At 61.9% G+C, this 57,671-nt stretch carries 44 protein-coding genes (1 of these 44 running past the window's edge); 26 read left to right on the top strand and 18 right to left on the bottom strand.

Features of this window, described 5'->3' with window-relative positions:
- Positions 1 to 109, top strand: the 3' portion of a protein-coding gene (locus KGA88_RS19080; RefSeq protein ID WP_007975765.1) for an oxaloacetate decarboxylase. 761 nt of this gene lie to the left of the window's left edge; only the last 109 of its 870 coding nucleotides appear in the window; its start codon lies off the left edge, out of view; its stop codon occupies positions 107 to 109.
- A 187-nt stretch (positions 110 to 296) separates the two neighbouring features.
- Here KGA88_RS19080 and KGA88_RS19075 read toward each other — a convergent pair whose 3' ends face one another.
- Positions 297 to 1,370 (bottom strand): diguanylate cyclase, encoded by a 1,074-nt coding sequence (locus KGA88_RS19075; RefSeq protein ID WP_110661110.1) that lies wholly within the window; start codon positions 1,368 to 1,370, stop codon positions 297 to 299.
- 199 nt (positions 1,371 to 1,569) lie between these two features.
- On the opposite strand from KGA88_RS19075, the gene KGA88_RS19070 reads away from it, so the two are divergent.
- From KGA88_RS19070 to KGA88_RS19060, 3 genes are all read left to right on the top strand, one after another.
- Positions 1,570 to 3,024 (top strand): flavin-containing monooxygenase, encoded by a 1,455-nt coding sequence (locus KGA88_RS19070; protein WP_223593521.1) that lies wholly within the window; start codon positions 1,570 to 1,572, stop codon positions 3,022 to 3,024.
- A gap of 22 nt (positions 3,025 to 3,046) precedes the next feature.
- On the top strand, positions 3,047 to 4,003 hold the full coding sequence (locus KGA88_RS19065) for an alpha/beta fold hydrolase (protein WP_110661108.1): 957 nt from the start codon (positions 3,047 to 3,049) through the stop codon (positions 4,001 to 4,003).
- A 110-nt stretch (positions 4,004 to 4,113) separates the two neighbouring features.
- On the top strand, positions 4,114 to 5,520 hold the full coding sequence (locus KGA88_RS19060) for a VOC family protein (RefSeq protein WP_223593519.1): 1,407 nt from the start codon (positions 4,114 to 4,116) through the stop codon (positions 5,518 to 5,520).
- Between the two features lie 326 nt (positions 5,521 to 5,846).
- Here the strand turns inward: KGA88_RS19060 and KGA88_RS19055 are convergent, their stop codons facing one another.
- The 5 genes from KGA88_RS19055 to KGA88_RS19035 form a co-directional block, all read right to left on the bottom strand.
- Positions 5,847 to 6,113: a hypothetical protein gene (locus KGA88_RS19055; RefSeq protein ID WP_223593517.1), complete on the bottom strand. Its 267-nt coding sequence runs from the start codon at positions 6,111 to 6,113 to the stop codon at positions 5,847 to 5,849.
- A 395-nt stretch (positions 6,114 to 6,508) separates the two neighbouring features.
- Entirely contained in the window at positions 6,509 to 7,087 is a 579-nt protein-coding gene (locus tag KGA88_RS19050) for a hypothetical protein (RefSeq protein WP_110662025.1), read from the bottom strand.
- 117 nt (positions 7,088 to 7,204) lie between these two features.
- Complete coding sequence (locus KGA88_RS19045; protein WP_223593515.1) at positions 7,205 to 8,278, bottom strand: lipocalin-like domain-containing protein; 1,074 nt, start codon at positions 8,276 to 8,278, stop codon at positions 7,205 to 7,207.
- Positions 8,268 to 10,739 (bottom strand): ABC transporter permease, encoded by a 2,472-nt coding sequence (locus KGA88_RS19040; RefSeq protein WP_223593513.1) that lies wholly within the window; start codon positions 10,737 to 10,739, stop codon positions 8,268 to 8,270. The genes KGA88_RS19045 and KGA88_RS19040 overlap by 11 nt, the downstream gene beginning before the upstream one ends.
- Before the next feature lies 1 nt (position 10,740).
- Positions 10,741 to 11,409, bottom strand: coding sequence for an ABC transporter ATP-binding protein (locus KGA88_RS19035; RefSeq protein ID WP_223593511.1), 669 nt, complete (start codon positions 11,407 to 11,409; stop codon positions 10,741 to 10,743).
- A 136-nt stretch (positions 11,410 to 11,545) separates the two neighbouring features.
- Here KGA88_RS19035 and KGA88_RS19030 point away from each other — a divergent pair, with 136 nt between their 5' ends.
- Positions 11,546 to 13,519 carry an alkyl/aryl-sulfatase gene (locus KGA88_RS19030; RefSeq protein ID WP_223593509.1) on the top strand — a complete coding sequence of 658 codons (1,974 nt, stop codon included), beginning with the start codon at positions 11,546 to 11,548 and terminating at the stop codon, positions 13,517 to 13,519.
- A gap of 952 nt (positions 13,520 to 14,471) precedes the next feature.
- On the opposite strand, the gene KGA88_RS19025 is transcribed toward KGA88_RS19030, so the two are convergent.
- From KGA88_RS19025 to KGA88_RS19005, 5 genes are all read right to left on the bottom strand, one after another.
- Entirely contained in the window at positions 14,472 to 15,857 is a 1,386-nt protein-coding gene (locus KGA88_RS19025; protein WP_223593506.1) for a DUF1254 domain-containing protein, read from the bottom strand.
- Positions 15,854 to 17,203, bottom strand: coding sequence for a DUF1254 domain-containing protein (locus KGA88_RS19020; protein WP_223593504.1), 1,350 nt, complete (start codon positions 17,201 to 17,203; stop codon positions 15,854 to 15,856). Before KGA88_RS19020 ends, KGA88_RS19025 begins: the two co-directional genes overlap by 4 nt.
- 158 nt (positions 17,204 to 17,361) lie before the next feature.
- Positions 17,362 to 18,699: a DUF1329 domain-containing protein gene (locus KGA88_RS19015; RefSeq protein WP_223593502.1), complete on the bottom strand. Its 1,338-nt coding sequence runs from the start codon at positions 18,697 to 18,699 to the stop codon at positions 17,362 to 17,364.
- Positions 18,700 to 18,710: 11 nt separating this feature from the next.
- On the bottom strand, positions 18,711 to 20,537 hold the full coding sequence (locus tag KGA88_RS19010; protein WP_223593500.1) for a DUF1302 domain-containing protein: 1,827 nt from the start codon (positions 20,535 to 20,537) through the stop codon (positions 18,711 to 18,713).
- Between the two features lie 1,112 nt (positions 20,538 to 21,649).
- Positions 21,650 to 22,489 carry an AraC family transcriptional regulator gene (locus KGA88_RS19005; protein ID WP_223593498.1) on the bottom strand — a complete coding sequence of 280 codons (840 nt, stop codon included), beginning with the start codon at positions 22,487 to 22,489 and terminating at the stop codon, positions 21,650 to 21,652.
- Between the two features lie 94 nt (positions 22,490 to 22,583).
- Between KGA88_RS19005 and KGA88_RS19000 the strand changes: the two genes are divergently transcribed.
- Positions 22,584 to 23,504 carry a LysR family transcriptional regulator gene (locus KGA88_RS19000; RefSeq protein ID WP_223593496.1) on the top strand — a complete coding sequence of 307 codons (921 nt, stop codon included), beginning with the start codon at positions 22,584 to 22,586 and terminating at the stop codon, positions 23,502 to 23,504.
- A 187-nt stretch (positions 23,505 to 23,691) separates the two neighbouring features.
- Here the strand turns inward: KGA88_RS19000 and KGA88_RS18995 are convergent, their stop codons facing one another.
- Positions 23,692 to 24,606 (bottom strand): LysR family transcriptional regulator, encoded by a 915-nt coding sequence (locus KGA88_RS18995; protein WP_223593494.1) that lies wholly within the window; start codon positions 24,604 to 24,606, stop codon positions 23,692 to 23,694.
- 71 nt (positions 24,607 to 24,677) lie between these two features.
- On the opposite strand from KGA88_RS18995, the gene KGA88_RS18990 reads away from it, so the two are divergent.
- From KGA88_RS18990 to KGA88_RS18900, 19 genes are all read left to right on the top strand, one after another.
- Positions 24,678 to 25,718 (top strand): AraC family transcriptional regulator, encoded by a 1,041-nt coding sequence (locus tag KGA88_RS18990; RefSeq protein ID WP_110659189.1) that lies wholly within the window; start codon positions 24,678 to 24,680, stop codon positions 25,716 to 25,718.
- A 125-nt stretch (positions 25,719 to 25,843) separates the two neighbouring features.
- Positions 25,844 to 27,814: an acyltransferase family protein gene (locus KGA88_RS18985; protein WP_223593492.1), complete on the top strand. Its 1,971-nt coding sequence runs from the start codon at positions 25,844 to 25,846 to the stop codon at positions 27,812 to 27,814.
- Between the two features lie 536 nt (positions 27,815 to 28,350).
- On the top strand, positions 28,351 to 29,703 hold the full coding sequence (locus tag KGA88_RS18980; protein ID WP_223593490.1) for a UDP-glucose dehydrogenase family protein: 1,353 nt from the start codon (positions 28,351 to 28,353) through the stop codon (positions 29,701 to 29,703).
- Positions 29,700 to 30,704, top strand: a complete 1,005-nt coding sequence (locus KGA88_RS18975; protein WP_110659192.1) for an NAD-dependent epimerase — start codon at positions 29,700 to 29,702, stop codon at positions 30,702 to 30,704. The genes KGA88_RS18980 and KGA88_RS18975 overlap by 4 nt, the downstream gene beginning before the upstream one ends.
- 212 nt (positions 30,705 to 30,916) lie before the next feature.
- Complete coding sequence (locus KGA88_RS18970; RefSeq protein ID WP_110659193.1) at positions 30,917 to 31,663, top strand: sugar transferase; 747 nt, start codon at positions 30,917 to 30,919, stop codon at positions 31,661 to 31,663.
- On the top strand, positions 31,664 to 32,311 hold the full coding sequence (locus KGA88_RS18965) for a CpsD/CapB family tyrosine-protein kinase (protein WP_223593488.1): 648 nt from the start codon (positions 31,664 to 31,666) through the stop codon (positions 32,309 to 32,311). It abuts the gene before it with no gap.
- 22 nt (positions 32,312 to 32,333) lie between these two features.
- The gene (locus KGA88_RS18960; RefSeq protein ID WP_110659195.1) at positions 32,334 to 33,371 is read left to right on the top strand and encodes a polysaccharide biosynthesis/export family protein; all 1,038 of its coding nucleotides are present in this window, start codon (positions 32,334 to 32,336) and stop codon (positions 33,369 to 33,371) included.
- 16 nt (positions 33,372 to 33,387) lie between these two features.
- Positions 33,388 to 34,980, top strand: coding sequence for a GumC family protein (locus KGA88_RS18955; protein ID WP_110659196.1), 1,593 nt, complete (start codon positions 33,388 to 33,390; stop codon positions 34,978 to 34,980).
- Positions 34,977 to 36,071, top strand: coding sequence for a glycosyltransferase family 4 protein (locus KGA88_RS18950; protein ID WP_223593481.1), 1,095 nt, complete (start codon positions 34,977 to 34,979; stop codon positions 36,069 to 36,071). Before KGA88_RS18955 ends, KGA88_RS18950 begins: the two co-directional genes overlap by 4 nt.
- Positions 36,068 to 37,435 (top strand): O-antigen ligase family protein, encoded by a 1,368-nt coding sequence (locus KGA88_RS18945; protein ID WP_110659198.1) that lies wholly within the window; start codon positions 36,068 to 36,070, stop codon positions 37,433 to 37,435. Before KGA88_RS18950 ends, KGA88_RS18945 begins: the two co-directional genes overlap by 4 nt.
- Positions 37,432 to 38,400 (top strand): glycosyltransferase, encoded by a 969-nt coding sequence (locus KGA88_RS18940; protein WP_223593479.1) that lies wholly within the window; start codon positions 37,432 to 37,434, stop codon positions 38,398 to 38,400. Before KGA88_RS18945 ends, KGA88_RS18940 begins: the two co-directional genes overlap by 4 nt.
- Complete coding sequence (locus tag KGA88_RS18935; RefSeq protein ID WP_223593477.1) at positions 38,393 to 39,529, top strand: glycosyltransferase; 1,137 nt, start codon at positions 38,393 to 38,395, stop codon at positions 39,527 to 39,529. The genes KGA88_RS18940 and KGA88_RS18935 overlap by 8 nt, the downstream gene beginning before the upstream one ends.
- 12 nt (positions 39,530 to 39,541) lie before the next feature.
- Positions 39,542 to 40,543: a polysaccharide deacetylase family protein gene (locus KGA88_RS18930; RefSeq protein ID WP_110659201.1), complete on the top strand. Its 1,002-nt coding sequence runs from the start codon at positions 39,542 to 39,544 to the stop codon at positions 40,541 to 40,543.
- Positions 40,540 to 41,844 carry a lipopolysaccharide biosynthesis protein gene (locus tag KGA88_RS18925; RefSeq protein ID WP_223593475.1) on the top strand — a complete coding sequence of 435 codons (1,305 nt, stop codon included), beginning with the start codon at positions 40,540 to 40,542 and terminating at the stop codon, positions 41,842 to 41,844. Before KGA88_RS18930 ends, KGA88_RS18925 begins: the two co-directional genes overlap by 4 nt.
- The gene (locus KGA88_RS18920; protein ID WP_223593473.1) at positions 41,841 to 43,760 is read left to right on the top strand and encodes a hypothetical protein; all 1,920 of its coding nucleotides are present in this window, start codon (positions 41,841 to 41,843) and stop codon (positions 43,758 to 43,760) included. Before KGA88_RS18925 ends, KGA88_RS18920 begins: the two co-directional genes overlap by 4 nt.
- Positions 43,761 to 43,847: 87 nt before the next feature.
- Positions 43,848 to 44,537 (top strand): N-acetyltransferase, encoded by a 690-nt coding sequence (locus KGA88_RS18915; protein WP_223593470.1) that lies wholly within the window; start codon positions 43,848 to 43,850, stop codon positions 44,535 to 44,537.
- Between the two features lie 4 nt (positions 44,538 to 44,541).
- A complete protein-coding gene (locus KGA88_RS18910) occupies positions 44,542 to 45,759 on the top strand; it encodes a GNAT family N-acetyltransferase (protein ID WP_223593468.1) in 1,218 nt (405 codons plus the stop codon).
- The gene (locus tag KGA88_RS18905; RefSeq protein ID WP_110659092.1) at positions 45,731 to 46,525 is read left to right on the top strand and encodes a ChbG/HpnK family deacetylase; all 795 of its coding nucleotides are present in this window, start codon (positions 45,731 to 45,733) and stop codon (positions 46,523 to 46,525) included. The genes KGA88_RS18910 and KGA88_RS18905 overlap by 29 nt, the downstream gene beginning before the upstream one ends.
- 304 nt (positions 46,526 to 46,829) lie before the next feature.
- On the top strand, positions 46,830 to 47,528 hold the full coding sequence (locus tag KGA88_RS18900) for an N-acetyltransferase (protein ID WP_223593466.1): 699 nt from the start codon (positions 46,830 to 46,832) through the stop codon (positions 47,526 to 47,528).
- A gap of 133 nt (positions 47,529 to 47,661) precedes the next feature.
- Here KGA88_RS18900 and KGA88_RS18895 read toward each other — a convergent pair whose 3' ends face one another.
- Positions 47,662 to 48,468: a class I SAM-dependent methyltransferase gene (locus KGA88_RS18895; protein ID WP_223593464.1), complete on the bottom strand. Its 807-nt coding sequence runs from the start codon at positions 48,466 to 48,468 to the stop codon at positions 47,662 to 47,664.
- A 171-nt stretch (positions 48,469 to 48,639) separates the two neighbouring features.
- Here KGA88_RS18895 and KGA88_RS18890 point away from each other — a divergent pair, with 171 nt between their 5' ends.
- Positions 48,640 to 49,017 carry a hypothetical protein gene (locus tag KGA88_RS18890; protein WP_110659087.1) on the top strand — a complete coding sequence of 126 codons (378 nt, stop codon included), beginning with the start codon at positions 48,640 to 48,642 and terminating at the stop codon, positions 49,015 to 49,017.
- A gap of 27 nt (positions 49,018 to 49,044) precedes the next feature.
- Here the strand turns inward: KGA88_RS18890 and KGA88_RS18885 are convergent, their stop codons facing one another.
- The 5 genes from KGA88_RS18885 to KGA88_RS18865 form a co-directional block, all read right to left on the bottom strand.
- Positions 49,045 to 50,478, bottom strand: coding sequence for a sigma-54-dependent transcriptional regulator (locus tag KGA88_RS18885; RefSeq protein ID WP_110659085.1), 1,434 nt, complete (start codon positions 50,476 to 50,478; stop codon positions 49,045 to 49,047).
- A complete protein-coding gene (locus tag KGA88_RS18880; protein WP_110659083.1) occupies positions 50,447 to 51,940 on the bottom strand; it encodes a sensor histidine kinase in 1,494 nt (497 codons plus the stop codon). The genes KGA88_RS18885 and KGA88_RS18880 overlap by 32 nt, the downstream gene beginning before the upstream one ends.
- Positions 51,941 to 52,042: 102 nt before the next feature.
- Positions 52,043 to 53,155, bottom strand: a complete 1,113-nt coding sequence (locus KGA88_RS18875) for an SCO family protein (protein ID WP_110659081.1) — start codon at positions 53,153 to 53,155, stop codon at positions 52,043 to 52,045.
- Between the two features lie 17 nt (positions 53,156 to 53,172).
- Positions 53,173 to 55,980: a multicopper oxidase domain-containing protein gene (locus tag KGA88_RS18870; RefSeq protein WP_223593462.1), complete on the bottom strand. Its 2,808-nt coding sequence runs from the start codon at positions 55,978 to 55,980 to the stop codon at positions 53,173 to 53,175.
- Positions 55,981 to 56,165: 185 nt separating this feature from the next.
- Positions 56,166 to 57,611, bottom strand: coding sequence for a sensor histidine kinase (locus KGA88_RS18865; protein WP_223593460.1), 1,446 nt, complete (start codon positions 57,609 to 57,611; stop codon positions 56,166 to 56,168).
- Positions 57,612 to 57,671: the final 60 nt, after the last annotated feature.

Below are 57,671 nucleotides of genomic sequence, written 5' to 3'. Positions count from 1 at the left end.
GATCCTCACCCAGACCTCGGACCTGAGCGCGACCGAACTGACCCACACCTACACGCAACCCGAGGAATACATCCGCTACGCGGAGGAATTCATGAGCGTGAAGGAATGATCGTTTAAACCGACACGCCGCCTTCGCGAGCAAGCCCGCTCCCACAAGGATCTTGGGTGAATACAAAATTTGTGTTCAACAGAAATCAACTGTGGGAGCGGGCTTGCTCGCGAAGGGGCCAGCACATCCAACACCACTGCCGCCTGACACACCGCTTTCGCGAGCAAGCCCGCTCCCACAGGCTTAGTCACACCGAGTTGAACAGTTCGCGATGGGGTTTGCCGTTGCCGCAACAGATCACGCGGTTGCGCCCGGTGGTCTTGGCTTCGTACAGCGCATGATCGGCGTCGTTGAGCCAGAGTGTCGCGTCGGCGTGGGCCGGGTTGAATGACGCCAGGCCAATACTCAGGCTGACTTTCAGCGCCGGGTTCTGCTCGTAACCCAAGGTGGCGAAGCGATCGCGCAGGGCATCCATGACCACGGCGGCGCGGTTCAGGGGCAGGTCCGGGAGGATCACGCAGAACTCGTCACCGCCGTAGCGCCCGGCCACGTCGGTCGCCCGAAGGTTCTGCCGGAGCATTTTGCTCAACTGGCGCAAGACGATATCACCGGCGACATGGCCGTAGGTGTCGTTGATGGCCTTGAAATGGTCGATGTCGATCAGGGCAATCGCCCCGCCCTTTTGCTGGCGTTTGCAACGTTGAAACTCGACCTCCAGCTGGTCCTTCCAGGTGCCATGGTTGAGCAGGCCCGTCAGGCTGTCGGTACGGCTCAGTGCCAGCAGTTCACGCTTTTGACGGCCGAGGGTATGGGCCTGGCGGAAGCAGATCCAACCCAGCGCCAGCGGATACAGGCACAGCAACGGCAAACAGGCATAGAGCTGCAGCGGGCTGGTGGCGGGAATGAACGCCGGGGCGAAAATCTGCAAGCCAACACCCACGCCCAGCACTTGTGCGGCCGTCCCGGCCAACAGGAAGCGCATGCCGCCGATGGCCACGTTGTTCATGGCCATCATTGAAATGGTGGTCGCGCTGGGCAGTGGATTGAAATGCATCGCGGCAATCCAGAAGCCGCCGAGGAAAGCATCGATCAGCAGATTGCGGTGTTCAGCGTGATAAGGCGTCCTGGCCCGGCGCGCCCATTGGTAAGCCAGGTGCGGCCAGACCACGCCGTTGAACCACATGAATGCCCAGACCCACGGCGCCGGATCGAGTGGATACATCGCCGCGCTCACGCACACCAATCCCAGGGCCACCCCGAGGATTCGCGATGTATAGAGCCTCCTGGCCAATGAAAATCCCTTTCCTCCCGCTTTTGCCATAGGGCCTCTGTGCCACTCGACGGAATGCGATAACAGCCTGTGCCTGTTCGCTGGAGTCTATCAGGGCGAGATCAAATAGCCATCACCGGTCGGCAGACTGAATATCGCGACATCACGCCCGCATAAAAGCAAAAGCCTCGTCTGCAGAAACGGCTATACATGAAAGAAGGGGATGATCGATGACCATAAGAGGAGGCCCATGCAGACCTTTCAAGTATTGATCATTGGCAGCGGATTTGGCGGCCAATGTGCTGCAATCAATTTGCTCAAGGCCGGCATCGATGATTTTCGCCTGCTGGAGCGCCGGGCGTTCTTCGGCGGTACCTGGTGCCAGAACACCTACCCCGGCGCGGCAGTCGACGTGCCCTCGCCGCTGTATTCCTTGTCTTTCGCCCCGTATCGCTGGTCGCAAATGTTCGCCGAACAGGCCGAACTGCATCGCTACACCCGCCATGTGGTGGAACATTTCGGCCTGCGGGACAAGGTGGAACTGGACACGAATGTCGAGGGCATAGAGTGGGACGACACCAGCAAGCGCTGGATCGTCTGCACCGCCGGCAAAGGCACGTTTTGCGCGCAGTTCCTGATCAATGCGACCGGGCCGCTGAGCCAGCCGGTGGTGCCCCGCTTCGACGGACAGGAGCGCTTTGGCGGCAAGACGTTTCACACCAATAACTGGGATCACAGCTACGACTATCGGCAAAAACGCGTGGCCATCGTCGGCAGCGGCGCCAGTGCGGCCCAGGTGATTCCGGCCATTGCCCCGGACGTCGGGCACTTGCATGTATTCCAGCGCACACCCCACTGGGTATTACCCCGGGCTGACCGCAGCTTCGGCCGTTTCCAGCGCTGGCTGCTGGGGCTCAAACCCGCCTACAAGCTGCTGCGTTGGGGGATCTACTGGCAATTCGAAACCCGGGTGATTGCCTTCAAGTATTCGAAGCCGGCGGTGCACATGGTCCAGCGCCAGGCCCTGCGTTTTCTCAAGCGCCAGGTGCCGGACGCCGAACTGCGGCGCAAACTGACGCCGGACTACACCATCGGCTGCAAGCGGGTGATTCTGTCCAGCACGCTGTACCCGGCACTGGCCCGCCGCAACGTGACACTGCACAGCCGCGAACAAGGCATCGCCGCCATCGACGAAACCGGCATCGTTACCCACGATGGCCAGCACATCGACCTCGACCTGATCGTCTGGTCCACCGGCTACGACGCCACCGACGGGGTGATTTCCTACCCGGTCACGGGCAAAAACGGCACCCGCCTGAAGGATGTCTGGGCGCAGTACCCACGGGCCTACTTGGGCACTGCCCTGCCCGACTTTCCCAACCTGTTTATCGTCACCGGGCCGAACACCGGCATCGGCCATACCTCGGCGCTGTTCATCATCGAATCGCAGATGAACTACATCCTCGATTGCATTCGCACCTTGAAGACTCAAGGTTTGCGCAGCATCGAAGTTCGCCATGAGGCGGAACGTACCTACACTGAAATGATCCACCGGGAAATGGAACGTACCGTGTGGAAGTCCGGTGGTTGCCACAGTTGGTATCAAAGCAAGAGCGGTCATGTGATTGCCATGTTTCCAGGGTTCAGCTTCAGCTTTCATCGCTTGACCCGAGCGCTGAAACCCGCCGATCACATTTTGTCCTGAGCAGATAGAAAGGAGACGCGTGATGCTTTTGTTGTTCGTCGTTCTCGCAGTTTTCGTCACCTGGAGCTGGCTTACCTACCCGGCCATCGGCTACTGGCTCTATGACTTGAACATGGCGGCCGAGGCCAAGCTGTACCGGCTGCACAAAATCGTCGTGCCCATCCCCGAGATGACCGTCTCGACCTGGCAAGGCGGGCCCTACGAAGCCACCAGCAGTGTGCTGATGCTCCACGGTTTCAGCGCCGACAAGAACCTCTGGCTGCGTTTCGCCCGGCACTTCGTCGGCAGCCATCGAGTGATCATCCCGGACATCGCCGGCCATGGCGAAACCGGCTTCAAGGCCGGTGGCGGCTATGACATCCCACTGCAGGCCAAGCGCATGATCCAGTTGCTGGACGTGTGCGGCGTCGAGAAAGTCCATGTCATTGGCAACTCCATGGGGGGCTACATGGCGGCGTGGCTCGCGGCCAATTACCCGGAGCGCATTGTGTCCGTGGCGCTGATCGACCCGGCGGGGGTTACCGCGCCCGAGCCCAGTGATCTGGAGCGGCATTTGGCCAAGGGCCACAACCCGTTCCTGATTCACTCGCGCGAAGAATTCCAGCGCTTCTACGCGATGACCATGGCTTCGCCGCCCTGGGTACCGAAGCTGGTGCTCGATGCCGTCGCCCAACGCTATGAACAGTCCCGCGAGGAGCTGGAGGAAATCTTCCGGGATTTCCGCGCCAGCCCGCCGATGGAGCCGCACCTGCCCGACATCAGCGCCCCGGCGCTGTTGCTGTGGGGGCGCAAGGACCGGTTGATCGATGTCAGCAGCGTGGCGGTCTGGAGCAAGGGCATCGCCGACCTGCGCGTGCACATTTGGGACGCCATCGGGCACATGCCCATGGTGGAAGCGCCTACCGGTTCGGCGCGCCTGTATCGCGAGTTTTTGGCATCGCTGCGATCGGAGAGTCCACAGGATCAACGACTGCATTAGGCATCCAGTCCTTTGAAGAATGAGGTTCGTCAGAAACTTCGTTTGTCGGTGACGCGCAAGGCTGCGATCTTTCTTGCATCCTTTACGTCACCGCGCCAGGAATCCTGTTCATGAACCAGCCGAACTTCGTCAGCCCTGACCTGATCCGCCAACGCTTCTCCAAAGCGATGTCCGACATGTATCGCGAGGAAGTGCCGTTGTACGGCGCGTTGATGGAACTGGTGGAGCAGACTAACCGTCACGTACTGGACAGCGATTCGCAAGTCGCGCAACAGCTCACGAGCACCGGCGAAATCGAGCGCCTGGACCTGGAGCGTCATGGGGCGATCCGCGTCGGCACGGCCGATGAGCTGGCGACCCTCGCCCGCCTGTTCGCGGTGATGGGCATGCTACCGGTGGGTTACTACGACCTGACACCGGCCGGCGTACCGGTGCATTCCACGGCTTTTCGCGCGGTGCATGAAGCGGCGTTGCAGGTCAGCCCGTTCCGGGTATTCACCTCGCTGTTGCGCCTGGAATTGATCGAAGACCTGGAACTGCGCGCGTTCGCCCAGTCGATGCTCGACCGGCGCTCGATCTTCACGCCCATGGCCCTTTCTCTCATCGACCGTGCTGAAACCCAAGGTGGCCTGACCGAGCAGCAAGCCCTGGAGTTCGTCGAACAGGCCCTGGAGACATTCCGCTGGCACCACAGCGCCACCGTCACTGCCGAGCAGTATCAACAACTCAGCGCCCAGCATCGTCTGATCGCCGACGTAGTGGCGTTCAAGGGCCCGCACATCAACCACCTGACTCCGCGAACCCTGGATATCGACATCGTCCAGGCGCAAATGCCGGCCCATGGCATTACCCCCAAGGCGGTGATCGAAGGCCCGCCCCGCCGCCAGTGCCCGATCCTGCTGCGCCAGACCAGTTTCAAGGCCCTGGACGAGCCGATTGCCTTCACCGATCAAAACGAGGCGCGTGGCAGCCACAGTGCCCGTTTCGGCGAGATCGAGCAGCGCGGTGCTGCCCTCACGCCCAAAGGCCGCGCCCTTTACGACCGCTTGCTCAATGCCGCGCGGGACGAACTCAAGGACTTCCCCAACGAAGCCAATGCCGCGCGCTATAACGCCCTGATGGCGCAGCATTTCAGCGAGTTCCCTGACACTTGGGAAGGCATGCGCCAACAGGGCCTGGCTTACTTCCGCTACTTTGTGACGGAAAAAGGCCTGGCCGCGGAGGACCTGAAAAACGCCGCCCTGGAAGACCTGCTCAGCGGCGGTTACCTGCGGGTTGAACCGCTGGTGTACGAAGACTTCCTGCCGGTCAGCGCGGCGGGGATTTTCCAGTCAAACCTGGGGGACGCCGCGCAAACCCGTTATGGCGTGCACTCCAACCAGCAGGCATTCGAAAAGGCCCTGGGGCGCCCGACGATTGATGAACTGGAACTGTATGCCCAGAGCCAGCGGCGTTCGATCGAACAGTGTTTCGCCGAGTTGGCCGATGTTGTTCAAGACAATGAAAAACAGGACTGAACGACTTCTAACTACTCGGCAAAAAAGGGTTCTTCGCGCAATCCCGGTAAAGACCGGTAACGCAATACCTGTAGGGGCCGGCTTGCTGGCGATGGACTCAAGTGCGCCGGGTTTATCCAGTTCACACGCGTAATCGTTAACGACCATCGCTGGCAAGCCAGCTCCTACAAGGGACCGCGTCCGAACGCCAAACTGTAGGAGCCGGCTTGCTGGCGATGGGCTCCAGTGCGCCGCGTTTATCCAGTCCACACGCGTAATCGTTAACGACCATCGCTGGCAAGCCAGCTCCTACAGCGCCGCGTTTATCCGATTTACGCGCGTTATCGTTAACGACCATCGCTGGCGTCCGGGTGGAAATGATGTGAACGCCAAACTGTAGGAGCCGGCTTGCTGGCGATGGACGCAAGTGCGCCGCGTTTATCCAGTTCATGCGCGTAATCGTTAACGACCATCGCTGGCAAGCCAGCTCCTACAGCGCCGCGTTTATCCAGGTCACACGCGTAATCGTTAACGACCATCGCTGGCAAGCCAGCTCCTACAGCGCCGCGTTTATCCAGTTCATATGCGTTATCGTTAACCACCATCGCCAGCAAGCCGGCTCCTACAAGGGACCGTGACCATGCCAAAAATGAAGTAGCCTCCAAACCAGTGAAAGTCCCAAAAAAAAAGGGCGACCTACAGGTCGCCCGTTTTTTGTATCCGAAACTTTCAATACAGCAAAGAAAGTGTTCGCCCAGTGCACTGGCCTCGGCAATCCATGCACTGGTAAAGAGCCCTACACTGGGCGAACGGAAGGTATTTTAGTAGAAGTGGCTAAATATGTCCGTGCAGCAAAGATGAAATTTATCGACATTATATTTAATAAAATGTCGACTCAAATCCAATCCCGCTCCGAACTACAAACTCACCAGTTAGAACATACGAGTTGATTATTCCTATACAAAACTTGCACAAAAACAATCAACCCGTATAGAGCCAATACTCAATATTAGTGCTTGCTGGTCACCGTCAATATATCGGTGTAAACCACGTTCACGCTTTGCCCGACTTTCAAGTCCTTGAGTTTGGCCTGGACTTCAGGTCGCTTGACGTCGACGGTCTTGGACTTGCCTTCCGGGTTTTCGAAGGTCACCTGGTTTTTCTTCAGGTCGATGTGAGTGATTTTCAGCTGCACTTTCACCTGACGATAAGCTTCGCCGCCAGGGTTGGCGCTACCTGGCGCTGCGCGGATTTCACCGGTGGCTTCGGCGGTGCCAGGCAGGCCTTTGTCGACATCGGTGTCGAGGTAGGCCGCAACGGCGCTGGTGACCCTGATGTCGACCGTATCGCCGGCCTTGAGATTGCCGAGGTTTTTCGCCTTGTCGGTCAGTTGCACAGGGAACTCGTTACCCTGTGGGCCTTTGAGGACCACGGAATGGTTCGCGGTATCAACCGAAACGACGGTGGTGCTGACCTGATCAGCCACCACGACTTCGGACAACGGGATATCGGCGGCAACCGCGCCAAAACTGGCGGCAGACAGCAAGGTTGCGAGGGTTATGGCTTTGGTCAGTGCGTGGCGTTTCATAAGCAGAACTTTCCCTGTGATAGATGGCAACAGACGGCGTTGAACCCAGGCTCAACGCCATGTGTGGGATGAGCATAGACGCTGTTCGGCGAGTGGTCGCTGCGGGCCGCTGATTTTCTAATACCCGGTCATTTCCAGATATCCGTTTCCTGCATGGCTGCCACTGAGGCGCACCGGGCCTTCCCAGTATGGTATGCGCAAATTCATCCAGGCCTGGGGATTGAGTGCGGTGAGGGTGACATCAAGGTGTTTGGCGGGGATTTTGATCGACCAGCGAACGGGCATCTCGCGCCCGGCTACGCTGGCGCTGTCCTGCGGCGTGAGGCTGATGTCGTTGGCGTGCAGCAACTGCGTGTGCCCCCGGGCGTCGATCCAGGTGCCGGTGAGGTATGGCGCTCCGTCCTTTTGCCGCATGCGATACAGCATCACCTGCTCGCCGCTGTCCAGGTGCAGGGAGAACCAGTCCCAGCCGGTCTGGTTGCTCGTCAGCGGTTGGCTGCTCCATTCGCGGTCGAGCCACGCCGGACCACTGACTTCAAACGTTTTGCCGTCGATGTCCAGCGTGCCGCGGGCCTGAAAAAACGGTTGGCTGTAGTAGTACGAGGCCTGGCCCTGCTCGGATTTCTGGCTGAAGCCACCGTCGCCCTGAAGCACCAGTGGAGCTGTCACGGTCAGCCGTAAGCGGTAGCCGAAACGTGCATCGCGGGCACTGAGTTGCAGGTCGGTCAGCGGATCATCGGCCGTCGCCTGGCTGCTGAGTTGCCAATTGTCGATCCACGCCTTGAACGGCGCGACGCTGACACCGGCCTGGCCGACGCCGCCACGGGCATAGCGTTCGGCCGCGTGATGCGCCGTCGCCGACGTCACCGCCGCATGACCGAGCCAGATCGTCTGGTTCTGCCAACCCGCCACCTCGGGGGTGGCTTTCAAGGCGCTGCGGAACAACGTCCATTGCGCGCCGAATTCATGCCCTTGATCGTCTTTCAGGTTAGCCGTGACGTACCACCATTCGATGCGAAAGCCGTCGTGCGGGCCGTGATCCGCCGGGAAGCTGAACACCCGACCGGGCACCACCGTGGTGAACGCAGCGGCCTGGTTGCCCAGCCCGGCAAACCCCTTTTCGACCGGCGCCGGTTGATCGCAACCGCTCGCCAGCAGCGCCAGGAGCAACACACAGGCCTTAATCTTCATGGGCAAACGTGCGTAGCAAGTCCGCCGGTTGCGTGCGGTACAAACGGTACAACGGCCAGGCTGACGCCAGCAGCGTCGCCACCAGCGCCAACCCCATCAATTGCAACAGTTGCCATGGAAACAGCCGCAACGGCAGGCGCCAGCCAAAAGCCTGCACATTGATCACGGAGTCCAGGCACCACGCCAGGGCGATGCCCAACGGCAACGCCAGCACCAGGGTCAGCAGCGCCAGCAACCAGGTTTGCCCGAGGTTGAGCAACATCAGATGTCGACGCGTCACGCCCAGCGCCCACAGCGGCGCCAGTTGCCCGAGACGGCTCTGGCTTTGGGTCAACAGGCTGATGAACAGCGCCACGCCGGCCACGCACAACGTCAGGCTGTTGAGTGCGGCGGTGGCGGCGAAGGTGCGTTCGAAGACTTGCGTGGACCAGCCCTTGAGCCGCGCCTGATCGACGATGCGGCTGTCGTCCAGGCTAAAACGCGCCTGCAATGCCGTGACGAACGCCGGGATCGACACCGGTTCGATGCGCAGGTTGAAGCGGTTCGGGGTCAATTGCGGCCAACCGCGCAACAGGTGCTTGATATTGACCAGAATGTGGCCCTTGGGATTGCCATAGTCGGCGTAGATCCCGACGATCCGTGGCGACCATGGACCGGTAGGCGTCGGCAGCGACAGGTGATCACCCAGCTGCACGCGCAGGCGCCGGGCCAGTTGCTCGCTGAGCATCACCGCATCGTCCTTGGCCAGTCGCTCCCAAGGGTTGTCGCCCAGGGCTTCGAGCAACGGCCAGTGCTGGCGATAGGTCGGGTGGTCGATGACGCCGGACAGGTCGGTTGGCCAGCCCTGCAACTGGATCGACACCTGCCAGTTGGGCAGCACCGCCGCCAGTTGCGGCTGCTGGTTGAGCCAGCCGTGCAGCTCCCGGGCCTGGTCCGGGTTCTGCGGGTTGAGGTAAAGCTCGGCCGTCAGCCGTTGTTCGAGCCAGTCGCTGAAGGTCTGGCGAAACCCTGCGGTCATGCTGCCGGCCCCGATGTTCGCCGCCATGGCCAACAGCAGCGCCATCAGCGCCAGGCTCAAGGCCGGCAACTGCTGGCGGCAATCGGCGACAAACCACTGGCCAAGCACCGAGCGGCTGCGCTGCGAAACGAAACCGAGCAGCGCACTGAGCACCACCGGCAATGCCAGCGCGGCCCCGATCAACAGCGCCGCCATCAACACGAAGCCACTGATCAGGCTGTCGCCGAAGATCAGCGCCAGCAGCCCGATTACCCCGGCGATTGCCGCCACCCAACCCTGACGGCGCAACCAGCGGGCATGGGCCTGATGCCAGGCTTGTGGGTCGGCCAGCGCCAGCAAGGGCAACCGCGCCGCCCGCAACAAGCTGTTGACTCCGGCCAGCAGCGCACCGATCAAGCTCAAACCGATACCACTGAACCACCACCAAGGGCTGAGGTTCAACTGCCCCGCCACTTCGGCACCGTAGAGGCCGCGCAGGCTGGCGGCGACGTCCGGCAACAGCATGCCGGCCAGCAGGTAGCCGCTGACCACCCCGGCCACGCCGCCGATCAGGGCCAATCCACCCAATTCGACGGCCAGACAAGCGATCAGCATCCGCGCACTCACGCCGCAGGCACGCAGGGTCCGGAGCAAACCTCGCCGTTGCTCCAGCGCCAGCCCGATGGCGGCGTGCACGATAAACAGGCCGACCACGAACGACAGCACCCCCAGGGCCTCGAGGTTCAGGTGAAAGCTTTCGGTCAGGCGCGCCAGGTTGTTTTCTTCACCGGCGCGCTTGAGTTGCAGCTGCCCCATGAACGCGTCCGGCAGGGTTGCGGTGAAATCCTTCGGCAGCAGCAGACGCGACAACTGCTCCGGCAACCCCAGGATCCGCTGGGCAAAACCGATGTCCACCAGCAGCACGCCGGGTGCCATATCGGCCTGTACATGCAGCGGCGGTAGCGCCACGCCCGCCAGGTTCTGTGGCTGCTCACCTTCGCGAAAACCCAGTGTCTGCAGGGTTTGCGAGGAGATCCAGGTAGCGCCCGGCGGGCTGAAAAAATCGACCACCTGTTCAATCGCCAAGGCCTGCCCGGCCACCGCCGCGCCCGCCGGCAGCGACACCGGCTCGATGCCCATCAATTGCAGGCGCTGCTCTTCATGGCCCTTGAGCGTGACCCGCCCCTGCAGCACCGGTGACACCGGCCACCCGGCCCGGCGCAGATCGATAAACCATTGCTGGGGGAACGTGCCGCCACCGGGCGCACTGAGGCTGGCCTGAGGTTCGCCGCCGATCAACTGACTGGCGCGGGCATAGCTGTCGCGGGCCTGGCTGTTGAGTGCCTGGACGCCGGTCAACAGGCTGGTGGCCAGCCACAACCCGGTCAGTACACTGAAAAACTGTACCGGATGCTGCCGCCAGTGGCTGAGCAGCGCGCGCAGGGTTTCGCCGAAGATGCGCATGTCAGCGCTCACCCGCACCGGCCAGGCGACCACCGCACAGCAGCGCTTTTTCCGCCAAGCGCGCCGCCACACCGGGACTGTGGGTGACCATCAACAGGCTGGTGGGACTGTCGTCGAGCAACTCCAGGAGCAACTGCAACACCTCGGCGCCGGTGGCTTCGTCGAGGCTGCCGGTGGGCTCGTCGGCCAGCAGCAATGGCGGGCGCGACGCCAGCGCCCGGCCCAGCGCGACCCGTTGCTGCTGGCCGCCGGACAGCTGCTCCGGGTAGCGCCGCAGCAGCTCGCCCAAGCCCAGGAGCTGCACCAGATGCGCCTGCCAGCGCGGGTCATGGCGCCCCGCCAGACGCGCCTGGATCGCCAGGTTGTCTTCGACCCGCAGGCTGCCGATCAGGTTGAATTGCTGGAACACCAGGCCGATTTCCGTACGGCGCCAGTTCGCCAGTTGCCCTTCATTCATCTGTTCCAGACGATGCCCGCCACTGCGGATGCTGCCGCGATCGACCTTGTCCAGACCGGCGATCAGGTGCAGCAAGGTGCTTTTGCCACTGCCTGACTCGCCCATCAGCGCCAGGCTGCTGCCGGGCTTGAGCGTGAGGTCGACGCCTTGCAGCACCGGCAGCGGCCCCTGCGGTGTGGCGTAGCTTTTGAAAACGCCGTGGACTTCAAGCATGGGTCAACCTGCTGGATATGCGTGGCCCAAGGATAGCGGCCCTGAATGGTTTTTGTCCGGTGACGATCATCGCCCCGCCCGCCCATCGCCCTACCCTCGAGGCTGGTCTAACCATAACGATAAAAACGGAGACGCCATGCCTCGTTTCACCTTGAGCCCTCGTGGGCTGCTCGCTTGCCTGATCACCGCCTGCCTGGCGCAATCGGTAGTCGCCGCCGATGCACCGGTCGCGGCCAGCGCGCAGACCACGACCAGTAACACCGCCGTGCTGCAACAACTGCCCTTCACCGACCGCACCGACTTTGAATCGGTCTCCAAGGGTTTGATCGCGCCGTTCAAGGGCCAGGTCAAGGACGCCTCGGGCAAGGTCATCTGGGACATCCAGGCCTATGACTTCCTCGCCAAGGACAAGGCTCCGGATTCGATCAACCCGAGCCTGTGGCGCCTGGCCCAGCTCAACGCCCATGCCGGATTGTTCGAAGTCAGCCCGCGTTTGTATCAGGTACGCGGCCTCGACCTGGCGAACATGACCATCATCGAAGGCGATGACGGGCTGATCATCATCGACCCGCTGACCGTCGCCGAAACCGCCAAGGCCGCGCTGGACCTGTACTACCAGAACCGTCCGCACAAACCGGTGGTGGCGGTGATCTACAGCCACACCCACGTCGACCACTTCGGCGGCGTGCGCGGCGTGATCGACGAGGCCGACGTCAAGGCCGGCAAGGTCAAGGTGTTCGCTCCCGCTGGCTTCATGGAACACGTGATGAGCGAGAACGTCTACGCCGGCACCGCCATGAGCCGCCGCGCGCAATACCAGTTCGGCAGCCTGCTGCCCCGTGGCGATCATGGCCAGGTCGACGCCGGGCTGGGCAAAAGCTCGCCCAATGGCGGCACCGTCACCCTGATCCCGCCCACCGACCTGATCGACAAGGAACTGGAAACCCGCACCATCGCCGGCCTCGACGTGGAATTCCAGCTGACCCCGGGCACCGAGGCGCCGGCGGAAATGAACCTGTACCTGCCGCAACTGCGCGCCTTGTGCATGGCGGAAAACGCCACGCAAATGATGCACAACATCCTCACCCCGCGCGGTGCGCAAGTGCGTGACGCCAAGGCCTGGGCGGAGTACCTGGACAGCAGCCTGGCGCGTTACGGCGACAAGAGCGACGTGTTGTTCGCCCAGCACAACTGGCCGACCTGGGGTGGCGAACGCATCCGCACCTTCCTCGCCGACCAGCGTGACATGTACGCCTTCCTCAATGATCGCACCTTGCACCTGCTGAACCAGGGCCTGACCCCGCTGGAAATCGCCGACTCGATCAAGAAACTGCCCGGCAGCCTCGACCAGAAGTGGTACACCCGTGGCTACTATGGCTCGCTGAGTTTCAACACCCGCGCGGTGTATCAGCGCTACATGGGTTTCTATGACGGCAACCCGGCCAATCTAAATCCACTGCCACCGGTGGAAACAGCCCGGCGCACGGTCGAGGCCATGGGCGGTGAAGCGGCGGTGCTGGAGAAAATGCGCGGGGCGATCGCCAAGGGCGAGTACCGCTGGGCGGCGCAATTGGGCAATCAGGTGCTGTTCGCCAACCCCGACAACGGCGATGCCCGCAAAGCCCAGGCCGAGGCCCTGGAGCAAATGGGTTATCAAAGCGAAAACGCCACCTGGCGCAACATGTACCTGACCGGCGCCATGGAACTGCGCAACGGCGTGCCACCTCATGCGGGCACTTCGGTGTCGGTGGACATGGTGCGGGCGATGAGCCCGGAGATGTTCTTCGACTACCTGGCAGTTCGCCTGGACAGCGAAAAAGCCGTGGGCCATGACCTGACCCTGAACTGGACCTTCGAGGACCAGAACAAGGACTTCAACCTGACCCTGCGCAACGGCGTACTGACCCACCGCGCCGGCCTCAACGCCCAGGCGGATGCCGGTGTGAGCATGAGCAAGGCAACCCTGGAGCAGATCAGCCTCAAGCAACTGGACTTCCCGACGGCAATCCAGAAAGGCCTGATCAAGTTGCAAGGCAATGGCAAGAAACTTGGGGAATTGATGAGCAGCCTCGATACCTTTGCGCCGCAGTTCAATATCGTCACGCCTTGATACCGTCTTCGCGAGCAAGCCCGCTCCCACACTGGATCTGTGTTGCTCACAAATGCTGTGAACAGCCTGGATCCCTGTGGGAGCGGGCTTGCTCGCGAAAGCGGTGTGTCTGGCAACGATGATGTTGAATGTGATGCCCTCTTCGCGAGCAAGCCCGCTCCCACACTGGATCTGTGTTGCTCGCAAATGCTGTGAACAGCCTGGATCCCTGTGGGAGTGGCTTGCTCGCGAAAGCGGTGTGTCTGGCAACGATGATGTTGAATGTGATGCCCTCTTCGCGAGCAAGCCCGCTCCCACACTGGGTCTGTGTTGCTCACACATGCTGTGAACAGCCCGGATCCCTGTGGGAGCGGGCTTGCTCGCGAAAGCGGTGTGTCTGGCAACGATGATGTTGAATGTGATGCCCTCTTCGCGAGCAAGCCCGCTCCCACACTGGATATGTGTTGCTCACAAATGCTGTGAACAGCCTGGATCATTGAGGGTGCGGGCTTGCGACGGCTGCATACCAGCCGATCACCGGCGAACGAAACCCGCAAACAGGCCGACCGGTAGGTCGCCTCGCTTTTGCTTTTGATTTGGCTTTTGATCTTCTTGCCCCCTCGAGAGGCCGAGCGCAGGTTCTGCGCAGTGGGCAACCCGGCATGGATGCCGGGTTAGCCGCCCCCGGCCATGGATGGCCGATGGCGGCGGGCCCACGGAGCAGGACCGGAGCGAGGGCATGCCGAGCCTAGGCGAGGCACCGAACGAAAGGGGCAAGAGCCCTTGGTTACTTGGGGCTCTTCCAAGTGACCCGCTGTAAGAGCGGAACCATAAGCCGCCGTTACCGCAGCAATGGATATGTACACCCGCAAGCCAGCGTCGAATGACAGACCTTCGCGAGCAGGCTCGCTCCTACAGGGTCCCCGTTGTGCGCAAAGACTTTGACCGACACAAATCCTGCTCGCGATGCTCTTCAAGCAGACACCACTTCAACCACCGGCATTTGCCAACGTTGATTAACCACCTGCTGCCCAGGTCCATACAGGCGCAGGACCAGGCTGAACGCCCCGCTTGCCGGCGTCGGCAACCAGTTGCTCTGCGCAGGTGGAGCGGTATTCTGCAGGATCAACGTCACCCCACCATCCGCATCCGCTTGCAAACGATCCCGGCTGCTCAGGCAGTAGCGATTGATCGCATTAGCCACCAACTGTCGGTCCGGCAAGTCATACAACGTCAGCGACCAGAACTCGCTGGCCGGCGGCAATTGTCCCGGTGCAAAACGCAGGCGATAGCTTCGCCCACCTTGCAAGGGTTGCCCCTGATTATCCAGACGAGTGCCGGTGTAGAACGCCTCTTCCACGCTGTTGCCATAGATGCCGACATTCGCCGCGACGGCACGGTTGAGGTAATTGCCGTTCAGCGCTTCGCGAGTGCCGAACAGCCCGAGGGTGGTGCGCACCTGGCTCACCGCGGTTTGCAGTTGCGCCTGGGCGTCCTGAATCCCGGCGAGCAGTGCCTGGCGCGTGGCTTGCGGCAACGTCGCCGGGTCAAAACCCTGGCCAGGCGCGATGCCGATCCGCGCAAAGCGTGCACGCAAGGCTTGCTCGGACGGTTGCGTCGGACACAGGCTGAGGATCTGGTTCAGCGCCGGGATAAACTCCAGCCCCAACCCGGTCTTGCTGTCCCAGGGTCGCCAGGCGATCGCCGGCGCCGCCACGGGCGGTGCACTGCCGATGTATTCGTGCAACGAACGCAAACCGTATTCCTTCTGCAAGGCGCGCACCGCCGGCAAGTCCCCGGCGTTTTTCAGGCCCGTGCGCCCCAGCACCATGACGATTTCGGTTTCACTGCGCAGCACGGCCTTGACGCCGTCCGGTGTCGGGCCTTGCCAGCCGGGCCCGGCGATCAGGTAATTGCCCGCTTCGCGGCCGGTGCTGAGCACGCCGACATAGGCAAAGTTGTGGGTGTACTGGTCGACCAGTTGCAGCACGTAATAGCGGTCGTCATCGACCGCCGGTACGCTCAACACCTGCGGCTCGCTGCGCAGGTCGAGCCAGGCCCAGGAGTACGGCGTATCGTTATTCGGCGTGACGATGTCGCGGTTGTTCGGGGTGAACAACTCGCTGTAGTGGCGGAAGCGGTTAAAGCCGCCGACGTACTCCGGCGCAGCCGGGTTGAGCGCCTGTTTTTCCATGGTCTGGTAATGCATGAGCATGGGGTACGCGTAAATCCACGCCTCTTTGGCAATCTGCCGAAGGTCATCGGAATCAGCGGCCAGCAACCAGCTCGGAAACATCAGGCTGCCTCCCAATACCCCCATGCTGCCCAGCACCCGGCGGCGACTGAAAATCAGGTTCATGATTCGATCCTCGTTATCGTCGGCAACTGATAACTCCCGTCCAATGCCCCGCCCTTGGGCAGGTACAGGCGCAACAGCAGGTTGAACGGACCTTGCGGCGTCGGCAGCCAGTTGCCCTGCGGCGTAGCCTTGGGCGCATCGGCTTGCAGGATCAGAGTCAAGCCACCGTCGGCATCGTATTGTAGACCAGGGCTGCGATCGCCCAACGCGTACCGCTGAATCGAGTTGGCCGCCAGCAGTTGGGTTTTGCCGTCATACAGGGTCAGCGACCAGAACGCATTCACCGGCGGCAATTGCCCGGCGGGGAAATGCAGGCGATAGGCGTGCTGGCCGTCGAGCATCTGCCCCTTTGCATCGTGCAGCGCCATCGGGTACAGCGCTTCCACCGCATTGTTGGCATAGATGTAGCGCCAGGCGACCGCGGCACGGGTCAGGTCGTCGTCGCCAAATTTGCCGACATTGGAAGGCGAAGGGAGCCAGCCCTGCTGCTCCACCGACAGCTGGCTCGACGCTGCGCGCACCTGCTCGCGACCGGCTTCGGCGCCTTGGGCGATGGCGCCGGCCAAATCCGCCGGTGCCAGGAAGGCAACGCCCGGCTTCACGCCGATGGCAGCGAAACGGGACAGTTTTTCCTGCTCGGCGGCGCTCCACTGGTGCAGTGGCGCCAACGCGTTGAAAGTGTTGAACAGCGTCTGTGCCGGCCCTTGTTTGGTGTCCGCATACGCTGGCAGTTGCAGCGCTGCCAACGGTTCAGGCGTCACGCCGCCACTCACTTTGGACAACGGCTGCAAGGCATAACCCGTCAGCACTTTCGCCGCGTCCGTCTGGTCTGCTTCGCCCTTGACCTCGGTGCGTCCCAGCAGGAACACCAGCCGGCTCGGCGAGCGGATCACCCCGCTGATGCCCGACGGCACTTCACCCTGCCAATCCGGCCCGGCGATCAAGTAGCGCCCGGCCTGATCGCCCGTGGCGCGAGTGCCGATGTAGTCGAGGTTGTCGGTGCGCATGTCGACCAGTTGAAAGCTGTAGTAGCGTCCCTGCACCGCCGGCACGTCGAGCACCATCGGCTCGCTGCGCAGATCGAGCAAGGCGCGGGAATAGAAGGTGTCGTTGTTCGGCGACACCACTTTGTTGTCCTGCGGGCCGAGCAAGCGCGGTTCGCTGTAGAGCCGGTTGAACGGCAGCCTGGCGGCGATGGCGCTGAGCACTTTGTCGTGCTCGGCGGTGGCGTAGGCGAACACATAGGCCTCTTGTGCCAATGCCTTCGCCTGGGATTGATCGAGGGTTGTGGCGTGAACAGTGCCCAGGCTCGCGCCCAGGGCCAGTGCGGATATCCAATTGCGCACGGTAGATCTCCCTTGTGGAATCAACGATTCACCGCAAACCCTGTGGGAGCGGGCTTGCTCGCGAAAAGGGAGTGTCAGTCGACTACATTGCTGCCTGACACGCCGCCTTCGCGAGCAAGCCCGCTCCCACATTGGACTTGCGCTGGCATTGCGAATGGTTACTTGGCCCAGCGCCGCAGGTCCGACGGGGTGTAGTCGTCGGTCTTGGCGGCGAAGCCCACGCGCATCGGCTCGGTCTCTTCGTTGGCCAGGCCGCCGGCGTAGTAGCGTCCGGAGATCAGGTCGTACGAGGTTTCCAGCACGTTGTAGGTGAAGCCATGGTCGTACTGTTGAATCGCGTGCAGTTCACCGCTGCGCCACAGTTCGCCGCGGCTGTCGTACTGGTCCGACTGGGCGATCTGCCAACTGTCCTCATCGACATAGAAGCGGCGCTTGGCATAGATATGCCGGGCGCCCGGCTTGAGGGTCGCTTCCACCACCCACACGCGGTGCTTCTCGTAGCGGGCCAGGTCCTGGTTGACGTGGTTGGGCTGGATCACGGCGTCGTACTTGAGGTCGCGGCTGCCGATCTTGTAGCTGTTGTAAGGGATGAACAGCTCCTGCTTGCCCACCAGTTTCCAGTCGAAACGGTCCGGCGCGCCGTTGTAGCCGTCGATGTTGTCGGCGGTGATCAGGCCGTTGCTGTAACGGGCGCTGTTGTCGTAGGCGATCATCGGCGCACGACGCACGCGACGTTGCCCCGGCAGGTATTGCCAGGCCGAGCGCGGCTCGGCCACCTGGTCGATCGGCTCATGCACCAGCACCGCTTCGCCGGACAGGCGCGCCGGTTCCAGCACCCGGCTCTTGAACATGAACAGGATGTTCGAATTGGGTTCCAGCCCACCGACGGTGTCGGCGAAGTTGATCAGCGACTGGTTGCGCACGTAACTGGTGGCGCCGTTTTCACGCACCAGCGCCGAGCTGCTGATGCGCTCGTAACTGCCGCCGCGGTAACGGGTCATGTGGTTCCACATCACCTCCAGGCCTTCGGTGGGCAATGGAAACGGAATGCCCCTGGCGTAGTCATGCAGACCGTTGCCGCCATCGGCCATGCTGGTCTTGGCGACGTTGTCGCGGCTCGCCGACAACACATCCTTGGGCAGGTTGGCACTGCGATGAGTCGGGTAGATGTTCATCTTGTAGGTGTCGGGAAAACGCTTGAACAGCGCGACTTGCCCGGGGCTGAGAAACTTCTCGTACTGCGCCACGTTCTTCGCCGTGACAGTGAACAACGGTTTCTCGGCAGCATACGGGTCGCTGTAGCCGCCCTTGCTGTCGACGGTGCCGGCGTTGCTCGCCAGGCCACCGGTCCAGGCCGGAATGCTGCCGTCGGCATTGGCCGCCATTTCCGAGCCCATGGGGGTCAGGGTCTTGCCCAGTACCGCCGAATCGGTGCCTTTGGCCTGGGCCAGGCCGACGGTGCAGGCCAGGGCCAGCACGCACATTTGCATACGCATAACGGTTCTCCTTAGAAGTCTGCCTTGAAGCTGACGGATGCGAAATCGCGGTCGTCGAGGGTGCTGTAGTCGTTGGAACCGAAGAACGCGTTGTAGGCCAGTTCCACGCTGTAATCGTTCATGTAGACGCCGGTCAGGCTCAGGCCCAGCGCTTGCTGGCCTTCCTGGAACGGCCCTTGCGGATCGTAGGAATAGCCCGAGACGTCATGCCGCCAGTTGACCGCCGGGATCAGGTTGATGCCCGGCAGCACGTCGCTGTATTCGAGGCTGGCGCGCAGGCGATAACCCCACGACCAATCGGTGGCAAAGCCCTTGTCGGTGCAGTATTGGTTGGTGACGCCAGAAGCCACGGTGTTGCACGGCGTGCCGTTGCGCGGAGCGCTGCGGCCGAATGCGGCGTTGCGGCCCAGGCGCTCGTCGCCCAGATCGTCGATATGCACGACACCGGCTTCACCGAACAGGCTCAGGCGCGTGGCGCCCAGTACGTTGTCGATGGCCTGGGTGGCCGAGCCGGTGAACTGCCAGACACCCTTGCGCTCCCACGCATCGAACTGGCTGCCATTGGTGGTGCTGAAGCCCGGCGGCAACTGCAGCCAGGAACTGCCCCCGGGACCTGAAATCACCGCGACGTTGACGTCGGGCGCGTTGATGCCAAGCGGCATGTTCGGCCGGTAGCTCAGCTCACTGGCCAGGGAGATCCCGGTGACCGGCTCGACGCCGTTGAGGCTGATGCCGTACAGGTGAATGTTTTCCGGGAAGGCCGCTGCATAGCTCGGTCCCTGGATGCCACCGGGAAAGGTGCCGGGCAACGCGGTGTTCCTGGCATTGATGGTGAAATACGGCAGGCGTGAGTGATAGTTGATGTAGTAGAACGCCGCCTCCGCATCGTTCAACGCCGGGATCATCTGGCGCAAGGCGAAACCGAATTGGCCATTGTCGGACGGTGACTCGTTGCCGCGAGACGTGGCGAACAGACCCGCGGCCTGCATCTGTTGATCGGTCTGCACCTGGCTCAGGTACAGCGGCCCGCAACCCGGCTGGATCACATCGCTGCTGGCAAAGAAGGTGCCGCAACCATCGAGGACGCTGGGGCGCCAGTTGTACTGGTAGAAACCTTCGAGGTTGGTGGTATCGGTCAGGCCGAAGCTGAAAGAAACCATCTCCACCGGCAACTGGCCTTCCTTGATCTCCACACCGGGACGGTTGAACGCCGAGATGTCCAGCGGGTTGATCACGTTGATGCCGTTCTGGATCAGCAGCGCCTCGCCCCAGGACAACACCTGGTTACCGACCTTCACGTTCAGCGGATGCTCGGCCACCTGGAAGTCTTTCCAGACGTAGGCATCGAGCACCTGGAAGCCCTTGAACTTGGCCAGGTCGTCCCAGCCCGAATCATCGAAATCCTTGAAGCGGCCATTGCCGGTTTCATAGGCGTGGTCGTACCAGTACTTGAACCGGATAAACGCGCCCTGGCCCTGGCCATCGAGACTGAAATCGGTGAGGCCCTTGAAGAGTTGCGAGATGGGATCGCCTTTCTCGAAGTTCAGCCGGTTGTCGTCCGCGCTGACGCTGGTGCCATTGGCATTCACGCCCTGGGCCTGCAAGGCATTGGCGCGGGTCATCAGGCTTTTGTCGGGGTTTTGCGTCGACCAGCTGCTGCCCAGGCTCAGGCTGGTCTTGGTCGACAGGCTCCAGTCTTCGTTGATATCAAAGGTGGTGGCGTAGGTCGGCCCCGTCAGTACGGCAAGAATTGCCAGCGCAAGGGGTTGCGGGCGGGTATGGCCAAGCCGGTGAAGTCGTTGGCGGACTCCGGCTGTGGCCGAGCGTTTTTTTATCATTATTGGGCTCCGGTCAGATTTGCTCAGCCCGGACACGGTGCCCAACTATCGGTCATGACACGCAAGCGATGGCCGACAAAAAATAATCATCGGGGATCTGTGGGCGCTTCTGCTGTGGCTACCTGTAGGAGCGAGCCTGCTCGCGAAGGTCTGTCATTCGACGCTGGCTTGCGGGTGTACATATCCATTGCTGCGGTAACGGCGGCTTATGGTTCCGCCCTTACGGCGGGTCACTTTGGAAAAGCCCCAAAGTAACCAAAGGGCTCTTGCCCCTGGCGTTCGGTGCCTCGCCTAGGCTCGGCATTCCCTCGCTCCGGTCCTGCTCCGTGGGCCCGCCGCCATCGGCCATCCATGGCCCGGGGCGGCTAACCCGGCATCCATGCCGGGTTGCCCACTGCGCAGAACCTCCACTCGGCCTCTCGAGGGGGCAAGAAGATCAAAAGCCAAAGCCAAAGCGAGGCGGCCTACCGGCCGGCCTGATCGCGAGGCTGTACATACCTCCTTTGTAGAAGCTGCGGTGCGGCGATCCGACTTGCCCGCGATGGCGCCATCCCAGCCAACCCTGCGGCACCTGACACACCGCCATCGCCGGCAAGCCGGGCTCCTACAGAGATTGAGTACATCTGAGAGAGATTGGTTGGCTTCCAGGCCGCCATCGCTAGCAAGCCAGCTCCTACAGTTTGATTTGCGTTTATCTGCGAGAGATTAGGTGGCTGTCAGGCCGCCATCGCCGGCAAGCCAGCTCCTACAGAGGGTCGGCGTACACCTTCGCCCCTCACCACTCATCAGGCCGAGCGTTAGCTCGCCTGCAGCTCTTGATCTTGATCCACCCGCCCCCTCGGGAGGCTGAGCGGAGGTGTTCATCCGGGGATTGGCGCGCAGCGCCGTTCGACGCAGTCGAACTCATCGCATGTAGGTGCCAGCGAAGCCAACCGGAGGGCGATGCCCCCGGATGAATGCCGGAGCGAAGGAACGCCGAGCCTAGGCGAGGGGCCGTACGCCAGGGGCGAGACCTTTTGGTTACTTTTGGGGCGTTTGCCAAAAGTGACCCGCTGTAAGAGCGGAACCATAAGCAGCCGTTACCGCAGAAACGGATATGTACTCAACCAAGACTACAACCCAAGCCGAAACTGCTTAGGCGTAATCCCAAACTGCTTGCGAAACGCCCGAATAAAATTACTCGGCTGCCGATACCCCAACCGCTCGGCAATCCGCTCGATCGGCTGATCCCCCGCCGTCAACCAGTGCCGCGCCATCTCCAGACTGTCACTGCGAGCATGTTGCACCGCCGCCGTCTGCCAGTGCCGCAACATGCTCTGATGCAAAAACGCATTAGCCCCCAAAAGTGGTTCATCGAGACTGTCCGCCGACAAGATCAGGCAAGGATGCCCACCGGTTTGCACCTCGACACCAACACTACGCAACCACTTCCCGGCAGCCTGTCGCGACGTCAGGTGAACCGCGACAAACACCTCGGCCGGCGCACGCCCCAATCGTCGGGCAATGTTGCGCACCAACGTCAGGGTCGCCGCATCAAGGCCAAAAAAATGCGTCTGCTGGCCAACACTGCGCAAGTGCAAGCGAGCCTCCCCGCCACCCTCTTCCAGTTCCGCCACCACACAGTTGGTCACCCGTGGCATGAACTCGGTGAAGCACGCCAGGCTCGCACGCAGGGTCGCGGCGGAGTCCAGCAGAATGTTCAACCCCCGCAGCGTGGTAGTCGCCATGCCGTTGACCAGTTCGCAGCCAAACGACACCCCCGCCCCCGCACGCTCGCATTCATTCCACAGACGCTCGACCAGGTGCGCAGGCACGTGCAAGTCCTGCCCTTCGAGCAACGAAAGGCAGATGCCGGACCGTTGCAGCAGTTGGTCCTGGCACAGCCCGGACTGCCGTGCATGGCTGAGAATGGTGCGGGTGAAGGCGCTGGAAATGAACGGCTGGCTGGTCATGGCAAGTTACGGCGAGAAGACAGGCGTGTACTTATGCCAGTCTCTGTGCTATCGATCCAATGCATTAAAATTATCTGTCAGATGCAGGAGACGCATGATGGACCTACGACAACTCCGCCACCTTGTCGCACTGGCCGATTACCGCAACTTCGGCCGTGCCGCCGAGGCGATCAATCTCAGTCAACCGGCCTTCAGTCGCAGCATCCAGACCCTGGAGCGCGACCTCGACTGCGTACTGGTGGAACGCAGCAGCCGCGAGTTCCGCCTGACCGGCCAGGGCGAACTGGTGCTGCAACATGCCCGGCGCCTGCTCGCCGGCAGCCAGGCCCTGCACAACGAACTGACCCAATACAACGGCCTGACCGGTGGCGAGTTACACTTCGGCTGCGGCCCGTATCCGGCCCAGCTACTGGTCCCCGAGGCGCTGGCCGAATTCATCCAGGCCCATCCGGCGATTCGCATCAGTTTCCACCAGGGCGACTGGGAGCAACTGGCGGTCTGGCTTCGCGAACAGCAAATCGAATTCCTCGTGGCCGACGCGCGGTACTTCACCGGCGACCCGCAGTATCAGGTACAGCTGTTGCGTCCACGGCGCGGGCGGTTCTTTTGCCGTGTCGGTCATCCCCTGGTGCAGCAGCCGAACCTGTCCCTGCGCGCCCTGCTCGACTACGCGGTGGTCGGCACGCGAATGCCGCCGATGATCCGCAAGATCCTCGCCGACGTGCAGGGCGAGGCGGACTTCAACCCGAGCGTGGAGTGCGCGCAATTCGATGCCATCCGCCGCGTGGTGATGCGCTCCGACGCGGTGGGCATCGCCACCATGGAGGCCTTGGCCGAACTGGTCGACCAGGGCCTGATCCGCCTGCTGGAATTTGCCGATGTGCCCAAGGAGGACCCCGGCCTGCAATTGCACTACGGCATCGTCAGCCGCGCCGGCCACTCCCTGACACCGGCGGCGCTGGCGATGGTCGAGGCGGTGCTGACGGTTGACCGGCGCTTGCTGGCGTCGAATTAGCTCCCTCAAGAAGTTGTACAAATCCCTGTGGCGAGGGGGCTTGCCCCCGTTCGACCGCGAAGCGGTCGTAAAACCAATGCTGGGTTCTACCTGAAGAAATGGGCAGGCAGTTTTGGGGCCGCTTCGCAGCCCAACGGGGGCAAGCCCCCTCGCCACAATGCAATTCACAACCCTGGATGTGTGGTCATCACGCACGCCGGGCGAATGACTGCAACGCCCGCGGCTCACCGAGGGCGCGCAGCAGGCAATGCATCGCCTCCTCGCGGCTGCGCTCGAAGCGGTAGCGCGACTCGATGTACAGCGCCAGTTTCAGCTCCACCGGTTCGTCCAGGGGCAGCGGCACGTGTTGCAGGCCCAGCACATTGGCGACCCGGCTTGGCAGGCTGACGCCGAACGGCTGGCGATCGGCGATCAGCTTCGCGGCCAGGGTGCTCTGGGTGCTCATCGCCACATTGCGGCGCAGGCCTTTCAAGCCAAGCTGCAAGTCCACCGGGCTGAGCCCGTCGCGACGGCTCGACACCTGAATCTGTGGCTGCTGCAGATACTCCTGCAGGTTGCGCGGCGGCTCCTTGAGCGCAGCCCCGTAGGCGAATACGTAATGGTCGGCGGGCAACGCCTGTTTGTGCAGGCCGGCAAGCCCGGCCAGCGGCTGGTCGAGGTCGATCAGGATATCCAGCTTGCCGCTGGCCAGGTCCTGCAGGGCGTCACGGCGCCGGGGCTGGAAATAACGCACCTGCCAATCGGCGTGGGGCGATTCGAGCAAGGCATCGAGCAGCACCGGTTGCAGGCAATCCAGACAACTGATGCGCAGCAGCGGATTGTTCTGTCGCGCGGCGGGAATCATGCGCAAGCCGTCGCGCAATGACTCAAGCGCCGCACGCACGTAGTCGGCCAGGCGATGGGCGACCAATGTCGGCGTCACGCCCAGGCGACTCTTGATGAACAGCGGGTCGCCGCACAAATCGCGCAGGCGCCGCAACGCATTGCTCATGGCCGGTTGCGACAGGCACATCACCTCGGCGGCACGAGTCACGCTGCGCTGCTGGTAAATCGCATCGAAGGCGAGCAACAGGTTCAAATCGAGCTGGCGTAAATCAAGCATGGTCTTGCTCCGGCAAATCGCTTAACGTCGGGCAGCCTAACCAGTGTTCCGGAACAAGCTGTGAGCCCTACATGACAAAAAGCGATCAGCCACTGCACGCCCCATCGATACCCAATGCGTTCTACGCGCCAACCCTGCTGCCGGCCATCGAAGAGTTGCTGGCCCGCGGCGTGGACCGGGACAGCATCGAAGGCCTGTTTCGTCGCAGCCTGTTCGAGTTGCGCACGCCATTCATGCGCATTCCGCTGTTCATGTCGCGGCGCTTCTGGGCGTTCGCCCTGGAACAGACCGGCGACCCGCTGATCGGCCTGGCAGCCGGTCGGCGTTTCGTCTCCACCGCCACCAATGGCCTGACGTACCTGTTCGACGTGGCCGACTCACTGGACAGCGCCTGTCAGTATTTCGTGCGTTTCTTTCCGTTTTTCAACGGCCACTTTCAGGCCCGGATCGTGCGCGACGACGATCGCGTCGAATTGCGTCTGCTCGACCGTGGCAGCGTGAGAACCAACGCGGCAACCACCGATTACATCCTCATCAGCCTGTGCAGCATGCTGCGACGCAAGTTCCTCGCCAGCGGCCTGGAGCGTGATCCGATCCTGGGGGTTGGGCTGGCCGGTGCCTGCACGGTCAACCCGCAAGAACATGAACAAGCCTTTCGCGCGCCGGTGCAATGGGGGCAGGCGCAGCACTCGATCCGCCTCGATCCACAGCTGTTCGTCATCCCGTTGACGCCGGGCAATCATGAGCTTGAACACACCCTGGTCGAACTGCTGGAGCAGACCCGGCGCAACAGCGAACCGACCTTGCTGGAGCAAGTCTGCGACCATTTGATCGCCGACCTCGCCGAGGCCAACTGGCAGCAATTCTGTAACAGCCAGCATTTGCTCGAGCGCACCGCCGCCCGACGCTTGAAGGCATTGGGTTGGAGTTTTTCCGAGTTGCTCGACGAATACCGCCGCTACCGCGCCGAAGATTTTTTGCAAGGCACGGACCTGGAGCTGGTGGAGATTTCCGACCGCCTGGGTTACAGCGATGTGCAAAGTTTCAACCGCGCGTGCCTGCGGTGGTTGGGGTGTGCACCAGGCGCCTGGCGAACCCGGCAAGGCCAATAGAACACCACCCTCGTGCGCCACCGGTGCCTTCGTTTTTTGCGTCCGCCCATTTTCCAGCTACAAATGATGAGTGGTTTGGGTGTCCAGGATCCTGACAGCGGGTGTCACGGGGCGGACGTCGATGGATGGCATCGCTTTTAGGGATGGTCAGGCGCATGGCTCAAGGCAAGTACCGCTCCGACATTGATGGGCTGCGCGCTGTCGCGGTGATTGCAGTGCTGCTGCATCACCTCAAGGCCGGCCTGTTGCCCGGCGGCTTCGTTGGCGTCGACATCTTCTTTGTCATCTCGGGATTCCTGATCACTTCCCAGGTGTTTTCCGAGGTCAAGCGCAACACGTTTTCGCTCAAGGGTTTTTATCAGCGCCGCATCAACCGCATCGTGCCGGCGCTGGCGACGGTGCTGCTGGCGACGGTGATCGCCGGGGCTTTCATCCTGTCTCCGGTCGACCTGGTCCGGCTCAACGTCAGCGCCCTGCTCTCGCTGCTGGGTGTCTCGAACATCTACATCTGGGTCAAGTACGGTAACTACTTCGCCGCCGATGCCAGCGAAGCACCTTTGCTGCACACCTGGTCGCTGGGTATCGAAGAGCAGTTCTACGTCATCTGGCCGCTGTTCATCGTGTTGCTGTATCGCCTGGCGCCGCGTTACGTGCTGCCGGTACTGGCCGTTGGCGTTGTGCTGGCGGTGGGGGTTTCCGAGTACGCGACCGGGGTCTTTGCCACGGCCGCCTACTACCTGCTGCCCACGCGTTTTTTCGAGTTGATGCTGGGCGGGCTGCTGGGGATCTACCTGCATCAACCGCGCGTCATCGGCAAATTCACGGCCCATGGTTATGCGCTGGCGGGCTACCTGTTGATCGGTTTCTCGCTGTTTGCCTTGAACCCCAACTCCACCTTTCCCGGGATCAACGCCCTGATCCCCTGCCTGGGCGCCGCCCTGCTGATCCTGGCCGGCAGTGGTGAGCGCCATTCACGCTTGCTGACCAGCCGGCCCATGGTGTTTATCGGCCTGATCTCCTACTCGCTGTACTTGTGGCACTGGCCGCTGATTGCCTTCCTGAACTATGTGGAAATCCCCATCGACCTGCCCGTGGGCGCGCTGTTGATCGCGGCCTCGATCCTGCTTTCGTGGCTGTCCTGGCGTTTCGTCGAAGTGCCGTTTCGACGCAGCGGGGCCAGCCTGCACTTTGCCCGGATCTTCACCCGCCGGTTTGCCCTTCCGGCATTGGGGCTGGCCGTGCTCGCGGGTCTGAGTGTGCAGTTCAACGGTTTTCCACAACGCTTCAACGCCGGCGTTTCAGCGCTTGAAGCAATGACCCTGAGCAAGCCTGCCGATGTTCGCCGCGGGTGCCACGTGCCCAATGCGCTGTACGCGACCGAACCCAATGAGCACTGCCGGTTGGGCGCAACCAAGGATGAGCTGGACGGCATCATGATCGGCGACTCGTTTGCCAACCACTTCACCGGCATGGTCGACATCCTGGCCAGGCCCAACAACATCATGCTCATGGACTACACCATGGATTCCTGCCCGCCGATCCTCGGCTATACCGCCGAAATGCCCCCGGTGTATGCGGCCCATTGTGCGAAACGCAACGAACGGGTGTTCAGCCTGATCGAGCAGAACAAGTATCGCTACGTGGTACTGGCGGCGATCTGGCCGAAGGATGAACGGGCCAGGGATCTGGTCGAAGCGAGTATCCAGCGGGTGGTGGAGAACAGCGGCCAGGTGATTGTCATCCTGAGCAACCAGCACATTGAAAAGGCGGCGAGTTGCCCGATTCGCCGGCTGATGTTTGGCACTGACCGCAGCTGCTCGGTCACCCAGAGTGCACTGCCACCCTATTGGGCGGACGTGCGGGCGAGGTTCCCGCAGATCCGCTTTATCGACCCCAATCAAGTGATATGCCCGGCTGGCGTGTGCAGTCCGATCATTGAGGGTCAACTGCTGTACCTGGACGATTCACACTTGAACGAAGTGGGGTCGCGGTTTATCGGCCACACCTTGCAAGGCCGTGGCTTCTCCCTGCTGCACGACCCCCAGGTCAAACCGCAAACCGCCGACGCCAGGCTGGATACCACCGTGGTCAATTGACGCCCGTCACCACTCACCGGCGAGCCCTTGTCAACGCCTTCACACGGATGAAGCCGCGTTGCCAGGGGCACGTTTGTGCCTGCCCCATGGCTTGGCCCCAGTCATAAAACCGCCTGCACAAAACACAGCCTTCGACCGCTCGCCTCATTGAATCTTGCAATGACCCACTGGGCGCTTGCCAATTATTTGTCGGTCGCCTTTTGACAGTGGCAATGTGCCATTTTTATGTGAAAAATGTCGGACTCCGGCAAAAAGCGTCAATAAACCGGTGACTCAAATCTGACACACTCCACCAGCTACAACCCTTGTAAATCGCGGCTTACGACCGTTTATCGCCTTCTTGAAAATCTCGGCGAGTGGGCAAAATTGGGGAAACCCCAATAGTGGTGCGACTTTGATGGCAATTGGCCCCCAAATTTGGGGGTGTCTTGCCTGATTAACATGCCGGATTGCTGACACGGTTTGCCGAGGCTGGTCTATACCCCTTTTGACAGTTTCACTTCGCGACTCTCCACCGTCTTACGAGGCACGCCAATATGGACGTGAGCGTATTTGGTACGGGCTATGTTGGCCTGATACAAGCAGCGGCACTGGCCGATGTCGGACATCGTGTCCTGTGTGTCGACATCGATCCGAACAAGATCCGGCAACTGCAACAGGCCGTGCCACCGATCAGTGAGCCAGGGCTTTCCGGCACCCTTGAAGAAAACATCAAGGCCGGTCGCCTGCTCTTCACCACCCAGGCCAGCGATGCGGTGGAGCACGCCGACTTGATCTTCATCGCCGTCGGTACGCCCGCCGACGAAGACGGTTCGGCCGACCTCAGCCATGTGCTCAACGTGACCCGGCAGATCGCCAGTTTCATGGAGGCCGACCGCACCCTGATCATCAAGTCCACGGTGCCGGTCGGCACCGCGGACCAGGTCAGTGCCACCGCTGTTGAAGAATTGCAGCGCCGTGGCAAGGGCTCGCTGAAGGTACGGGTGGTGTCCAACCCGGAGTTTCTCAAGGAAGGCAGTGCCCTGGCCGATTGCATGCGCCCGGACCGGATCATCGTCGGTACCGCTGACGAAGAAGCCCGCAGCCAGATGAGCGACCTCTACGCGCCGTTCTGCCGCAATCGCGAAAAACTGATGTTCATGGACAACCGCAGCGCCGAGCTGACCAAGTACGCGGCGAACGCGATGCTGGCCACGCGCATCAGTTTCATGAACGAACTGGCCAACCTCACCGAGTTGCTGGGAGCCGATATCGAAGCCGTGCGCAAAGGCATCGGTTCGGACCCGCGCATCGGTTACCACTTCATCTACCCTGGTTGCGGCTTCGGCGGTTCCTGCTTCCCCAAGGACCTGCGCGCCCTCCTGCACACCGCCGAGCACAGTGGCATGCCCTTGCGTCTGCTGCGTAGCGTGACCGAGGTCAACGACCACCAGCGGCATATCCTGATCAGCAAACTCAAGGCGCAATTTCCCGGCGGACTGGCCAGCAAATCCATCGCCGTGTGGGGCCTGGCGTTCAAGCCCAACACCGATGACATGCGTGAAGCACCCAGCCGTTACCTGATGGAGGCACTCTGGGCCGAAGGCGCGAGTGTGCATGCCTACGACCCGGAAGCCATGTCCGAATGCCGGCGTATTTACGGCTACCGCAACGACCTGCATCTGTGCGCTACCCGCGATGACACGCTCGAAGACGCTGATGCCCTGGTGATCTGCACCGAGTGGAAAAACTTCCGCGTGGTCGATTTCGACCTGCTGGCGAGCAAACTGCGTCATCGGGTGATCGTCGACGGGCGCAACCTCTACAACCCGGAACAGGTGGCTGCTGCCGGCCTGCATTACAGCGGGATTGGCTTGCGCCACATCGTGCCCGAGGCCGTGCGTCCATGAAGATTCTCGTCACCGGAGCGGCCGGTTTTATCGGTGCCCATTGTGTGCTGCGACTATTGCGCGATGGCCACCAGGTGTTCGGCCTCGACAACTTCAACAGCTACTACGACCCGCAACTCAAGCACGATCGCGTGCGTTGGGTGCAGGAGCAGGCACGCCCTTTCCAGCTCGCAACGGTTGACCTGGCCGATACGTCGGCCATGGAGGCACTGTTTGCCCGGGAACAACCGGAGATCGTCATCCACCTCGCGGCCCAGGCCGGTGTGCGTTACTCCCTGGAAAATCCCCGGGCCTACCTGGACAGCAACTTGAGCGGCTTCCTGAACATCCTCGAATGCTGCCGCAAGCACCCGGTCAAACACTTGATCTACGCCTCGTCCAGTTCGGTGTATGGCGCCAACCAGCACACACCCTACTCGGTACAGGATGGTGTCGATCATCCGCTGTCGCTGTACGCCGCGACCAAGAAAGCCAACGAGTTGATGGCCCACAGCTACAGCCACCTGTTCGGTATTCCCTGCACCGGGCTGCGCTTCTTCACGGTATACGGCCCCTGGGGCCGGCCGGACATGTCGCCGATCCAGTTCGCCCGGGCCATCGCCGAAGAACGGCCACTGAAACTGTTCAACTACGGCGAGCACCAGCGGGACTTCACCTACATCGACGACATTATCGAGAGCATCACGCGCCTGATCGAGAGTCCACCGCGAGCCAACGAGCAATGGGACCGCGAGCACCCGGACCCGGCCACAAGCATGGCGCCCTGGCGGATTTTCAACATCGGCGGCCAGCACCCGGTAGAGCTCAAGGCCTACCTGGCATTGCTGGAAAAACACATGGGGCAAAAAGCCCGGGTCGAACTGCTGCCCCTGCAACCGGGCGATGTCCTCAACACCTGCGCCGATGCCAGCGACCTGGCCCGCGCGACCGATTTCCAGCCACGGATCGAGCTGGATGAGGGACTTGGGCGCTTCGTTGCCTGGTTCCGCTCTTACTACTAACTAATTAACCAAGTAATTAACCAGACAGCGAACAAATAAGACCTAAGTAGTAAGACCTAAGTAATAAGACCTAAGTAATAAGATCTAAGCAATTAGATCCAAGTAATAAGACCTAAGTAGTAACCAAGAAACAACTAAGTAATTAATTACGCAATTAATTATGTAGCTGCCTATCGCCCACGCCGCACGCGGCTGAACTATGCGGAGGATTTATGACTGGACATGAGAGAAGTGTGCCCCTGGACAAAATGCGCAGGGACAAGCGCCTGGATCCCGAGCACCGCATGCGCATGGACGCCGCTATTCACATGCAGGGCCGTAGCTGGATTACCGGTCGCGATGGTGGCCGCTCGTGGACCTTGTCGCGCACCAACCGCGTACTGGCCTGCGCCGGTGCGCTGACAATCCTGGTGCTGATTGCGCCGGTGCTGCTGGGATTGGCGCTGGCCATCAAATGCACCAGCCCGGGGCCAGTGATGTTCGTGCAGAAACGCACCGGTTACCGCGGCCGCCTGTTCGGCATGTACAAGTTCCGCACCATGGTCACCAACGCCGAAGAGCTCAAGGAGTCCTTGCGGCACCTGAACAAGCACGGCGCCGACGCCATCGACTTCAAGATCGACAAGGACCCGCGCATCACCGGTATCGGTGGTTTCCTGCGGCGCACCAGTCTCGACGAGCTGCCGAACCTGTTCAACGTGGTGACCGGCGACATGCGTCTGGTAGGCCCCCGGCCGACTTCGTTCAATGCCTACCGCTACAAGGACAATCACCTCGCTCGCCTGAGCATCTACCCCGGCATGACCGGCCTGTGGCAAATCTCGGGACGCAGCAATATCGACTTCGACCAGCGCGTTGAGTTGGACCTCACCTACATCGCCGAGCAGAGCCTGCTGCTTGATCTGAAGATCTTGTTGAAAACCCCTTTCAAAGTGTTCAGCGGCCACGGAGCGAGTTAAATGGACGGTTCAACTGCTAAAAGCCTCAGCATTGCCAGCCCGAGCGAGTCCAACCTGACATCGACCGTGCTTGACCAGGACCTGCGGATCCTGTTCCTGACTGCCGCCAACCCCGGCGCAGGCACCACCACCAGCGCCCTCGCGCTGGCCAGTCAACTGGCGCAGATGAGCAGCGGCCTGGTGCTGCTGGTGGATGCCAGCCAGTCGGCGACCAACCTCACGCAACAGTTGGGGCTGACCCGGGAACGTGGGCTTCGCGACTTGTTGTTCAACACCCAGAGCCCGCCCTTGTTGCAGGACTGTGTGGTGAACGTGTCCAGCCTGCCGTTCCACGTCCTGCCATTCGGCCGCCACTCCCGTGGCAACGAACACCTGACACCTGAACAGCTGAGCCCGGTGCTCGATCAACTCGGCAGTCAATACCGCTTCGTGGTGATCGACGGCGATGCGGTGTATTCGGATTCCGACACCCTGGTCATCAGCACCCAGGTGGACGGTGTGGTCATGGTCGTGCGCTGCGAAGACACCCGCTGGGAAGTGGCCCAGGCCGCGGCCCAGCGCCTGAGCCAGGCCGGAGCGAAACTGGTCGGCAGCGTGTTCAACCGACGCAAGTACTACATGCCCAAGTGGCTGTACAAAAACCTGTGAGCAACCAGATAAGGATGACGCCATGAACGCCAAGATGCTTGTCCTGCTGATGCTGCCCCTCGCAGGTTGCTCCAGCACTTCCACCGATGTATCGCAAAGCATGCCGGTGCAGATCCTCACGGCCCCGCCGGCCAATGCCCAGGCCACCGACGTGCCCAAGGTCGAGCAGACCCTGCGGCCGCAAGACGTGCTGGACGTGATTTTCCACATCAGCACCAGTGGTTCGGACGCCTATCGCGTGCAATCCGGGGACATGATCGCGCTGAATTTCACCGCCGCCAGCCAGCTCAACGGCAACCAGTTGGTGCTGCCTGACGGCACCATCGAACTGCCGGGCGCCAACACCACGGTGAAAATCGAAGGCCTGACCCGCGATCAGGCACGGGAGGCGATTCAACGCGCCTACGATCGCAAGCAACTGTTCCAGCCCAACCGTAATCAGCTGTCGGTGGTCCTGGTGACCCCGCTGACCAATGAACAGAACCTCAAGTCCGTGCTCAACCACCCCGGCACCGGCATGAGCCGGGAGATCACCGTGGGCACCGACGGCTACGCCAGTTTCCCGGAAATCGGCGCGGTACCGCTGCAAGGGATGACCGTCAACCAACTGGAGGCCTACCTCAACAAGCGCTACTCCACCCTGCCCGGCCGCATGACTGTGGACGTGCTGCTCAAGTCCACCGCGGGCAACGAAATCTATGTACTGGGTGAAGTCGGCCAACCGGGCTCCTACCCGATCCGCCGTCCGGTGTCGGTGCTCGAAGCCCTGACCATGGCCCGAGGTTCGAACATCAAGGCACGGCTGGACTCGGTGATGATCATGCGGCGCAACGGCAACCAGGTGGTCGCGCATCGTTATGACGTAGAGAAGGCCTTGTCGGGCGATGCCTCGCAGATCGCCTACCTGCAAGCAGACGACATGCTGTACGTGCCCAAGACCAAGCTGGCCAGCGCCGGTGAGCTCGCACGGCAACTGGCGGACGTCGTGTTGTTCCAGGGCGTGGGGTTCAGCTTCAGCTACCGCGTCGACAACAAAAACGACAACAGCAGCAGCAACTAACTCTCAGGTGACCGCCATGAATCCAAAGGAAAATTACCTGCACGAGTTCTTCAGGATCTTCTTCGCCAATAAGCAATTGGTGAAGCGAGTCTTCCTGGTCTTTGCAGTGATCGCCGTGGTCTTGCCGCTGATGCTCAAGCAGAGCTTCGATATCACCGCCCAGGTGATCGTGCAGTCCAAGAAAATCTCCCAGGGGGATGCCACCAGCACCCTCAATCAGGAAAACGCTTCCTTCATTCCGCCATCGCTGGCGGACATGGAGACCGAGAGCAATATCCTGCGTTCGCCGGCGTTGATCCGCCAGACCATCGGCGAGCTGCGGGAAAAGGGTGAGTACACGCCGCCCGTGAGCGTCTTCAACAAACTGCTGGTGCAGCCGTTCAAGAAGTTTGTGCTCAATCCCGTTCGCGAGCACGTGATCAACCCGGCTCGCAGCCTGCTCGGGTTGCAGACCGATCCGGTCCGCGACACCGTGCTCGATGCCCTCACGCAGGAGGCGTCCGACGCCCTCAAGGTTGAAACCTTGCCGGGCTCCAACGTGATCTCGATCGTCTACAGCTTCCCTGACCCGGCGCAAGGCACCAAATTCGTCGCCGCCCTGCTGCAGAACTACCTGGTCAGCCGCCAGGAAATGCAATCGATCGACCTGCCGCAGAGTTTCTACGAAACCAAGAAACTGCAATACCAGGTGCGTCTCGATGGCCTGGAAGCCAATCGCCTGGCCTTGCTCGAACGCATCGGCTCGTCCGATCCCAAGGAAGAAATCACTTTCCGCCTCAACGCGATCAACACCGAGGAGCAAGCGCTCAATCTGTATCAGGACCGACTGTTGCAAAGCCAGCGCTGGCTCGATTACCTGAAAACCAATCTGGCCACCGCCAACAACGCCAGGTTCAACGACTACACCTTCCCCTACACCTTCACCACCACGGTCGACAACGTTGCTTTCGAAGACCGCGAGATCAAGCAACTGGGTGAGCAACTGACGACCCTGGTAAGCCGCTACATGAGCGACCTGGCGATCTTTCAGCCCGGCAGTGAACCGATGCAACTGGCACGCGAGCAAATCACCCGGACCCGTGGGCAATTCCTGAAGATTGTCAGCAACCGGATTCAGGAGCGCACCAGCGACCTGGCGACGATCAGCTCGGTCATCGACCAGAAAACCGCGCGCATTGCCGAGTTCAAGAACCGCATCCACCAGTTGCAGGAAACCCAGAGCAAGCTGCGGCAGATGGACACCGAGATCGATGCGCTGCACGCGGCGTTTTCCACCTATGCCCAGCGCTTCGCCGAAAGCAGCACCGCGCGCGCGCTGGACAACGACCTGTCCAACGCACGGGTGCTCAGCCCGCCGTTCGAGCCGACCGAAGCGGCGTTTCCCAAACCGATGCTGATCATCCCGTTCGGGCTGTTCACCGGTCTGCTGCTGGCGATTGCCCTGGTCTACGTGCGTGAGTTCTTCGACCACCGCTTCAAGCACCCTGCGCAAATCACCCATGAACTGGGCTTGCCGGTACTGCTGGTGATCAACGATCAAAGCACCCTGCCCAACAATCCGCACCGGAACTGGAGCGTTCCGGCCCTCGTGCATTGGGTGCGCAATTGAACGCGCCGCTCGGTACCACCCTCGACCTGCCGATCATTCACTTGCTCAGCAGCGGCGGCTTTTATGGGGCCGAGCGGATGCTGCTGGATCATTGCCTGGCGACGCCGGGGCAGCACCAGGTGCTGTTTCTCGATGCGCCGCCCGAACTGATCGCGCGTTTTCGCGAGGCCGGCGTGGATTGCCTCGGCTGTGCGGGCCTCGGCGCGTTGCTGGGGCACTTGCGCCAGCGCCGTGACCAGCGGCCACTGATCAATACGCACAACTTCAAGGGCCTGTTGTTCGGCTGGGTCGGCGCCACGCTGTTGCGCCTGCCGCTGGTGATCACCCAGCACGGCTTCACCCCACGCAGCCGCAAGCAGAAGTTCTACACCTGGCTGAGCCTGCAACTGTGCCGCACGGCCTCGGTGGACCGCGTGGTGTGTGTCGCCGAAAGCATTGCGCTGCTGCACCGCCAGGCCAACGTGCGCACGGACAAGTTGCAGGTGATCCCCAACGGACTGCCGGCGGCCAACGACTTGCAGCCGCACAGTGGCGAACGGCAACGCTGGCTGGCCGGCTACGTCGGGCGCCTGAGCAGTGAAAAAGGCCCTGATCTGTTTCTCGATGCGCTGATCCCGTTGTGTCAGCAGTACCCGCAACTGGATGCCGTGATGCTCGGCGACGGGCCGGAGCGCGAAAGCCTGCAGGCGCGCATCGACGCGGCCGGATTGCAGGCGCGCATCACATTGCCGGGCTACCAGAACGACATGCGCGCGTGGTGGCGGCGACTCGATGCGCTGGTGATCAGCTCGCGCACCGAAGGCACGCCGATGATTCTGCTCGAAGCGATGCAGGCCGGGGTGCCGGTGGTGGCCTTCGGCGTCGGCGGGATTCCCGATGTCCTGCAAGACCGCCACAACGGCCTGCTGGCCGCGCCCACCGACAGCGCCACCCTCGCCCGCCAGATCGGCACGCTGCTGCGTGACCCGGCCATGGCCGGCGAGTTGGTCGACAACGCAAAACGTACGCAACGCGATCGCTACGACCTCAAGGCCCTGGCCGAACGCTGGTCGCAGCTTTACATCCGTACTGCACGGGAGGCACGCGCGTGATTTTTCCGCTCTCGATCGTCAGTTTGCTCGGCCTGGTCTGCCTCGGTTTGCTGGCCAGCCCTTATCCGTATCTGGCGCCGGGAGCGGTATTGGGCCTGGTGGGGGTCACGGTGCTGTACCGCAAGCCGACCTGGGGCCTGCTGGGCATTGCCGCCATCCTGCCGTTCGAGGGCCTGTTCAAGGACAACATGCTGTCGGGCTCCAAGTTCCTCGGGGCCTCGCTGGCGCTGATCCTGATGCTGCAACTGGCGATCCACCAACTGCCGGCCGATCGCCTGCGCAGCAATATCTGGCGCTTGCTGGTCGGGTTCATGCTGCTGTACCTGCTCAGCCTGTTGAACACCGACGACATGGGCATCTCCCTGGGCCACCTGCGCGAGCTGAGCGTCGGCCTGATCCTGTTTGTCATCACCCTGCTGGTCGGGCGTGAGTTGAACCTCGACATGTTCGCCCGGCTGGTCGCCATCAGTGTCGCGGTGACCTGCGCCATGGCCATGTTCTCGGCCAAGTACCAGGACGCGGGCCGTGCGTCCGGCTTGCTCAAGGACCCGAACAACTTTGCCCTGATGATCGCCTTCGCCGTGCCCATGGCGCTGTTGCTGGTGGTGCGCAGCCCGAACCTGTTGCACCGGTTGTTCTGGGGCGGCTGCACGCTCCTGCTGTTGGGCGGCATGACCAAGACCGAATCCCGTTCGGGGCTGGTGGTGTTGTTCCTCAGCCTGTTGATCGGCGCGTGGCATTACCGTGCGCAGTTGCCACGCATTCGTCCGCGTCACCTGGGCTTTGCCATGCTCGGCCTGGCGATTGTGATTCCGCTGGGCCTGTACGCGATGCCGGCCGGTTACGTGGAGCGTATCCAGTCGCTGAGCATCCTGAGCTCCGGGGCCAAGAGCCAGGACCCGTCCCTGGGCCGCCGTGCCTCCTACATTGTGGTCGGCAGCGGCATGATCGCCGAGAACCCCTTGCTCGGCACCGGCCCCGGCACGTTCCCGCTGCACTACGCCACCACCGGCTACGCCAAGGCCTTTTCCATCAAGGGCGAGACCGAAGACCTGTACCGTCGCGCCCACAACACCTACCTGGAAATCTTCAGTGAACTGGGGATTCCCGCCGGCCTGATGTTCGTCGGCATGCTGGCCCTGGGGCTGTACAACCTGATGCGCGCGCGCCGCGCCTGGCTGTTGCGAGGGGACGCCGCGCAGGCCGCTGTAATGACCCACCTGAGCATGAGTTTTCTGTCGTTGACCTTGTTCCTGATGTTCCTCAGCGCACCGAACCACAAGTACCTGTGGATCATGCTCGCGTTAACCAGCGTGCTGCGCATGAAAGCCGAAGAAGCCCCGCGCAAAGAGGTCAGGGTATGAACCGCATCAGTATCGTCATCCCCATGTACAACGAGGCCCGGCACATCGCCCGGACCCTGCTCGCGGCACAACATGCCGCCGACACCGCCAACGTCGAATGCGAGTTGATCGTGGTCGATAACGGCTCCGACGACCAGGGCCCGCAGATTGCCCGACAGTTCGGCGCCCAGGTGCTGGTGCTGCCCGGCCTGCTCATCGGCGCCTTGCGCAATCGCGGCGCGGCAATTGCCAGTGGTGAATGGCTGGCCTTTATCGATGCCGACATCGAGATGCCCGAGAACTGGCTCAAGCTGCTGCTCGACCTCGAGTCCGGCGGCCAGGCCGATGTCATCGGCCTGGACCTGCACACCCCGGCCGAAGCGCCGTGGTACGCCGATGCCTGGCAGCGTCGCACCTTGCGCCCCAACACCCGGTCGCCGCATGCCGTGCAATGGTTGCCCAGTTCCAACCTGCTGATGCGCCGTGGCTGGTTCGACAAGGTCGGCGGTTTCAACGAACAACTGCGCACCGGTGAGGACAAGGAGCTGACCATGCGCCTGGCCGACGCGGGCGCCAAGCTGCTCTCGGTCAACCAGAGCGTGGCGTTGCACTGGGGCTACGAAGGCAGTTGGCGGGAATGGATGGGCAAGGAATTGTGGCGCCAGGGCAGTCATCTGCAACTGCTGCGTACCCATGGCCCGAGCCTGCGCTTGCTGCGCTTTCCGCTGCTGTCGATCGGTGCCTGGATTCTCGATTTCATGGCAATCTCCGCGTTGTTCAACGGCTTCCCCCATCACGCCGTATTCATGCTGATGCTGACCAGCCTGCCAGCATTGGTGCTGAGCCTGCGTCAAAGCGCCAAACACCACGACACGCTCCTGACCCTGCAACTGTGGGGCCTGCACTGGGTGCGCCTGCACCTGGCGGGCGCCGCGTTCATCCTCAGTCTTTGTCATTGGAATGCCAGGAGGCCCGCCCGTGGCTGAATTCATTTTCTGGTTGTGCCTGTTGCTGCCGGTTTACGCCTACCTCGGCTATCCCCTGTTGCTGACCTTGCTGGCACCGCTGTACCCCGCACCGCGCCACGGACCGGCACAACCGATGGACGTGAGCATCGTGATTGCCGCGCACAACGAGGCGCGGCATATCGAAGAAAAACTGCGCACCGTGCTGGCCCAGGATTACCAGGCCCGTTCGCTGCACATCATCCTCGCCAGCGACGGTTCGACCGACGACACCGTGGCCTGCGCACGCAAGATCGAAGACCCGCGCATCAGCGTGCTCGACCTGCCCCGCCAGGGCAAGGCGGCGACGCTCAATGCCGGGGTCGCGATCAGCAGCGGCGAGATCCTGGTGTTCACCGACGCCGACAACCAATGGTCCACCGACACCCTCGGCCACTTGCTCGCGCCGCTCAACGACCCGCAAGTCGGTGGCTGCGCCGGGCACATGGTGATCCCGGTGACTGGCAAGGGCTTGAGCATCGGCGACAGCCTGTATCGGCACTACGAAGGCTGGCTGCGCTACGTGGAAAATCGCACCGGCTGCATGGTTTCCGCCGACGGCGCATTGCTCGCCCTGCGCCGCGAGTTGTTCCAGAACGTGCCGGCGGAGGTCAACGACGATTTCTTCATCAGTACCTGTGCGCCGGTGGCGTTCAAAAAGATTGTCTACGTGCCAGAGGCCCGGGTGATCGACCAGGGCGTGGACGAAGCCGACAAGCAATTGCGCCGCCGCCAGCGCGTCACGGTCGGTGGCCTGCAAAGCCTGGCCCAGCGCCGGGAGCTGCTCAATCCGTTGACCCACGGCCTGTATGCGCTTGCCTTGATCAGCCACAAGCTGATCCGGCGCCTGGCGCCGATCCTGTTGCTGCCGTTGCTGCTGAGCAATTTCTGGCTGTGGGAGGACCACGGCTTTTATCGCCTGAGCCTGATCGCACAACTGCTCGGCTACACGGTGGCCATTGCCGGCCTGCTGGATTCGCAACACCGCTTGCCCAAACCCTTTCGCCTCGCCGCGTTCCTTCTGGTGACCCTTGCCGGAATGAGCATCGGCCTGTGGCAGTTCCTGCGCGGCCAGCGTTATGCCCAATGGAACCCCGAGCAAAATCGATGAGAGGCGTGTGCCATGGCGATCAAGCAACTGTTAAAACGCACCAGTGGCTGGCTGTACCTCAACTCCCCGGTCGGGCGCAATCAATTGCACGGCGCCGGGGTGATCCTGATGCTGCACCGGGTGCTGGCCAGCGACCAGGCCGCCGCACTGCCCCACCGCAATGAACTGTGCGTCGGGCCAAAGGCTTTTGAACATCTGCTGGTGTGGTTGAAAAAACACTTCGACTGCGTGCCGCTGATGGACATTCTGCAACCGGGTGCGCTGCGCTCGGAGCGGCCGAAAGTGGCGCTGACCTTCGACGACGGCTGGCGCGACAACGCGGTGAATGCCTTCCCGTTTCTGCACAGATACCAGGTGCCGGCGAGCATCTTCCTGTCTACCGATTTCATCGGCAGCCGCCAGCGGTTCTGGTGGGAAAGCATCGGCGAAACCCTGTGGAACAGCCATGGCGAAACCGCGCGCCGACACCTGGTCGAATGCCTGAAACATCTCGGCCGCCCGTTACCGACCCTGTGCGATGACCCGGATGAGCACCGCCGCAGCCTGGCGCTTCTGCACTATTTGCAGAACCTGAAAACCCTGTCGCCGCAGGACCTCAATCGCCTGACCGACGAATGCCCGCAAGACTCGTTGCCCCAGGCGCTGGACTGGCAGCAAGTGCGCAACCTGGAAGCCTCGGGCCTGGTGCGCTTCGGCCCCCATGGGGCCAGCCACGCCATCCTCACCGGTCTCGACGATCAACGCCTGGAAGAAGAACTGAGCCGCAGTCGCGATGCGCTGCGCCACGGCTGCAACCGGCCGTTGCCGGTGTATTGCTACCCCAATGGCGACAACGATGCGCGGGTGCGGCAACAGGTGGCCCGGCATGACTTCCCGTTTGCCCTGGGCACCGGCACCGGCATTTATCGGGGAACCGAGGATCCCCTGGCGCTGCCACGCTTCGGCGTCAGCCAGCGTACCGCGCGCAATCCCGAGCTGTTGTCCTGGCGCATCTACCGTGGGGCACGTCCATGAGCCGCAGCAATTACCTCAAGCACCTGGCCCTGAGCATGGGCACCAAACTGGCGATGATCGCCCTGCGCTTGCTGCGCAACGTGCTGCTGGCGCGGATTCTCGGCCCCAGCGAACGGGGTCTGTTTGCCTTGCTCAGCACCCTGCCCGACCTGATCAGCGCCGCCACCAGCGGCGGCTTGAATTCGGCGGTGGGCTATCAGGCGGCCAAGCAACGACCGATGGGCCTGCTGCTCAGCCAGGTGCTGGTGTTCGGTTGCCTGTTGGCGGCGTTGCTGACCTTGCTGGTGGTGGCGCTGACCCGCGAGTTCGGCAGTGAACTGGACATCACCACGCAACTGGGCCTGCTCGCCTGGCTGTTGCTGCTGGCGGTGCCGCTGACCGTGCTCAAAAGCGGTTTGCTGACCCTGCACAACGCTTCCGGCGGCGTGGTCGCCTTCAATGCCTTGCGCCTGATCGAATCGCTGGCGCCGCTGCTGCTGTTCCTCGCCCTGTTCTGGATGTGGAAAAGCGCGGCACTGGAAGCGGCGCTGATCAGCTGGCTGGCGGGCATCAGCCTGGTGGTGCTGGTCGGTTGGCTGTGGCTCAAGCGCAACCAGCCGCTGACCCTGCAATGGGACCGCGCCAGCCAGAACGAACTGCTGCGCTACAGTGCCCGCAGCCATCCGGACCTGCTGTTCCAGCAGGTGATCCTGCGCTCCGACTACCTGTTCATCGGCGCCCTGCTCGGCAGCACCGCGCTGGGTCATTACGCCATGGCCAGTGCCGCCGCCGAGTTGCTGCTGATCGTCCCGGAAGCGGTGACCACGCCGCTGATGAAACGCCTGCTGCAACAGGAAGAAGGCATCGACAAAGTCACGCCGCTGGCCTTGCGCCTGACGGCCACGGTGATGCTCGGCGCCTGCCTGAGCATGGCTCTGATCGGCGAGTGGCTGATCGTCACCCTGTTCGGCGTGGCCTATCAACCGGCCTATCCGGCGTTGCTCGCGCTGCTGCCGGGCCTGCTCGGGCTGTGCTACGCGAGCATCCTGCGCCTGGATTTGCTGGGCAAGAATCGGCCCGGTTCGATTTCCCTGTTGATGGGCCTCGGTGCCTTGCTCAACCTGGCGCTGAACCTGGTATTGATCCCGGCCTACGGCATCGTCGGCGCGGCGGCAGCCTCGTCCATTGCCTACCTGGCGGTGACGGTCGCGCTGCTGGTGATGTATTGCCGCCTGAGCCAGGTGCCGTTCTGGCAAACCCTGATCATCCTGCCCAGCGATATCGCGCCGATGCTGTTGGTCCTGCAGCGGAAGTCGGCATGAAGTATTTCGCCCTGCTGGTGAGCCTTGGCCTGACCGTCGATGCCTACGCCGAGCCGATGCGCTGGGCTGATATCCGTGACGGCAGCCTGTACCTGCAAACCGATCGCCCCGACACCCTGACCGTGCAATGGGTGCCGGCGTGGCAGGCCGGAGCCAATGAAGAGCACCTGTACCTGCTCGATGGCCAGGGCAAGCTCGAGGGTGAGCGGGCGATCGCCGCCGCCGAGACCCAGGGCACCCAGCGCTGGCCACTGGCACCGGGCGCCAGCCCTTATCGCCTGGAGATTCCGGGCTACAGTTTCCGCCGCTACCGCGTGGAACACGACGAACGCACGGTGGCGCTGTTCGCCCCGGCCAAGGTGCATTTCAGCGCGGAAACCCGTGACGGCGATGAGCTGTATTTCAAGGTCGCGGCCGGGGAACACGCGGTGCTCGCCGGCAAGTTCCACGACGGTGTCAGCGCCCTGCAAGCCCAGCGCGTGGGGGATGGCCAGCAACTGACGCTGACCCTCAAGCCCTACCGTGCCTACTGGCAGTTCGACAAGGCCGAGCTGCCGGTCGCCAATAGCGATCAGGTCTGGCGCCTGCGCCTGCAAGGCAGCGGCAAAGCGGCGTTCTGGCTCGATGGCACGGCCAATCTGTTCGCGCAGAATCCGCAACAGCTCAAGCCCCTGCGCGAGGACGATGGCCGGACCCGGCTGACCCTGCACAAGGAACTGCTCGGCAACACGCCGAACCTGGGCATCGCCCTCCCCTACGTGATGCCACCGCCTTCCAGTTTTGCCGTGCTCGATGCGCTCAAACCGCAGGCGGCGACTTACTACAGCCTCGTCGACATCATGGCCACGCGGCCGCACTACGAGGACGCGTTCCGGCGCCTGTACCAGGACCGTTTCGGCATCACCCAGGACATCACCTTGCTGGCCGGCAGCCAGCGCCAGGCCGAACTGCGCGCCGACAGCACCAGCAATGGCGGCCTCGAAGCCTGGTTGGCCGCAACACGCGCCCTGGGTGGCAAGGGCACGCACTACATCGGTTTTGCCGACGAGCCGAACCTCAACTACCCGGACTACGCCAGTTTCCAGACCGTGTTCAACAGCATGGCCCGGCAGGTGCGCAGCAACCCGGACAACGCCAGGGCCGGCGTGCGCATCGCCATCCCGGCCAGCTCGCGTTTTATCAACGGCCCGTTGGCTGACCACGCCAGCGAGCGGCGCGGCATCGATTGGGCCCGGCGCCTGTTGCAAGACAACGGCGAGCAGATTGACGCCCTGGCCTGGCACGAATGGATGATCCGCGACCTGCTCGCCACCCGCGTCTACCGCGACAGCGTACGCCGTGCCGCTGAACTGGTGGGGCTCGACGCCCAGGGTCGGCCGCGCAAGGCCTTGTTGCTCGACCAGACCAACATGTCCAGCGGGGCCAGCCTCAGCCCTTACGACCAGGAAACCCACTACGCGTCATTGTGGTGGGCCTCGGTGGTGATCAATGCCTCCCAGGACGGCCTGCTCGACATGCTCGGCTGGTTCCAGGCCGCCGACGAGCCCGAGTACCCCAAAGGCATGCTGCGGGTGCTCGGCAACGATCATTTCGAACTCAAACCAGTCGGCCTGGCCCAGCAGTTCATCCAGCAACACTGGCTGCACAATGTGGTGCGCCTGGACAACGACGCCTTCGAAGTCGATGTGCTGGCCATGGCCGACGACCTCAAGCGCACGCTGCTGGGGGTGAACAAGGGCACGCGCTTGCAGCGTGTCGACCTCAGCGGTGCGGCCTGTCCGCTGGGCAAGGGTTCCTTGCGTTATTTCGGCGCCGACAACCGCAGCCGCGACGCACCGTTCAACTGCCGGGACGGTCGCGTGAGCTTCGAACTGCCCGGGCAAACCCTGTTCGCCCTCAGCTGGATCGCCTCATGACCGCCCTTCTTGTGCTTGGCCGCGTCGGCATTTCGCCGCGCGCAGGAATAACTCCACTCACGGGCAATCCCGTCAGGAGCCAACAACATGAGTGCAATGCATAAACTCAGCGAACACATCAGACAAAAAGGCCTGAGCGCCACCCTGAAAAAAGCCTGGAAGCACTATGTGTTTTCCCACCAGGAACTGCTGTGGATGGAGCGCGACCTGGTCAGCCCGGTGCCACCGTACAAACTCAAGTCCTACCCGCCGCTACGGGTGGTCAGCATCACCCCGGAAAACGCCGTGGCCTTCACCCGCTACTTCGGTGACCGGGTAGAGACCATGGCCGAACTGGCCCGGGAGGGTTACACCGGGCAAATGCACCTGGACGACAAGGGTGACGCGGTGGCGTTCATCTGGGGTGCCGCGCGCAACTATCACGACAAGCACTACTACGGCTGCTGGTTCCCGGTAAAGCCGGGCGAATTCTTCGAGTTCGGCGGTGAGCTGACCAGGGCCTACTGGGGCACCAAATTGTCGATGGACCTGCAGACCGAGCTGTGGAAAGCCATGTACGCCCAGGGCTGCAACAAGGTCGTGGACGTGTGCGAGTGGCACAACATCCCCGCGCTCAAGCTGCATATACGCACCGGCTACAGCGAACAGGGACGCATCATGAACGTCTACGAACTGTTTGGCCGCTGGCGCTTCTTCCGCGAAACACGCTACACCGGCTCGCGCCTGGATACCTTGCGCAAACCGGTGCGTGAACCTGCCACTGCCGAGGCGACGTGATCTCATGACCGTACGATTCGAATGGCGCACGTCACTGTGCGCCCACGACTTTCCGACAGCGGCTTACGAAGCGCTGCGCCAGCGTGTAACGGACCACACACCGTTCAACACCCTGGCCTGGTTATGCGCATCGGAACAGGCACTCAAACCCGGCGAGCCGTTGCACGTATTGCTCGGCTGGCAGGGTGAGGAACTGGTGCTGTGCCTGCCGCTGGTGGCGTCCGTGGAACGCTTCGCGCGTTTGCCATTTCGGGTCCTGCATCATTTGGGTTATCCCCTCGCTGACCGCCTCGCCCTGCTGACGAGGCTGGACGGCGACTCCATGCACAAGGCGCTGACGCAGATCCGTCAACGCCTGCCCCACTCCGTGCTGCAACTCAACGAACTGGCAGGCGCCACGGCCGATGCACAGGCCCTGGCGCCCTGGCAGGCGCACAGCTCGACCGCCGAACAACGCCTCAGCTGCCGGGTGCCGGTGCACCTGATCAGCGAGGCCGACCATCAGGAAGTCTCCGGTGACCCGCGCTACAAATTGCGCCGCGCACGCAAACGCATCGCCGCGTGCGGTGCCCAGGTGCGACGCATTATCCCCGACGCCCTGACCATGGGCCCACTGTTGCAGGAAATCAGTGAAGTCGAAGCGGTGAGCTGGAAAGGCGATGAAGGGGTCGGGATCTTTTCCGATGCACGCCATCGCCAGTGGATGGATCGTGCCTTCACCGCCCTGGCGGCCCGCGGCCTGGTACGGGTGGTGGTCCTGGAGCTGGAGGGGCGCTGCATCAGCTATCGCCTCGGCCTGCTGGAACAGGGCCGGCTGTACGACTACAACCTGGCGTTCCTGCCGCAGTACGCCGACCTGGGCAGCGGCCGGGTATTGCTCGAAGAGTGGATTCGCTGGGGCCTGGAAGACCACTGGCAGTGGATCGATGCGTCACGGGTCAGCCTGGAAAACTCCAGCCATCAACTGCACGAACGCATGACCGGGCAACTGCAACACTGGCGCTGGAGTTTTTACTCCTGGCGCCCGGGTGGACTGGTGCTGGGACTGGCCTTGCGGGTCTGGCAACGCTTCAAACCCCGATTGCAGCTCTGGCGCGCCCGGCGCGCGGCGGCCGCAATCGCAACCCCGGCGCCCGTCGCGACAGCGGCTGTCAAAACGCCTGCGCCTACGGAAAAACAAAAGGAGGGTGAACATGCCTCGGCAAGTGATAGTCAACGCTGACGATTTTGGCCTCAGTGCCTGCGAAAACGCGGTGATCCTGGGCGCATTCCAGGCCGGACTCATCAGCTCCGCCACCGCCATGGCCAACATGCCGGCGTTCGAAGCCGCCTGCGTCCTGGCCCGGCATCCGCTGCTCGAAGGTCGCATCGGCCTGCACTTCAACCTGACCTACGGCCGTCCGTTGAGCCGGAACATTGTGCAGCGCCCAACCTTTTGCGACGACGACGGCGTGTTCGATCTCAACCTGTCCCGCACCCGCCTCTGGCTCCGGCGCCGGGATCGCCACGCCGTGCTCGAAGAACTCGAAGCCCAGTGGCAGCGCTGCCTGGACAACGGCTTGCGTCCCAGTCACCTGGACTCCCATCAACACGTGCACAACATCTGGCCAATCGGCGAGATCGTCGCGCGCTTCGCCGCCCGCCAGGGGGTGCCAGTGCGCCTGGCGCGTAACCTGGGGCAAAACCTCAGCCTGCCCAAGCGCCTGTTCAAGGACCTGCTCAACCGTCGCCTGAGCAACCTGGCCGGTGCCACCGCCGACTACGTGTGCACCCCGGTGGACCTGCGCAACGCCGAGCCGCCAGCCGACGGACTGCTGGAAATCGTCGCCCACCCGAACCAGCTCGGCGCCGACTTCGGCGATGCCTATCTGGAACCCGGAGAGTCCTTGAGTGCGTTGCTGGAACAGCGTTTGCCGGGTGTGCCGCGGGTGGCCTATAGCGCCGCTGGCGAAGCCACGCCCCTCCGCGCACAGGCCGTCCTGGAATAACCCGAAATCCCCTGTGGGAGCGGGCTTGCTCGCGAAGAGGCCGGTACATTCAACATCTTTGTTGACTGAGCCAGCGCCTTCGCGAGCAAGCCCGCTCCCACAGGTAGTACACCTTTCAATCGGCTGTTTTGCTCCCGAATTCGTTCGGGACGAGCAGCTTTTTGACGCCTGAAAATTGTGTCAAGTCTGATACATAACTTGAAACACAATGCTGGCAAGGAGATGGCCATGCACTGGCCATCGGTGATCTATACCCATCAATACCTTCATCACGCACCATCAATCCTCGACAAAGGAGGGCTTCATGAGCGTACTCGACAAGCTTCAAGAACACATCAAACGCAAGGGCCTGGGTCGCACGTTCGGTACGCTGTGGAAACGCTATGTGTTCTTCCATTGGGAGTTGCTGTGGATGGAGCGCGACCTGGTCAGCCCGGTGCCGCCGCACAAGCTGCGGCCCTACTCTCCCGTGCGCCAGGTGACGATCACCCCGGAGAACGCCAGCGCATTCGCGAAGAACTTCGGCGACCGCGTCGGGACCATGGCCGAGCTCGCCGCCGAAGGTCACACCGGGCACATGTACCTGGATGACGAAGGGCATGCCATCGGGTTCATCTGGGGCAGCACCCGGGACTACTTCGATCGCCACTATTACGGCTGCTGGTTCCCGGTGAAGGAAGGCGAATTCTTCGAATTCGGCGGCGAGATGACCCGCGCCTACTTCGGCACCCGCCTGTCCGTGGATGTCCAGGTGGCCCTCTGGGAAGCCATGGCGCTGCAAGGCTGCAACAAGGTGGTGGACGTCTGCGAGACCCACAACATCCCGGCGCTGAAACTGCACATTCGCATGGGCTATCAGGAACAGGGCCGCGTCACCCATGTCTACGGCCTGTTCGGCCGCTGGCGCTTTTTCCGCGAAACCCGCTACAGCGGCTCACGCCTGGATCCGCTGCGCAAACCGGGACGGCCGGTGGTGACGGCGGCGGCTTCGGCTGAGGCTTGATTTCGGGTTTATCCGATTTACCGCGGCGCGCCCTTCGCGAGCAAGCCCGCTCCCACACTGGATTTGTGAACGACACAGATCAAATGTGGGAGCGGGCTTGCTCGCGAAGGCGTCAGTCTGAGCAACACATTCCTCAGCCCTTCACCACCACCCACGTAAAACACAACGGCAACTGCGCCACCTGCTGTTGATAGCCGTCATAGAGTTCTTCGCGGTTGGAGTGCGGGTATTCCTTGAAGTGACGGATCTGCAGCCCTGCCGCCATGGCGGCGCTGAAGAGGTCGCCCAGGGTGTGGGCGAACCAGTAGGACGGCGCGGCCGGCTGTTCGACCTTGCCTTCGTAGACGATTGGTTCGTGCTGCACGAAAGGTTCGCGACGGAAGTAGGAACTGGCCGGGCGCAAGGGATCGTCTGCCTCGGGGTCGAACATTTCCAGGAACGGGTGGGTTTCGTATACCACCAGCGCCCCACCCGGTTTCAGCGTGCGCGCCACATGGCGGAAGAATTCGCCGATGTCCGGCATCCAGTTCAGCACGCCGATGGTGATCAGTGCCAGGTCGAAGCGCTCCTGCAGTTGCGCAGGCAAGTGGTGAATGTCCGCTTCGATGAATTGCGGCTCATGGGGCGAGCGCGACGCCAGTTCCCGTGCCTGCTCGAGAAACGCGCCGGACTGGTCGACGCCCACCACGCTGCGCGCCCCCAGGGCGAACAGCGACAGGCTTTCGCGGCCATTGTTGCAACCCAGTTGCACCACTTCCTTGCCGTTGACACCGGTCTGGGTCAGCAAAGCGGTCAGGGTGTCATCCAGGCAGGAAAAATCCGCGTGTGCCACGCCCTCCAGCAAGACTTGCCATTCGCAGGAGTCTTTGTGGTGACGGGCAGAGTCATTCCAGGCCTCGCGGTTGCTGGCGATGGCTTGTTCTTTTGTCGGCAGTTCCATTGCACGCTCCAGGGTTCGGCTGGTCGATTTGACCGGTCGGAGTCTAGATCAACGTCATCCTGGCAGGTGTTGCGAAGTTGTAATGCGCGCAGCGGCGCCAGCGGCCCACGGCGGCAGCTATAGTTAATGACCTTGGGGAAATGCGGTTAAACCGATTTCGCAGGTGCTGCCATGAAAAAAACCAACCTGATGCTTGTGCTCGCCGTCAGCCTGAGCGCGACCGCTGTCGTCCACGCCGACGACATGCCTACCACCAACTACAACAGTGAATTCAACTACTACGGCGCCGACCAACCCTTCGCCCACCCCGTGCCGCAGTCCATGAGCACTGTGCCGCCGGGTTCGTACATCCCGACCGCACCCGGGGATTTCATTCCGGTTTCAGGCGAGCACGTGTTCTACGACTCGCGCCTGCCGACCGTGGCCGACGCCACGGTTCGCGTGTTTATCCGCTCCTACGATCCGGAGCGTGGCGTCTACGTGAACCAGGAAGTCGAGAATCCCGGTTGCATGCTGTCCTGCCTGAGGCAGGGCCCGGTGTTGCAATGAACCAGGGGGCGTTCTCAATCAGTTTCCCTACCACTGGCGTTTGTCCGGACGGGCGAGGCCAAGCTTTTCGATCCGGTAGCGCAACATGTCACGGCTAAGACCCAGCAGGCGCGCCGATTTGGTGACGTTCCAGTCGGTCTTGTCGAGCATCTTGCGCACCATGTCGCGCTCCACTTCCGGCAGGTTCATCGATTCGTTGCCGTTGTAGGATGGACGCTGCTCGCTGAAATGCTGCGGCTCGTGATGAAACATCGGTGGCTCATCCACCAGGCTCAGGCAGACGTTCAACTGATGGGCGGCGATGGTGTCGCTTTGCGCCAGCAACACGGTTTGCTCCAGCATGTTGCGCAATTCGCGCACGTTGCCCGGCCAGCTGTAGCTGAGCAGCAACTCTTCGGCCTGATTGCTGAAATACAGGTTCGGCTTGCCGTAGCGTTTGCCGTGGGCTGCCAGGAAATGCCGGGCCAGCAGCAGGATGTCGGCGCCACGGGCATACAGGCGCGGCACCTTGATCGAAATGATGCGCAGGCGGAAAAACAGGTCGCGGCGGAATTTGCCTTGCTGGACCATCTGTTCGAGATTGCAGTTGGTGGCGCTGATCACCCGCAGGTCGACCTTGCGCTCCTTCACCGAACCGACCCGGCGAATGGTCCGGTCTTCCAGCAGTTTGAGCAGCTTGGCTTGCAACAGCAGGTCCATTTCACCGATTTCATCGAGGAACAGCGTGCCGCCATCGGCCGCTTCCACCAGCCCCATGCGACGGTCCTTGGCATCAGTGAAGGCGCCCTTCTCGTGGCCGAACAGTTCCGATTCCACCAGATTGGACGGGATCGACGCGCAGTTGAACTCAATGAACGGGCCTTTGGCGCGGGGGCCGTCGAAGTGCAAGGCACGGGCCACCAGTTCCTTGCCGGTACCGGTCTCGCCTTCCACCAGGACTGGCGGCAGATCGCTATTAGCCATCCGCCGTTCGGCGTCGAGCAGCTGGGTGATGGTGCCCTTGAGGTACACCATCGGTGCCGACTCGCCAATCAGGGCCTGAACCCCGGACTTCTGGGCCTCGCGCTCCTGGTAAAACGACAGCGTGCGCTCCATGCGGTCGGTGGCCAGGGCTTTGTCCAGCAGCAGCTTGAGCTCGGGCAGGGCCACCGGTTTGGTGACGTAGTGAAAAGCGCCCTCTTTCATCGCCACCACGGCGTCTTCGACGTTGCCGTAGCCGGTCATCATGATCACTTTCAGATCCGGCGCGCTGACGCGCAGCTTCTGGATCAGGTCGTGACCACTCATGCCCGGCAACGAGTTGTCGGTCAGTACCACGTCCGGCGCGAAAGATCCCAACTGCTCCAGTGCATCTTCAGCCGAGTGGCAGACGGTCACCTCGAAGTCCTTGCGCTCCAGGTAAGTCTGAATATTCTCGGCGAGGATTTCATCATCCTCGACCAGCAGAATGCTGTGATCCATATACCCCTCCCGTTGCCACTTTGAAATTGAGACAAACGCGGGTTCCTTCCTGCTCCCGGCTGGTCAGTTCGACCGAGCCGTCAAACCGCTCCATTATTCTTTTGACCAGGGCCAGGCCCACGCCCAATCCACCTTGTTTGGTGGTAAAAAACGGCTTGAAGACCATTTGCTGCTGTTGTTTGGACATGCCCTTGCCGGTATCGGTCAGGATCATGCTCAGGTAGCCGGTCACCGAGGAATCGACCTCGATCGTCAGCACGCCGCCCTTGGGCATGGCTTCGAGTGCATTGGCAAACAGGCTATTGAGTATTTGCGTGAGTAGCACCTGGTGGCTGACGACCGGTGGCACGCTGACAGAAGGGAAGCGCACTTCGACGTCCGAACGCTTGATCAGGGACTCGAAGGCACTCAAGGTGTCTTCGAGGGCCAGCACCAGGTCGACCGTTTCAAAGTCGTCATTCATCGGCCGCAACGACACCAGCAATTCACGGACCCAACGCGACATGCGATCGACCTGACTGATGATGTCGCCAATGTTTTTCTGTGCGGGCTGGCTGGCGATGTCCTGGGCCAGTTCGGCGCTGGAACGGATGTTCGCCAGCGGATTGCGCAAGCTGTGGGCGACCGCCGAGGACATTTCCCCCAGGGCGACAAAGGTTTCGTTGGCGATCAACTGTTTTTGCTGGCTCTGCAACAGCATCGCCGCACGCCGCACGATCCAGAACAGGCCCAGGTAGATCGCCGCCCCGCCAATCAGGGTCGCCAGCCAGATCGCCTTGAAGCCACGCTGGATACGTTCCACCAGGTCCACCGGCTCCTTGTAGATTTCCACCATGGCAATCACTTTGCTTTTGTCGGCGTTGAACATCGGAATGTAGTTCTCGACGAACAGGTATTCCGGTTCGTGCAGCAGGCGCTGCTCGGGACGCTGCTCATCGATCTCGTGGTAGCTGGTGGACACCGGCGATTTCATTTCGAAGGATTCATCCAGCTCATCGTCGTCTTCGATGCGCACGCCGATCAACTCCGGGTTGGTCGACCAGACCACGGTGCGGTCCTGGGCGTACACGGTCGCCAGCAGGATGTCCGGCAGATGCTCCACATGGTCGAGAAACTCACTACGCGCGGCGGCCCGGGATTGCGGGCTGACGTCGGCATAGGCATGGTCCAGGCGCGGGTCGAGCATTTCGCCCATGGTTCTGTTCGGCGTAATCCCGGCATGGCGGATTTCGGCCCCGCCTATGGCCTGGATGAACTGCGCGGTCAGCATCGAATCGCGCTCGATGCTTTCATCGACCACAAAGCGCGTGGAGATGTAACCCAGCCCCAGCGCCACCGCGGCAATGATGAAAAAACTTGCCAGAGAGAACCAGCGCAGCAGGTTGAACTGCGGCCGCCACCCCTTGCGCGTTGCTGCGGGAGCTTGCGGCGCAGGTACTTTTTGTTGTTCTAGTATCTGCATGGCTGTGTCCTTAGTCCTTGAAATCGAGCCTTTCCAGCCGTGTATCAAATCAGTGTAGGTAACATTGATAGCAATTGACTGGCCCAGGTAACTATTTCGACACTATTGCACCGGCGGTACGTCCCGTTGTTCGACGGCGTGATGATGTTCGGGCTCCTCGTTACCGCTGACCAACGGCTCCACCGGCGGATGTTGGCGGTCGGTTTCTGCCTGCAGGAACTCGATGATGGACTGGGCGGACTTCTGGTCCAGCCGAAGGTTGGGCATCGAGATCCTGTTGTAGCGTTCGAACAGTTCCATCGCAATCGGGTCCTTTTCCGCGAGCATGCGATCCGGTTCGCGGATCCAGCGGTTGAGCCACTGCGGATCACGCTGATGGGTCACGCCGATCAGGTCCGGGCCGATGCTGCGCAGGCCGATGCCCTGCCCGTCCAGCGGGCCGAGGCTGTGGCAAGACGCGCAGCGGGTGCGAAACAGCTCTTCGCCATTGCTTGGCGGACGGATTTGCGGTGCATTGACGTAGCTTTCCTCGACACTGGGCTGCTTCCAGTTCTGCAAGGTATTGGCCAGTTGGTCTGCCAGGATCCACGGGTTTTCGAACGGCGAGGCTTTCATCCAGCGCCCCGTTTCCTGGTTGCCGACGATCAGGCTCAGGTTGTGGTCCTTGTTGCGGCCGTTATCGACGCCTTCGATGAACAGCCCCAGTTTCTTGCGCAGATCGGTGACGTCGGCGAACTCCCCGGTGAGGAACTTCCATCCGGGCCCGACCTGGAACCGTTGCGCATAGGCCTTGAGCACCTCGGGGGTATCGCTCAAGGGGTCGATGCTGATGGAGTAGAAGAAGATGTCCTTGCCGACCCGGTCTCCCAGCAGTTTCTGCACCTGGCGCAGGCGCGCGGTTTCCAGGGGGCAGGAGTCGCTGCACGAGGTGAAGATGAAGTTGATCACCACCACCTTGCCTTTGATCATGTCATCGAAAAAACGCATCTGGTGACCGTCCTGGTCGGTCAGCAGGGTGTTGGGGAAATAGTCGCCCCCCCAGGGAGTGTCGGCTTCAACGACGGCGGTTTCGGAAGTGGCTTGTCCAGCAGGCGCGGGCGTCGACAATGGCTGGCTGGCGACCAGCAGCTGGCTGGCCAGCAAACCGGTCACCAACACCAGCACCAGGTGCATGCCCAAAGCTCGTGAGCGTGGTGAATGCAGCTTCGTGTTCATGTCGACACCCTCCTGGTTCATTTCTTGACGGACACTTTCGGACCGTAACCATCGCCGGTACGGAAGGTTGGCAGCGCGGCAGTATTCACGTAGCGCACACCATCCCAGCTCGGCAGCGGCGTCGGCATCAACTGGAATTGCCCCGGATGTTCAATGTCCCAGCGCAGCAGCATCGAGTTGTCCTCGTGCTGGGTGTTGTGACAATGCTCCATGTAGGTCCCGGCGAATTCACGGAAGTTGATCGCCATCTCTACACTGTCCAGGCCATCCTTTTCCGTGCCGATGCGGTACACGTCCTTCCGTGCCCATTTTTCCCATTCCGGTGGTGCCTTGCCGCCGCGACTGAGGATGATCCCTTCCTCGAAGTGCACATGCACCGGGTGGCTCCAGCCACCGCCGCCGAGCTTGATGTTCCACACCTCCAGGGTGCCGAAACCCTTGATGCCGGCATCGGTCGGGCCGCTGGCCAACTGAGTGGCGGTGTTCAGGCGACGTGGGTCCATGTGGAAGCCGAAGCCACCATCGGTCTTGACCGTCCAGGGCGCCTCATCGGTGCCGTCGGAGCGGCCGAAGGTGAAGGTGCGATGGCGGGCCTGGGCCAGCAGCGCCTTGTCGGCCGCGTTGTCGCGATGGATCTTCAGCGGGATCATCACCAGGCCTTCAGCCTTGCCCGGTTTGGCCGGTTCGTACAGCGCTGGGTCCATGGCCAGGTCCTGGCCGGTGTAGGCCTTGACGTTGAGCTGCAGGATCTTGCCCACCGCCGGATCACCCTTGTCCCACTGCGGTCCCTTGCTGGATTGCTTGATCACCGCCAGGTATTTTTCCGAGAGCACGTCCGCCAGCGCTACCGGCTCTTTCGGGCCTTTACCGTCGTCATGCACCAGCAAGTTGACGAGGAAGATCTTGTCGCCTGGCTTGATGCCGTTTTTCGCGAAGTTGACGATGATGTCGAACCGCTCGGCAATGCCCTGGGTGGGCAGGATGGCGTTGTGGTTCTGTTTGTCGCCGTCGGCGTCCAGGTCCATGGTGCCGTCGAAGGGCACGCTGTGTTCCATGATATTACCGTCGTTGGCGATCATGTGGAACGGCACCCGGGCATAGGACACACCGGAGCCTTTGGGGCCCTGGAACTCGCCGCTGGAACCCTTGATTTCACGCACAAGCGCAAATTTGTAGTAGCGCGACACCGAACCGTTGAGGATGCGGAACCGGTAGCTGCGGGCGCGCACGTCCAGGGTCGGTTTCCACTGCCAGTTGACCAGCACCTGGTCACCGAGGAAGCCGTCGGTATTGAACGGGTTGAACCACAACTGGCCGCTCTGATCCCAGGCCTTGTCGGCCACCACCAGGTTGACGTCGTAGTCACGGTTACCCCAAGGCAAGGCGCTGCCGCTGGGGAAACGCAGGTTGACGCCGTCGTTCACCGACTCGTTGCCACGGTCCAGGGCACTGTAGTAGTTCATCATCGCCGCGTTGCCCTTGTAGACGTTCTGCGCGGTGAAATCGAGCATGTGGTCGTGGAACCAGTGGGTACTCATGGTTTCGCGCCAGTCGCCACGGATCTTGATGGTGCCGTGGTCGCAGGTTTTCCGGCCCGGGCTGCCATCGTTGGTCCACAGGGTTTCGCCCGGCGCACAAGGGAACGCCGCACGCGGGTCCTGAGCGTCGGTATTGATGCTGTCATAGCCGGCCAACTGGATCGGCCAGCGATAGTCGTAGTACTGCCCCGGAAAGAAGAACGCGTTGGCATAACCGTCGCTTTCGGCCGGGGAATGGCCGTTGTGTTCGTGGGTGGTGATGGTGTGCAGGCCGAACCCCATGTTCGCTGACGGGTCGATGGGCAAGCCGTTGTAGTGGCGCATCAGCACCGGTTGGCCATACCTGACCATCAGCAGTTTTGGCGGCAAGGTGCCGTCGAAGGTCCACACCGAGTTGTGGTTCTGCACCGGCATCGCCGGATGGAAGCGCGTATCGACGCCCTTGGCGGTGCCCTCCGTTACCGGTACACCGGCGACGTTGTGATACAGGCCGCCGGGGCCGAACTCGCCCACGGCATAGTGGTGCATTTGCCGGTCATCCCGGATACCGCCATTGACCCGTGCGCCGGTCTGCACGGTTTTGTAGGCGGTCTGCGGATAGAACTCGTTCCAGCGCTGATGGGACCAGCCCTTTCCTGGTGGACGACCTTCGGCGGAAGCACCGATATGACGGTTGAGGAAATACTCGATCTGCGCCTGCCACGGATTGCGGTCGACCGCATTGGAAAACTGGCTCGGAAACGGTGTCAGCCCCGGTTGGCGCAGGAAGGTATCGAGCGCCGCGGTCGGCGGTGCGCTGCGCGCCGCGCTGGTAGGGTCCTGTTGCGGCAAGGGGCCAATGGCCGGTGGTGGAAACGGCAGCGGCGCCGAGGGCGTGGTGGGGTCGAGTTTTTCCGGTCCGAACTCCTCGAACAACACCAGTTGCTGGGTAAATGGCTGCGCGCCGAACAACGGGCTGGGCTTGCCATTGGTGGGGTAGTTGAAACTGGTTTGTTGTGCCGGCGGAAGTTTGTTTTCCACCCGGGTGGTATCCCGCGAGCCTTTGTTCCCGTCAGGCAAGTCGAAGGAATCCTGGTTGGCTTCCGGCATGCTCAAAATGGCATTGAGCGCCGCCGGTTCATCCGCGGGTTCGTCGTAATACGCCGAAGGGTCGGAAGGTTCCGGCTGTCGCTCGTCATCGATGGGGCTGGCGCGCAGAGTCGCTGTGCTCAGCGCCATCGTCAGCAAGACGCCCAAAGGCGTTAACAGTCTTAAACGTTTGAAGTTGTGCCGCGCTTTTCTTTCCATCACCAGCCGCCTCGATGTCGTGAAGGGGGTGATGGTGGCTTTGCAAGGACCTCGCCAGTTTTGTAACTGTTTTATACAAAAGTATTAACACTCGACAAAACAATGGCTTATCAACATCAATGTGCCATGAGCCGGGAAATGACTGGGGAGTGACCCCCGCTAACGGGGATAGTTCCTCCCCGTTTTCAGGGGACCAGCTTAAACGACAGACGGACAGTGGTGCCCTCACCTTCACGGCTATCGAGGGTCACTACACCGCCAAAACGCTCCATGATTCGCTTGACCAGCACCAGCCCGACCCCCAGCCCGCTCTGTTTGGTGGTGAAGAATGGGCGGAAGGCCATGACTCGCTGTTCTTCGCTCATGCCTTTGCCGGTATCGCTCACCGTCACGCTGACATCCTGGGCATCGCGCGGCTCGATCCGGATGGTCAGCGTACCACCGCTGTCCATGGCTTCAATCGCGTTGGACAGCAGGCTGTTGAGGATCTGGGTCAGTTGCACGTGCTGGCTCAGGACCATGGGCGTCTGGTCATGCTCGAACACCACGTTGACCCTGGCCTTGGCGATCTGACGCTCGTAAGCCAGCAGGCTGTCATGCAGTGCGGCCACCAGGTTCACCGGTTCCGCCTCGTCATTGAGCGGTCGCAGGGACTGGAGCAACTCCCGTACCCAATTCGACATGCGATCGACCTGACCAATGATGTCGTTGATGTTCCCGTGTGCCGGACCGTCGTCGAACTCTATCGCCAGCTCGGCGCTTGAGCGGATGGTCGCCAACGGATTGCGCAGACTGTGGGCGACCGCCGAGGACATCTCCCCCAGCGCGACGAACGTTTCGTTGGTGATCAATTGGTTCTGCTGCGTCGCCAACTGGATCGCCGCACGCCGCACGATCCAGTACAGGCCCAGGTAAATCAGGCCGCCACTGAGGGCTGTCGCCAGCCAGATCAACACCAGGCCGCGCTCCATGCGGTTGATCAGGTCCTGCGGTTCCTTGTAGATCTCGACCATCGCCGTGACGGTGGTGCCATCGGCGTCGAACAGGGGAATGTAGTTTTCGAGGAAGAGGTACTTGGGTGGCACCACGAACTTCTGTTCCGTGCGGGCTTTGTCCACATCGTGGTAGCTGGCCGACACGGAGGTCTTCGAGTTGAATGCCCGTTCGAGGTCTTCATCGTCATGAATCGTGGTGCCCATCAAGGCCGGGTTGGTCGACCAGATCACCATGCGATCGGGGGCATAGATATTGGCCAGGATCACGTCCGGCAAATTTCCGATATGGTCGAGGAATTCATCACGGGCACTGGCGCGGGCCAGCGGGTCGACGTCACCCAAGTCCTGGTCTTTTCGTGGGTCGAGCAACTCGCCCATGGTCCGCACGTTGGGAATCGATACATGGCGCACTTCGGCCAGGGCAATCGCCTGGACGAATTGTGAGGTCAACAGCGCATCGCGCTGCACGCTTTCGGTAACCACGAACCGCGTGGACACCGTTCCCAGCGCCACTGCCACCGTGCCAATCACCGCCATACTGACCAGCGAAAACCAGCGCAGCAGATCGAACGGCTGCTTGCGTGTTTTCAAGCGAACTTCGCTATCGGTCGCAAGTATTTTGGCAATCGTCGTCATGGGCTTGGTTCCCGGTTTTCCCCCTATAGGTTTATAGCCCACTCATGGCAATTTGCCCGA

This window comes from Pseudomonas sp. A-R-19 (assembly GCF_019956575.1).
In the GTDB taxonomy this organism is placed as follows: Bacteria; Pseudomonadota; Gammaproteobacteria; order Pseudomonadales; family Pseudomonadaceae; genus Aquipseudomonas.
Note: the sequence above shows the minus strand (reverse complement) of the source record. Positions and strands in the feature narration are given on the sequence as shown.

Bases quoted from the DNA above. Each gene is read 5' to 3' on its own strand.
- KGA88_RS19075 (WP_110661110.1), bottom strand. From the start codon at position 1,370: ATGGCAAAAGCGGGAGGAAAGGGATTTTCATTGGCCAGGAGGCTCTAT.
- KGA88_RS19070 (WP_223593521.1), top strand. From the start codon at position 1,570: ATGCAGACCTTTCAAGTATTGATCATTGGCAGCGGATTTGGCGGCCAA.
- KGA88_RS19065 (WP_110661108.1), top strand. From the start codon at position 3,047: ATGCTTTTGTTGTTCGTCGTTCTCGCAGTTTTCGTCACCTGGAGCTGG.
- KGA88_RS19060 (WP_223593519.1), top strand. From the start codon at position 4,114: ATGAACCAGCCGAACTTCGTCAGCCCTGACCTGATCCGCCAACGCTTC.
- KGA88_RS19050 (WP_110662025.1), bottom strand. From the start codon at position 7,087: ATGAAACGCCACGCACTGACCAAAGCCATAACCCTCGCAACCTTGCTG.
- KGA88_RS19045 (WP_223593515.1), bottom strand. From the start codon at position 8,278: ATGAAGATTAAGGCCTGTGTGTTGCTCCTGGCGCTGCTGGCGAGCGGT.
- KGA88_RS19040 (WP_223593513.1), bottom strand. From the start codon at position 10,739: ATGCGCATCTTCGGCGAAACCCTGCGCGCGCTGCTCAGCCACTGGCGG.
- KGA88_RS19035 (WP_223593511.1), bottom strand. From the start codon at position 11,409: ATGCTTGAAGTCCACGGCGTTTTCAAAAGCTACGCCACACCGCAGGGG.
- KGA88_RS19030 (WP_223593509.1), top strand. From the start codon at position 11,546: ATGCCTCGTTTCACCTTGAGCCCTCGTGGGCTGCTCGCTTGCCTGATC.
- KGA88_RS19025 (WP_223593506.1), bottom strand. From the start codon at position 15,857: ATGAACCTGATTTTCAGTCGCCGCCGGGTGCTGGGCAGCATGGGGGTA.
- KGA88_RS19015 (WP_223593502.1), bottom strand. From the start codon at position 18,699: ATGCGTATGCAAATGTGCGTGCTGGCCCTGGCCTGCACCGTCGGCCTG.
- KGA88_RS19010 (WP_223593500.1), bottom strand. From the start codon at position 20,537: ATGATAAAAAAACGCTCGGCCACAGCCGGAGTCCGCCAACGACTTCAC.
- KGA88_RS19005 (WP_223593498.1), bottom strand. From the start codon at position 22,489: ATGACCAGCCAGCCGTTCATTTCCAGCGCCTTCACCCGCACCATTCTC.
- KGA88_RS19000 (WP_223593496.1), top strand. From the start codon at position 22,584: ATGATGGACCTACGACAACTCCGCCACCTTGTCGCACTGGCCGATTAC.
- KGA88_RS18995 (WP_223593494.1), bottom strand. From the start codon at position 24,606: ATGCTTGATTTACGCCAGCTCGATTTGAACCTGTTGCTCGCCTTCGAT.
- KGA88_RS18990 (WP_110659189.1), top strand. From the start codon at position 24,678: ATGACAAAAAGCGATCAGCCACTGCACGCCCCATCGATACCCAATGCG.
- KGA88_RS18985 (WP_223593492.1), top strand. From the start codon at position 25,844: ATGGCATCGCTTTTAGGGATGGTCAGGCGCATGGCTCAAGGCAAGTAC.
- KGA88_RS18980 (WP_223593490.1), top strand. From the start codon at position 28,351: ATGGACGTGAGCGTATTTGGTACGGGCTATGTTGGCCTGATACAAGCA.
- KGA88_RS18975 (WP_110659192.1), top strand. From the start codon at position 29,700: ATGAAGATTCTCGTCACCGGAGCGGCCGGTTTTATCGGTGCCCATTGT.
- KGA88_RS18970 (WP_110659193.1), top strand. From the start codon at position 30,917: ATGACTGGACATGAGAGAAGTGTGCCCCTGGACAAAATGCGCAGGGAC.
- KGA88_RS18965 (WP_223593488.1), top strand. From the start codon at position 31,664: ATGGACGGTTCAACTGCTAAAAGCCTCAGCATTGCCAGCCCGAGCGAG.
- KGA88_RS18960 (WP_110659195.1), top strand. From the start codon at position 32,334: ATGAACGCCAAGATGCTTGTCCTGCTGATGCTGCCCCTCGCAGGTTGC.
- KGA88_RS18955 (WP_110659196.1), top strand. From the start codon at position 33,388: ATGAATCCAAAGGAAAATTACCTGCACGAGTTCTTCAGGATCTTCTTC.
- KGA88_RS18940 (WP_223593479.1), top strand. From the start codon at position 37,432: ATGAACCGCATCAGTATCGTCATCCCCATGTACAACGAGGCCCGGCAC.
- KGA88_RS18930 (WP_110659201.1), top strand. From the start codon at position 39,542: ATGGCGATCAAGCAACTGTTAAAACGCACCAGTGGCTGGCTGTACCTC.
- KGA88_RS18925 (WP_223593475.1), top strand. From the start codon at position 40,540: ATGAGCCGCAGCAATTACCTCAAGCACCTGGCCCTGAGCATGGGCACC.
- KGA88_RS18920 (WP_223593473.1), top strand. From the start codon at position 41,841: ATGAAGTATTTCGCCCTGCTGGTGAGCCTTGGCCTGACCGTCGATGCC.
- KGA88_RS18915 (WP_223593470.1), top strand. From the start codon at position 43,848: ATGAGTGCAATGCATAAACTCAGCGAACACATCAGACAAAAAGGCCTG.
- KGA88_RS18910 (WP_223593468.1), top strand. From the start codon at position 44,542: ATGACCGTACGATTCGAATGGCGCACGTCACTGTGCGCCCACGACTTT.
- KGA88_RS18905 (WP_110659092.1), top strand. From the start codon at position 45,731: ATGCCTCGGCAAGTGATAGTCAACGCTGACGATTTTGGCCTCAGTGCC.
- KGA88_RS18900 (WP_223593466.1), top strand. From the start codon at position 46,830: ATGAGCGTACTCGACAAGCTTCAAGAACACATCAAACGCAAGGGCCTG.
- KGA88_RS18895 (WP_223593464.1), bottom strand. From the start codon at position 48,468: ATGGAACTGCCGACAAAAGAACAAGCCATCGCCAGCAACCGCGAGGCC.
- KGA88_RS18890 (WP_110659087.1), top strand. From the start codon at position 48,640: ATGAAAAAAACCAACCTGATGCTTGTGCTCGCCGTCAGCCTGAGCGCG.
- KGA88_RS18885 (WP_110659085.1), bottom strand. From the start codon at position 50,478: ATGGATCACAGCATTCTGCTGGTCGAGGATGATGAAATCCTCGCCGAG.
- KGA88_RS18880 (WP_110659083.1), bottom strand. From the start codon at position 51,940: ATGCAGATACTAGAACAACAAAAAGTACCTGCGCCGCAAGCTCCCGCA.
- KGA88_RS18875 (WP_110659081.1), bottom strand. From the start codon at position 53,155: ATGAACACGAAGCTGCATTCACCACGCTCACGAGCTTTGGGCATGCAC.
- KGA88_RS18870 (WP_223593462.1), bottom strand. From the start codon at position 55,980: ATGGAAAGAAAAGCGCGGCACAACTTCAAACGTTTAAGACTGTTAACG.
- KGA88_RS18865 (WP_223593460.1), bottom strand. From the start codon at position 57,611: ATGACGACGATTGCCAAAATACTTGCGACCGATAGCGAAGTTCGCTTG.